Source organism: Micromonospora sp. CPCC 205554 (assembly GCF_036902745.1).
Lineage (GTDB): Bacteria > Actinomycetota > Actinomycetes > Mycobacteriales > Micromonosporaceae > Micromonospora > Micromonospora tulbaghiae.
The window spans coordinates 1-55,306 of the sequence record NZ_JBAKHP010000032.1; the positions used below are offsets into that span (position 1 = coordinate 1).

Sequence of the window (55,306 nt, forward strand, 5' to 3'; positions counted from 1 at the left end):
GGCGACCGACAGCGCGTGGACGTGGCGGCCGAGGCCACCGACGAGCACCGGCGGGTACTCCCACGACAGCATCAGGATGCGCCGGGTCCGGGGCCCGGCCCCGGCCGGCGACGGCGGGGCCGGGCGGGAGGTGAGGGTGGGCCGGTGGAGCCGTCCGTCGCGGTGGCGGGCTGAGCGCCGACCCGCAGAGTGGTCACGTCGATCTCCGTCCATGCATGGTGAGGCACGCCGGCATCGGTGGCGGCGACGAGCGGTGGTGGTGAGGGGTGGCCGAACGGCCGGGCGGACCCGCGCGCGCGTGGGCCCGGATCCAGGAAAGTCCATCCGCCGCCGGTCCGCATCTCGAAAAGGGCGATCGTGACGGATGACACCCGAACGTCTGTCCGGACTCAGGAGGGCGGATTCGGTTACGGTCCGAACGGGTGGATTGACGGGGGGTACGACGGGGCATCACCGGCGTGCGCATCGGCGGTGCCCCCTGTCCGATGCGCTCACGATCATGGGCCGAAGGAGCGACATGCAGGTCTGGCCGGGCGAGAGCTACCCCCTCGGCGCCACGTACGACGGGATGGGCACCAACTTCGCGATCTTCTCCGAGGTGGCGGAGAAGATCGAGCTGTGCCTGTTCGACGAGTGGGACATCGGCACCGAGCGCCGGGTGGAGCTGCGCGAGGTCGACGCGTACGTCTGGCACGCCTACATCCCCGGCGTGGAGCCCGGCCAGCGCTACGGCTACCGGGTGCACGGGCCGTGGAACCCGGCCGAGGGGCTGCGCTGCAATCCGCACAAGCTGCTGCTCGACCCGTACGCGAAGGCGGTCGACGGGGAGGTCACCTGGCACCCGTCGGTCTACGACTACGAGGTCGGCGGCGACCCGGACCGGATGAACACCGCCGACTCGGCGCCGTACATGCCGAAGTCGGTGGTGGTGAACCCGTACTTCGACTGGGGCAACGACCGGCCGCCGCGCACCCCGTACCACCACTCGGTGATCTACGAGGCGCACGTGCGCGGCCTGACCATGCGCCACCCGGGCATCCCGGAGGAGTTGCGCGGCACGTACTCGGCGATCGCCTCCCCGGTGATGATCGAGCACTTCAAGCGGCTCGGTGTGACGGCCGTCGAGCTGATGCCGGTGCACGAGTTCGTGCACGACCACCGCCTGGCCGACCTGGGGCTGCGCAACTACTGGGGCTACAACACCATCGGCTTCTTCGCCCCGCACCACGGCTACTCCGCGCTGGGCCGCCTGGGCCAGCAGGTGCAGGAGTTCCGGGGCATGGTCAAGGCGCTGCACGCCGCAGGCATCGAGGTCATCCTCGACGTGGTCTACAACCACACCGCCGAGGGCAACCACCTCGGCCCGTCGCTGAGCTTCAAGGGCATCGACACGCCGAGCTACTACCGGCTCTCCGAGGAAGACCGGCGCTACTTCGTCGACTACACCGGCACCGGCAACAGCCTCAACGTGCGCAGCCCGCACTCGCTGCAACTGATCATGGATTCGCTGCGCTACTGGGTCACCGAGATGCACGTCGACGGCTTCCGGTTCGACCTGGCCGCCACGCTGGCCCGCGAGTTCTACGAGGTGGACCGGCTGTCCACGTTCTTCGAGGTGGTGCAGCAGGACCCGGTGGTCGGCCGGGTCAAGCTCATCGCCGAGCCGTGGGACGTCGGCCCCGGCGGCTACCAGGTCGGCAACTTCCCGCCGCAGTGGACCGAGTGGAACGGCAAGTACCGCGACACCGTACGCGACTTCTGGCGCGGCGAGCCGGCCACGCTCGCCGAGTTCGCCTCCCGCATCTCCGGCTCCGCCGACCTCTACCAGGACGACGGCCGCCGCCCGTTCCACAGCATCAACTTCGTCACCTGCCACGACGGGTTCACCCTGGCCGACCTGGTCTCGTACAACGACAAGCACAACGACGCCAACGGCGAGGACAACCGGGACGGGGAGAGCCACAACCGGTCCTGGAACTGCGGCGTCGAGGGCGAGACCGACGACCCGGGCGTGCTCGCGCTGCGGGCCCGGCAGCGGCGCAACTTCCTGGCCACGCTGATCCTGTCCCAGGGCGTGCCGATGCTCGGCCACGGCGACGAGCTGGGCCGGACCCAGCGCGGCAACAACAACGCCTACTGCCAGGACAGCGAGATCGCCTGGGTGGACTGGGACCGGGCCGACACCGGCCTGCTGGACTTCGTCCGCCGGCTCACCGAGTTCCGCAACCGGCACCAGGTGTTCCGCCGCCGCCGGTTCTTCACCGGCCTGCCGGTGGGCGGCCGGGCCGCCGGCTCCGGGCTGCCGGACCTGGCCTGGTACACCCCGGACGGCCGGGAGATGACCGGCGAGGACTGGGGCAACGACTTCGGCCGCTCGGTGGCCCTGTTCGTCAACGGCGACGGCATCGGCGAACGCGGCCAGTACGGCCAGCGCCACCGGGACAGCTCCTTCCTGCTGCTGTTCAACGCGCACGACGCGCCGCTGGACTTCACGCTGCCCGGCGAGGAGTTCGGCACCCGGTGGGAGCTGGTGATCAGCACCGCGGAACCGGATCCGGAGAAGACGACGCTCGTCGACGCGGGCGGCACGGTCTGCGTGCCGGACCGCTCGCTGCTGGTCCTGGAGAGGACGGCCTGACCGATGTCCCACACCCCCCGCTCGACCTACCGGGTGCAGGTGCGTCCCGGCTTCGACCTGGACGCCACGGCCGAGCTGGCGGGCTACCTCGCCGCGCTCGGCGTCACCCACCTCTACACCGCGCCCCTGCTCACCGCCATCCCCGGCTCCACGCACGGCTACGACGTGGCCGACCACCGCGCGGTCAACCCGCAGCTCGGCGGCGAGCCCGCCCGGGCGCGGCTGGTCCGGGCGCTGCGCGCGGCCGGACTGGGCCTGGTCGTGGACATCGTGCCCAACCACGCCGGGGTGGCCCGCCCCGAGGCCAACCCGGCCTGGTGGGACGTGCTGCGCCGGGGACGCGACTCGGCGTACGCGCGCTGGTTCGACATCGACTGGGACCGCGGTCGGCTGCTGCTGCCGGTGCTCGCCGACACCGCCGACGCGCTCGACGACCTGAAGCTCGTCGACGGGGAGCTGCGCTACCACGAGCACCGCTTCCCGGTCGCCGACGGCACCGGCGACGGGACGCCACGGCAGGTGCACGACCGGCAGCACTACGAGCTGGTGAACTGGCGGCGCGGCGACGCCGAGCTGACGTACCGCCGGTTCTTCGCCGTGTCCGACCTGGCCGGCCTGCGGGTGGAGGACCCGGAGGTCTTCGACGCCACCCACGCGGAGATCCTGCGCTGGGTCGACGCCGGGGAGGTCGACGGCATCCGCGTCGACCACCCGGACGGGCTGCGCGACCCGGCCGGCTACCTGGCCCGGTTGCGCGCCGCCGCGCCGGAGCACTGGCTGGTGGTGGAGAAGATCCTGGAGTACGGCGAGGACCTGCCGGACTGGCCGGTCGACGGCACCACCGGCTACGACGCGCTGGCCGCCGTGTCCGGGCTGTTCGTCGACCCGGACGCCGAACCCGAGTTCACCACGCTCGACGGCCGGCTGACCGGGCGGTACACCTCCTGGGCCGACCTGACGCACGCCACCAAGCTGGAGGCCGCCACCCGGCTGCTCGCCGCCGAGCTGACCCGCCTGGCCGCGCTCGTGCCGGAGCTGCCGGGCGAGCAGGTCCGCGCCGCCCTGGCCGAGCTGGCCGCGTGCTTCCCGGTCTACCGCGGCTACCCGCCCGAGGGCGCCCGCCACCTGGCCGCCGCCCGTAGCGAGGCCGGCCGCCGCCGCCCCGACCTGACCGGCGTGCTGGACGCGGTCACCGCGCGGCTGCGCGACCCCGGCCACGAGCTGGCCGCCCGGTTCCCGCAGCTCACCGGCGCGGTGATGGCCAAGGGCGTGGAGGACACCGCGTACTACCGATGGAGCCGGTTCGTCGCCCTCAACGAGGTCGGCGGCAGCCCGGCCCACTTCGGCGTGCCCCCGGCCGAGCTGCACCGCTTCGCCGCCACCCGGCACGTGCGCTGGCCGGCCAGCATGACCGCGCTCTCCACCCACGACACCAAGCGCGGCGAGGACGTCCGCGCCCGGCTCGCGGTGCTGTCCGAGCTGCCCGGCCGCTGGGCCGAGCGGGTCGCCGACTGGATGTCCCGCGCGCCGCTGGCCGACCCCGCGCTGGCCCACCTGCTCTGGCAGACCGCCGTCGGGGCGTGGCCGATCGAACGGGAACGACTGCACGGGTACGCCGAGAAGGCCGCCCGGGAAGCCTCGGTCACCACCAGCTGGGCCGACCCGGACCCGGCCTTCGAGCACGAGCTGCACGCCCTGGTCGACCGGATGTACGACGACCCGGAACTGCACGCCCAGATCACCGCGTTCGCCGCCGAGATCACCCCGCCCGGCTGGTCCAACGCGCTCGGGCAGAAGCTGGTGCAGCTCGCCATGCCCGGCGTGCCCGACGTCTACCAGGGCACCGAGCTGTGGGAGAACTCGCTCGTCGACCCGGACAACCGGCGGCCGGTCGACTTCGCCGTACGCCGGGACATGCTGGCCCGGCTCGACGCCGGCTGGCGGCCGGCGGTGGCCGGCGACGGCGCGGCCAAGCTGCTCGTGGTGTCCCGGACGCTGCGGCTGCGCCGCGACCGCCCGGACCTGTTCGGCGGCTACCGGCCGGTGCCGGTGCGCGGCCCGGGCGCCGCGCACGCGGTGGCCTTCGACCGGGGCGGCGCGGTCGCGGTGGCGACCCGGCTGCCGCTGCGGCTGGCCCGCTCGGGCGGCTGGCGGGACACGACCGTGTCACTTCCCGTTCATCAGTGCACCGACTTGTTCACCGGGCGGGTCTACAGTGGTTCTGAGCTGCTCCTGGATGATCTGCTGAGCACCTATCCCGTCGCCCTCCTCGCACCCACCGACTCTGTGGAGGCCGCCGCATGACCGAGTTCACGGTGTGGGCGCCCGAGGCCGCGCGGGTGCGGCTGCGCCTGCCCGGCGTCGCCGACCACGCGATGCGTCCCGGGCCGGACGGCTGGTGGCGGGTCGAGGTGCCCGGCGCCGGGCCGGGCACCGACTACGCGTTCCTGCTCGACGACGACGACCAGGCACTGCCCGACCCCCGCTCGGCCTGGCAGCCGGCCGGGGTGCACGGGCCCAGCCGGCTCTACGACCACGCCGCGTTCGGCTGGACCGACGCCGCCTGGACCGGCCGGCAGCTGCCCGGCAGCGTGCTGTACGAGCTGCACATCGGCACGTTCACCCTCCAGGGCACGTTCGACGCGGCGATCGCCAAGCTCGACCACCTGGTCGACCTCGGCGTGGACATGGTCGAGCTGCTGCCGGTCAACGCGTTCAACGGCGACTACAACTGGGGCTACGACGGCGTCTGCTGGTACGCCCCGCACGAGCCGTACGGCGGCCCGGACGGCCTGAAACGGTTCGTCGACGCCGCCCACGCCAAGGGCCTGGGGGTGATCCTCGACGTCGTCTACAACCATTTCGGGCCCTCCGGGGCCTACGCGCCGCGGTTCGCGCCGTACCTCACCGAGCAGAGCAACACCTGGGGCCGCACCGTCAACCTGGACGGCCCGCACTCCGACGGGGTGCGCCGCTACATCGCCGACAGCGTGCTGGGCTGGCTGCGCGACTACCACGTCGACGGGCTGCGGCTGGACGCCGTGCACGCCATGCCGGACGGCCGGGCCGTGCACTGGCTGGAGGAGGTCGCCGCCGAGGTGGAGGCGCTGTCGACACACCTCGGGCGGCCGCTGTCGCTGATCGCCGAGAGCGACCTCAACGACCCGCGCCTGATCACGCCCCGCGAGGCGGGCGGGTACGGCCTGCACGCCCAGTGGAACGACGACGCCCACCACGCGCTGCACACGCTGCTCACCGGCGAGCGGCAGGGCTACTACGGCGACTTCGGCTCCCTGGAATGCCTCACCGACGTGCTGACCGGCGGGTTCTTCCACACCGGCACCTGGTCCAGCTTCCGCGGCCGCAGCCACGGCCGCCCGGTCGACCGGCAGCGCACGCCCGGCCACCGCTTCGTGGCGTACCTGCAGAACCACGACCAGATCGGCAACCGGGCCACCGGCGACCGGATCTCCGCCACGCTGTCGCCCGGCCTGCTGCGGGTCGGCGCGACGCTGCTGATGACCGCGCCGTTCACGCCGATGCTGTTCATGGGGGAGGAGTGGGCGGCCTCCACGCCGTGGCAGTTCTTCACCAGCCACCCGGAGCCGGAACTCGCGGCGGCGGTGGCCACCGGCCGCAGGCGGGAGTTCGCCGGCCACGGCTGGGCCACCGACGACGTGCCCGACCCGCAGGACCCGCAGACGTTCCTGCGGTCCCGGCTGGACTGGGCGGAGCTGGACAAGCCGGAGCACCGCGAGACGTACGACCTGTACCGGCGGCTGATCGCGCTGCGCCGGTCCCGGGCCGACCTGTCCGACCCCCGGCTGGACCGGGTCGACGTACGCCACGGCGACCGGTTCCTGGTGATGCGGCGCGGCGACACGCTCGTGGTGGCGAACCTGGTCGGCCGGGCGCAGCGGATCAACCTGCCCGGGGTGGTACGCCGGGTGCTGCTCGCCACGTCCGAGGGCGTCACGGTCATGCGCGACGGCGTCGAGCTGCCGCCGGAGTCGGCCGCGATCGTGGCGCTCTGACCGTCTCACCGGTGAAGTTTGCGCCCTACCGCCGCTGCGTCGGCGTGACCGAGCTCGTCGAGCAGCGCCAGCGACCGTCGCCAGGCGTCCCGGGCCGCGTCCGGCCGCCCGGCCGCGGCCCACGTGTCGCCGAGGTGGTCCAGCACGATGCCCTCGGCATGCCGGTCACCGATCTCGGCGAACAGGGCGAGAGCCTGGTGGAAACAGTCGACCGCCTGGTCGTACTCGCCGAGGTGGTGGTGGGCGAAGCCGATGCTGTCCCACGTGTTCGCCTGCCCGTACGCGCTCCCGGCCTGCTCGGACAGGGCGAGCGCCCGGCGGCAGAACGTGATCGCGTCGTGGTGCTCGCCGAGCTGCGAGTGGTACCAGCCGATCGCGTTGAGCGCGACCGCCTGCTTGAGCGGGCTCCCGACCCGTTCGTAGAGGGCGAGGCTCCGCCGGGCGTGCGGCAGGGCCTCGCGGGGCCGCCGCTGCCGGTCGTGGAGCATGCTGAGGTCGAAGTGGGTGTGCGCCCGCCCCTCGTCGTCGCCCAGGGCGGCGAACAGGTCCAGCGCCGCGAGCAGGTTGCGCTGCGCCTCGGCGTACCGGCCGAGGTTGGAGCAGGCCCCGGCGAGGAGCCGGTGCGCCTGGGCCTGCGCCGGGCGGTCACCCGAGCGTCCGGTCGCCTCGACCGCCCGGCGGGCCACCGCGGCCCAGTCGTGCCAGTGGCCCTGCCTGTCGAAGTACGTGGCCAGGGTCCACGAGAGCTGCCCGGCAGCGGCGTCGAGGCCGTTGCCGGCCGCGTACTCGATGGTCGCCATGAGCACCTGGTGCTCGCGGGTGAACCAGGCCAGCGCCGCCGCCAGGTCGTCGAGCCGTTCGGCGGTCACCCCCGGCGCGGCGGGGGTGAGGGTCAGCGGGTCGCGCTGCGGGGACAGGAGCAGTGCGGCCGCGTGTGCCGTGTGCAGGTGGTGGTCGACCAGCCGGCACAGCGCGGGCCGGGAACCGGCCCGATCACCTGTCGCCCGCTCGACCGCGAAACTCCGGACCAGGTCGTGCATGCGGTACCGGCCCGCGACGTGCTCCTGCACGAGATGCGCGTCGACCAGCTCGCGCAGCGACGGGCGCAGCTCGTCCGGCGCGCGGGCGGTCAGGCTTGCCACCGCGGCCCGGCTGATGTCCGGGCCCGGGGCGAGGCCGAGCAGCGTGAACACCTCCGCCGCGGCCGGCGTGAGCGCCGCGAGCGAGCGGGACAGCACCACGCGCAGGTTCGTCGTCGCCTCGTCGCCGGCCAGCGCGTCCAGCGGGCGGACCGCCGTGGTCAGCTCCGCCGCGACCGACGACAGCGGGAGGTCGGGGTGAAGCGCCGCACGGGCCGCCACGATCCCGAGCGCCAGCGGCAGACCCCCGCAGAAGCGCATGATGTCCGCGACGGCGTCCGGGTGCCCCGCCACCCGTGCGGCACCCACCTGCCGGACGATCAGCTCGTGGGCCTCGTCGTCGGGCAGCACGTCCAGCGGCAGCGGTCGCGCGCCGTGGGTGGTGACGAGGCCGGCCAGCTGCCGGCGGCTGGTCACCAGGACGGCGCTCGTGGGCGTGCCGGGCAGCAGCGGGATCACGGTGGCGGTGTCGCGGGCGTCGTCGAGGACCACCAGCAGCCGGCGGCCCGCGACGAGCGTGCGGTACAACGACGCCTGGGCGTCCGGGGCGGCCGGTACGCGTGCCGGTTCGACACCGAGCGCCTCGAGGAAGCCGCGCACCGCCGCCGGCCATTCCACCGGTTCCCCGGTCGGGTCGAAGCCGCGCAGGTTGACGTAGAGCTGGCCGTCGGGGAAGCGACCGGCGTTGGCGTGCGCCCACCGCAGGGCCAGCCAGGTCTTGCCGACGCCACCGCCACCGCCGATGGACGAGATCACCACCGGCGATCCGGCGCCGTCCGGGGTTCCCGCGTCGCCGAGCTGCTCGTCGAGGCGCGCGAGCTGGGCGGCCCGGCCGGCGAAGACCCCTGGTGACGCTGGTAGCTGCCGGGGCACGGTGCCCGCATCCCGTGCCGTGCCGGTGGCCGTCGCGCTTGCTTCGTCGCGGGCCGGCGAGTCCGGTGGTGCGATGGCCGCGTCGGCGGTGAGGATCTGCTGGTAGAGCTGCGCCAGCGGCGGGCTGGGGTCCGCACCGACCTCGGCGGCCAGCCGGCGGCGCATCCGGTGGAAGTGTTCGAGGGCGTCGGCCTGCCGCCCGCACCGGTACAACGCGAGCATCGCCTGCGCCGCCAGGCGCTCGTCCCACGGGTGCCTGCTGCTCAGCGCCAGGACGTCGGGGAGAAGGCGGGCGTGCCCGCCGCGCCGCAGGGCGATGTCGTTGCGGTCCAGCGCGGCGGCGAGCCGCTGCCGGTCGAGCGTCTGCCGGTACGCTGCCAGCCACGGCGTGGTCAGCCCGTCGAACGCCTCGCCGCGCCAGAGACCCAGCGCCCGTTCCAGGCAGCTGATCGCTGTCGCGTCGTCCCCGGCGCACCGAGCCTGTTCGGTCAGGTCGCGGAAGCGGTGCAGGTCGACGCGGTCCGGGTCGACGGCGAGCAGATAGCCGGGATGGCGGCGGACGATGCGGACCTCGTCCGCGCCGGCGAGCGCGTGGCGGAGCCGGGACAGGTAGCCACGCAGGGTGGCGGTGGCCCCGTCCGGCACCTCGTCGCCCCAGACCCGGCTGATGAGCTGTCCGGTCGCGACGACACGGTTGGGCTCGACCAGCAGGGCGGCGAGGACGCACTGCTGACGGGCGTGACCGACCCGGACCGCCCGGCCGTCGATCCGGACGTCCAGGTCGCCGAGCACCCGGAACTCCACCGCCACGGACTGTCACGCTAGCCGGGGGCGGTGCTGGTCGGACCGGGCGTGACGACGATCCGACAGGCGGCAGCGCGACGGTCCGCGTACCCGGTCTCCCGGTGCGCGGACCGCCGTGCCGGCGGGATCACGGGCAGTTGATCGGGAGATCCAGGGTGGGCCGGGGGTCGTCGATCACCGCGTCCGGGCCGCAGTCACCGTCGTCCCAGCCGGGGCCGCCGACCAGGGTGTCCACGCCCTTGTCGCCGTAGAGGTGGTCGTCGTTGCTGCCGCCGTCCACGCGGTCGTCGCCGTCCAGTGCGCTGGGCCCGATGAAGCGGTCCCCGTGGATGGTGTCGGCGCCACCGTCACCGTGGAGGTTGTCGTCGCCGAGATCGCCCCAGATGTCGTCGCCGTGAAACCCGCCGTAGACGATGTCGTCGCCGCTGTTGGCCTGGATGTTGTCGCTGCCCTCGAACCCGCAGACGGCGTCGTTGTCGACGCTTCCGACGATGACGTCGGAACCGTTGGTGCCGATGATGAACTCCGGACCGCTCGTGTTGTTGCTGACGTAGAGCCCGCCCGCCGGCACGAACTTCGTGGTGTATCCGGCCGGCACGGGTGCTCCGGAGTAGGGGCCGCAGTCGGCGGGGACGATGTAGGCCGCAGATGCCGGGGTGGCGCCGCCGGGCAGGCCCGCGGCGGTCAGGACGAGTGCACCGACCACCGAGGCGGCGGCACGGGCGGTGGTGAGGTACCTGTGTGACATGACGCTTCTCCCTTGCGGTTGATGTGTGCGAGAAGCGTCACCGGCGAGCGTTCAGCGGACGTGCAGCAAACGTGCAGCCCGCCCATTTTCAGCGTCGATCTTGGAGTTGTGGCGCCTCGAAGGTCGCCGATGTCAGATTTGCGAACCACCACAACTCCAAGATCGGCGGAGCGGGGAGCGGTGAGTTCGTCCAGGCAGCGCGGTCCTACCTCTGACGGCCCGACCCTGGAGGTTTCATGTCCGACACGCTGACCCGCCGCGAGCTGTGGGCGCTCGCGCACGCCGAGCGCGCCGCCCTGGCCGACGATCTCGCCGGGCTCGACGCGGCGCAGTGGGTCCGGCCCTCGCTGTGCAGCCGGTGGTCGGTGGAGGAGACGCTCGCGCACATGACCGCGGCGGCGAGCGTCGGCCGCGCCCGCTGGGTCGCCAGCGTGCTCGGCGCCCGGTTCGACTTCGACCTGCACAACGACCGCCGGCTGGCCGAGCACCGGGGCGCCGACCCGGGGGAGACGCTCGACCGGTTCCGCCGGATCATCGGGAGCACCACGTCGACGTTCGGGCCGACGGAGGCGTGGCTCGGTGAGGTGGTCGTGCACGCCCAGGACATCCGCCGTCCGCTCGGTCTGACACGTACGCCGTCGGTCGAGGCCGTCACGCCGGTCGCCCGGTTCTTCGCCGGCCGGGACTTCACGGTGGCCGGACGCAGCGCGATCGAGGGCCTGCGGGTGGAGGCCATCGACGGGCCCTTCGCCGCCGGCGCCGGCCCGCTGGTCAGCGGCACCACTGTCGCGTTGCTGATGGCGATGGCCGGGCGGGCCGCCTACTGCGACGACCTCACCGGCCCCGGCGTGCCGGCGCTGCGGGAACGCTGCGCGGCCGCGTGAGGACGCGGCGTCGGGCCGGAACGCGGGAGAGCTGCGGACGCCTGCCGCAGCGTCGTTCACGGCTTCGGCAGCGTCAGGATCTCCGCGCCGTCGTCGGTGATGGCGATGGTGTGCTCGCTGTGCGCGGTGCGGCAGCCCGTCGCGCTGCGCAGCGTCCACCCGTCGGCGTCGGTGACCAGCGTGGCGGTGTCCGCCATCACCCACGGCTCCAGGGCCAGCAGCAGCCCGGGACGCAGCGTGTAACCGCGCCCTGGCCGCCCGGTGTTCGACACGTGCGGGTCCTGGTGCATCGTCGACCCGACGCCGTGGCCGCCGAACTCGGTGTTGACCGAGTATCCGGCCTCGGTGAGGACCGAGCCGATGGCGTGCGAGAGGTCGCCGACGCGGGCGCCGGGACCGGCGGCGGCGATCCCGGCGCGCAACGCCCGTTCGGTCGCGTCGATCAGCGCGACGCTCTCCGCGGGCCGGGCGTCACCGACGAGGAAGCTGATCGCGGAGTCGGCTACCACCCCGCCCAGCGAGACGGCCAGGTCGAGGCTCAGCAGGTCGCCGTCGGCGAGCGCGTAGTCGTGCGGCAGCCCGTGCAGCACCGCGTCGTTCACCGAGGTGCAGATGTAGTGGCCGAACGGCCCGCGCCCGAACGACGGCGCGTAGTCGACGTAGCAGGACTGCGCCCCGGCCTCGGCGATCATGCGCTGGGCCTGCCTGTCGATGTCGAGCAGGTTGGTGCCGACAGTGGTGCTGCTACGCAGCGTCTGCAGGATGCGGGCGACCAGGGCGCCGGTGTCCCGCGCCCGCCGGACGTCGGTGGGGCTCAGGATCTCGATCATGCAGGCGCCTTCCTCGCAGAACCAATAAGTATCCCGGTCATGTTATCCCGGTATTAGAATCCTGGCATGGTCAGGTTGCCCCTCACCCCCGCCGAGGTCGAGCGCGGGCAGCGTCTCGGTGTGCTTCTGCGCCGCGCCCGGGGTGAGCGCTCGATGCTGCTCACCGCGCTGGACGCGGGCGTCTCTCCGGAGACGCTCCGGAAGATCGAGTCCGGCCGGGTCGCCACGCCGGCGTTCCCCACCATCGCCGCCATCGCCGACGTGCTCGGCCTCTCCCTCGACGAGGTGTGGTCCGAGATCAACAGGTCCGATGCCGCCGTGCGTCTAGCGCCGTCGGAGCGGCGCCTGGCCTCGTAGCCGCCCTGTCGGCGAGGGGAGCATACCGAGTATGTAAGCTCCCACGCATGCCACCCTCGCGTCGCACCGTCGCCCTCGTCGTCCCCGTCGCCGGTTTCCTGCTCGGCTTCGGAGACTTCGTCTGGATCAAGTGGGTGCCGTTCCCGTTCGCCGAACTCGGCAACTCCACCGCCACCTGGGCGGTCGCCGCGTTCGCGCTGGGCTGGTGGATCCGGTCGGGCGCGGTGCGCGCCGCCGTCGCGGCCAGCGCCCTGCTGATCGTCGCGGTGCCCAGCTACTACCTGGCGGCGACACTGCTCCAGGGCGACGACCTCGCCGTGATCTGGTCGCCCACCTCGATCGTCTGGATGGCGTTCGGCGTGGTGGCGGGCGTGGTGTTCGGCGTCGCCGGCATCTGGGCGCGGACCGAGGGATGGCGGCGCGTCGCCGGGACCGCGCTGCCGGTGGCCGTGTTCGTCGAGGAGGCGTTGCGGTTCGCGCTGAGGTCGCGGTCCGGCTATCCCGGCGCCTGGTGGAACGTGGCGATCGACCTCGCGCTCGCCGCGCTGCTGGTGGTGCTGGTCGGCCGGTCCGCCCGGGTACGGCTGCAGGCCGCCGCGGTGGCACTGCCACTGGCCGCGCTCGGCGCGATCACGTTCTCCGCCGTCGCGGGCTGACCTGCCGCTCGGCCGGCGGGCCACCGGGGCCCGACCGGGATCGGCGACAATGGCCCGAGAACGGCGTGGTCCGGACGGCGGGGGAGGAAACGGGTGATCCGACGGCAGGTGCTCGTGGCGGCGATGCTCACGGCGACGGCTCTGGTGACCGGTTGCACGAAGGATCGGCCCGAAGCCGCGCCTCCTACCGGTGCCCCGGCCACGGCCACGCCGAGCGCCACACCGGACGCCGAGCCGGTCCCCGCGCCTCCGGAACTGGCCGCCCTGGAACGGCGCTCCGGCGCCCGGATCGGCGTCTACGCCGTCGACACCGGCACCGGCCGTACCCTCGCGCACCGCGCCGACGAGCGGTTCGCGTACGCCTCGACGTGCAAGGCGCTCGCGGCGGGCGCGATGCTGGCCGCCACGTCCGACGCCGACCGGGACCGGGTGGTCCGCTACCGGCGGGCGGACCTGATGGCGCACTCCCCGGTGGCCGAACGGCACGTGGAGACCGGGATGACGCTGCGGGACGCCGCCGAGGCGGCGGTGCGGTACAGCGACAACACCGCCGGCAACCTGCTGTTCGACGCGCTCGGCGGTCCGGCCGGCTTCGCGCGGGCGCTGCGGGAGGTGGGCGACCAGGTCACCAGGCCGGTCCGTACCGAACCGGAACTCAACGCGGCCACGCCCGGCGACGAGCGCGACACCAGCACGCCCCGCGCGCTGGCCGGCTCGCTGCGGGCGTACGCGCTGGGTGAGACCCTGCGGCCCGCGGACCGGGACCTGCTGCTCAGCTGGATGCGGGCGAGCACCACCGGGAGCGGGCTGGTCCGGGCCGGCGTGCCGGCCGGGTGGCCGGTGGCGGACAAGTCCGGCACCGGCGGGTACGGCACCCGCAACGACATCGCCGTGGTGTGGCCGCCGGACGGGGCGCCGATCGTGCTCGCGGTCATGACCAGCCGCGACAGCCGCGACGCGAAGCCGGACGACGCGCTGGTCGCCCAGGCCGCCCGGGCGACCGTGACCGCTTTGCGCTGACGGCAGGCCCGGCTCAGGGGATGGGCCACTCGTGCACGGGCCGGTTGCTGTGCATCAGGTCGACGTAGTGGCGGACCACCTCGCGCAGCGCCGCCGGCCGGTCCATGTGGTCGGCCGACTCCAGCCGGTGCAGCGTCTCCACCTGCCACGTCGCGCCGTTGCGGCCGGTCAGGCAGCGCTGCTCGACGATGCCGAGCAGCCGGTCCCGCTCCGCCGGGTCCAGGCCCCACCGGTCCAGCCCGTGGTGGGCCATCGGCAGCAGCCGGCGCAGCACCAGCTCGGTCACCGGCAGGTAGCCCAGCCCGGGCCAGTACACCTGGGCGTCGATGCCGTGCCGGGCGCAGGCGTTGAAGTTCTCCTCGGCCGCGCTGAACGACATCTGCGACCACAGCGGACGGTCGGACTCGGCGAGGGCCCGCACCAGGCCGAAGTAGAACGCGCCGTTGGCGACCGTGTCCAGCACCGTCGGCCCGGCCGGCAGCACCCGGTTCTCCACCCGCAGGTGCGGCCGGCCCTTGAGCACGTCGTAGACCGGCCGGTTCCACCGGTAGATGGTGCCGTTGTGCAGGCGCAGCTCGGCCAGCTTCGGCACCCCGCCGCTGTGCAGCGTGGCCGCCGGGTCCTCCGGGTCGCACACCGGCAGCAGCGCCGGGAAGTAGCGGACGTTCTCCTCGAACAGGTCGAACACCGACGTGATCCAGCGCTCGCCGAACCACACCCGCGGGCGTACGCCCTGGGCCTTGATCTCCTCCGCCCGGGTGTCGGTGGCCTGCTGGAACAGCGGCACCCGGGTCTCGCGCCACAGCTCCCGGCCGAAGAACAGCGGGGAGTTCGCGCCGAGCGCCACCTGGATGCCGGCGATCGCCTGGGCGGCGTTCCAGTAGTCGGCGAACTGCGCCGGGCTGACCTGGAGGTGGAACTGGGTGCTGGTGCACGCGGCCTCGGGCGTGATCGTGTCGGCGGTGGTGGCCAGCCGCTCCACCCCGCTGATCGCGATCGGCAGGTCCTCGCCGCGGGCGGCGAAGATCTGCTCGTTGAGCAGCGCGTACCGGGGATTGGCCGACAGCGTCTCGGCGGTCAGGTGCTCCGGGCGCAGCGTCGGCAGGATCCCGACCATCACCATGTGCGCGCCCACCGTGCGGGCCTTCTCCTCGGCGGCGTTCAGGCTGGCCCGCACGTGCTCCTCGAACGCCGCGGTGCCGGTGCCGGCGAGCCGCCGCGGCTCGACGTTGATCTCCACGTTGAACTGGCCCAGCTCGGTCTGGAACGCCGGGTCGGCGATCGCCTCCAGCACGTCGGCGTTGCGCATGGCCGGGTCGAAGCCGTCGTCGACCAGGTTCAGCTCGATCTCCAGGCCGGTCATCGGCCGCTCCACGTCGAACCGGGACTCGCGCAGCATCTCGGCGAACACGTCCAGGCACCGCCGGACCTTCTCGCGATAGCGGGCCCGGTCCTCCCGGCTGAAGGTACGCACGCCGACGTCCTCGCCCATGGTCACCACCCTGTCACCGTTGGTTCTCCCCAACCTCGCACGGAGTGGCGGGTCAGGAAAGGCCCGGAGGCCCTTTTCTGTACCCCGTGGCGGCCCCGGTGATCCCCGTCGCCGGGCAGCGGGTTCCGTCCGGGCGACCCGGCCCGGGCGGCTAGCATGGCCGCCGACGGCGAAGGGGAGTGGCTGATGCGCGACGGGTGGATCCGGGCGTTCGTGGTGGCGGCGTTCGCCGAGGGATGCTCGTGGGCGGCGCTGCTGGCCGGTATGGCGGTCAAGTACGGCCCGCCCGGCAACGAGATCGGCGTGAAGATCTTCGGCCCGATCCACGGCGCGCTGTTCGTGGTCTACGGCGTGCTGGCGCTCGTGGTGGCCCTGCGGCGCCGCTGGACGCTCGTGCAGACCGGGCTGGCCCTGGCCAGCGCGGTGCCCCCGTTCGCCACAGTGCTGTTCGAGCGCTGGGCGAACCGCCGGGGCCTGCTCGACGCGCCGGCTCCGGCGGAGCAGCCGCTCACCGCCGCGGGTCGGTGACCGGGGCGAGGTCCTCCGCGAGGAAGCCGGCCAGCACGTCGGTCAGCTCCCGTGGCGCCTCCTCGGCCATGTGGTGCCCGGACGGGATCGACGCCGTCCGCACGTCGTCGGCCCAGTCCCGCCAGATGGCGGCGGGGTCGCCGTAGAGGTCGACCATGTCGTCGCGCTCGGACCAGGCGAACAGCACCGGGCAGCCGATCCGGCGCCCGGCGGCCCGGTCCGCGTCGTCCGCCGCCCGGTCCGGGCCGAGCCCGGCCCGGTAGTCCTCGCACATGGCGTGGACCGTGGCCGGATCGTGGATGGCGCGGCGGTAGTCGGCGTACGCCTGCTCGCCCATCTCCTCCGGTGATCCGCCGTACCAGGCGTCCGGATCGGCGTTGATCACCCGTTCGGCGGGCTTGGCGAGCTGACCGAGGAAGAACCAGTGCCACCAGCGGGCGGCGAACCGGGCGTCGCAGCGGGCCAGCGCCTCGCCGATCGGCACCCCGTCCAGCACGCCGAGGCGGCTCACCCGGTCCGGGTGGTCCAGGGCGGTCCGCATGGCCACGTACGCGCCGCGGTCGTGACCGATCACCGCGGCCCGGCGGTGCCCGAGCGCGTCGAGCAGGCCCACCACGTCCGCGGCCATCGCCCGCTTGGAGTAGACCGTGTGCCCCGGGTCGCTCGGCGGCTTCGACGAGCCGCCGTAGCCGCGCAGGTCCGGGCAGATGACCGTGTGCCGCGCGGCCAGCCGCGGCGCCACCCGGTGCCAGGTCGCATGGGTACGCGGGTGCCCGTGCAGCAGCACCACGGGCGGCCCGGAGCCGCCGTGGCGCACGCGCAGGCGGACCGCGCCGACGTCGATCTCGGTGAGCGTGAATCCGGCGAACATGGCCGCAGCGGTGCCCGCCGGCGGCCCGGCGGAAACCCGCTCTACGTCAGTGCCGAGCAGGCGGCCACGCCGAGCAGCAGCACGACCCCCAGCACGGCCTGCAGCAGCAGCGCCGGGCCCAGGTGCGACCAGAGCGTCGCGGTGCGCGGCGTGAGCAGTTGACCGGTGGTCAGGTTGACGATCCGCTCGATCCGCGGCGGCAGTTCCTCGTCGCGTTGCGCCCGCAGCGTGAGCTGGACGTGGTCGCCGGGGTGCAGAGCGCTCTGCGGCAGGTGGCCGTGCAGTTCGACCTCGACCAGCCGACCGGTGGTGTCGCGTACCCGGACCGGGGTGACCAGGAACTCCGGCCCCTTCTTCAGCTCCTTGAAGCTGCGCCGGGCCCCGCCGCCGCCACTGCTGAGCAACGCGCGCACCACCTTCAGCAGCAGCCCCACCACCCCCGCGGCGGTCAGCACCGCGACCAGCGCCGGCTGCCCGACCCGGACCTCCCGGGCGTAGCCGTCCATCAACCGCGCCAGACGGCCGGTGACGACGCGTTCCGTCGGGTGGACGACGCGTCGGGTGTGCAGCTCCGTGTCCATGTTCACCACCGAGAGTCCCGTTCCGTGTACAGATGGTATCGGCCCTTCGGGTTGAACGACGTGAATGAACGGTGGTCACGCCCGGGGAGCCGGCAGGTGAACTCCGCCGGGGCGCGGGTATGCGTGCGGCCGAGCCGGAAAGGGGTCGAGCATGCAGCTGTCCTTCCTGCGCCCGCTCTACGACCGTCCCGGGCCCTGGTGCTCGGTGTACATGGACGCCTCCCGCGACACCCAGGACGCGCGAGCGCAGGTCGACCTGCGCTGGCGGGCACTCAAGGGCGACCTGCTGGGGCAGGGCGCCGACCCGGTCACCGTCGAGGCGGTGGAGGAGGTCGTCCGCCGGCACCAGCCGATGCCCGGCGACTACGGCATCGCCGTGTTCGCCAGCCGGGGTCGCGTGGTGCTCACCGAGTACCTGTCCGCGCCGCCGCTGCGCGACCTGGCGAGCTGGTCGGCGCTGCCGCACACCATGCCGCTCGTGGCCCAGCGGGGCGAGCAGGTGGCCTGGGTGCGGGTGCTGGCCGACCGTACCGGCGCGGACGCGATGGCGGTCAGCGCCGGCGGGGTGCCCCGGCGGGCCCAGGTGCAGGGCGGGCAGAGCCGCCAGCTGCGCCGGGTGCAGCCGGGCGGCTGGTCGCAGTCCCGCTACCAGCGCGCCGCCATGGAGGCGTGGCACCAGAACGCCGGTGACGCCGCGGCGGCCACCGCCGACCTGGCCGAGCGGGTCGGCGCGGACGTCGTCGTGGTGGCCGGGGACGTCCGCGCCACCGGCATGATCGCCGCCCAGCTCCCCGAGCGCTGGCAGGACGTGCTGGTCCGCACCGACGCGGGCGCCCGTGACGTGGGCGCCGACGACACGCTGATGGACGACATCACGGTGCAGACCGTCGCCGAGGTCGCCGACCGGCGGATCGCCGCCGCGCTGGACCGCTTCGGCGTCCAGGAGGACGTCGGCGCCGGACTCGACGCCGTAGTCTCCGCGCTGCAACGCAACCAGGTCGACACCATGCTCATCGTGGACGACCCGTCGGCCGACGGCGAGCTGTGGGTGGGCCCCGAGCCGACCGAGATCGCCACCGACCCGGCGCAGCTGGCCGGCATGTCGGTGGCCGACCCCCAGCGGGTACGCGCCGACGCGGCGCTGCTGCGCGCGCTGGTCGGCACCGACGCGGACCTCACGGTGCTCGCGCCCGAGGAGGCGCCGGAGCTGACCGACGGGGTCGGCGCGGTGCTGCGCTACGTCGACGCGAGCACGCCGGGGCGGGGTAATGGCTGAGCGGATCGTCGCCGACCTGGTGGTCGAACGCCTGCGGGCCTGGCGGGTGCCGCGGGTGTTCGGCTGTCCGGGCGCGGCGATCGCCCCGCTCGTGGGCGCGCTCGACGACGCGGGCGGGGATCCGGCTTTCGTCCCCGCCCGGCACGAGGAGACCGCCTCGTACATGGCCACCGGGCACGCGAAGTTCACCGGCGGCGTCGGGGTGTGCCTGGCGACCCAGGGGCCCAGCGCGGTGCACCTGCTCAACGGGCTCTACGACGCCAAGCTCGACAGCAAGCCGGTGGTCGCGATCATCGGCGAGGACGTCACCGGCCCGCTCGGCGGCGCGCACGAGGAGATCGGGCTGAGCCGGCTGTTCGGCGACGTGTGCAACCAGTTCGTCCGCTACGGCCGCCGGCCTGAGCAGGTGCCGGCGCTGCTGGACCAGGCGTTCCGTACCGCGGCGGCGACCCGCAGCCCGACCTGCGTGGTGCTGCCGCGGGCGTTGCAGGTCACCGCCGTACCGGATCTGCTGCCGCAGGCCGCCGGGGTGGTCACCGCGACGCCCGGCGAGCCGCTGGCCCGGGTGCTGCCGCACGACGCCGACCTGGACGCCGCCGCCTCGCTGCTCGGCAACGGGCGGCGGGTGGCGGTGCTCGTCGGTCAGGGCGCGCACGGCGCGGCCGAGGAGATCACGGCGCTGGCCGACCGGCTCGGCGCGGGCGTCGCCACGTCGCTGCTGGGCAAGCCGGTGCTCGACGAGCGGATGCCGTTCCACACCGGCGTGCTCGGCGAGGTCGGTACCACCGCAGCCGCGCAGCTCATGGGCGGCTGCGACACGCTGCTGATGATCGGCACGAACGACCCGTGGACCGACTGGTTCCCCATGCCGGGGCAGGTGCGCACGATCCAGATCGACATCGACGGCCGGCGCATCGGCACCCGCTACCCGGTGGACGTGCCGCTCGTCGGCGACGCCGCCGAGACGCTGCGGGCGCTGCTGACCCGGGTGCCCGACCAGCCCCACCGTGAGTGGCGCGGCATGGTGGAGAAGATGGTGGACCGGTGGCGGGAGACCGCCGCCGAGCGCGCCGCCGCCCCGGCCGAGCCGGTCAACCCGCAGCTCGTGCTCCGCGAGCTGTCCGCCCGGCTGCCCCGGCACGCCGGGGTCGCCGTCGACGTCGGCTCGGTCATCTACTGGTACGCCCGGCACCTGGAGCTGCCGCCGGGGGTGCGGGCGCAGCTGTGCGGCACGCTCGGCTCGATGGGCTGTGCCCTGCCGTACGCGGTGGCGGCCAAGCTGGCCCGCCCGGACGAGCCGGTGCTCGCGCTGCTCGGCGACGGCGCGATGCAGCTCAACGGCCTGGCCGAGCTGATCACTGTGGCGCACCACTGGACGCGGTGGCGTGATCCCCGGCTGATCGTGCTGGTGCTGAACAACCGGGACCAGTCCGGCGTGGGCGGCGGGCGGACGCCCGGCGGGCGGCGCTCCGACGTGCCGTACGCCGGGTGGGCCCGCCTGCTCGGGCTGCACGGCGTCCGGGTGGACCGGCCGGACCTGGTCGGACCCGCCTGGGACGAGGTGCTCGCGGCCGACCGGCCGGCCGTCCTGGAGGCGGTCGTGGACCCGGCCGTGCCGCTGGACGCGCCCGAACCGGCGCTGGCCGACCTGCGCGGCCTGGTGGCCGACGGGGACGCCGCCCGCCGGGTGCGGGAGCGGGTGATCCAGACCGAGGCCATCGCGGCGGACGAAATCGTTTAGCGGCATCCGGGCGGGGCACTGCGACCGGGCGCAACCCGTCCCAGGAGGTCACATGTCCGTCGCCGCCGACCGTCGTTACGGCCCCGCCCCGCTGCCCGCCGCGCGCGGGCCGGTCTCCGCCGCGCTGCTGGCCGCGCTGCGCTCCGCTCCCGGCGAGCTGCCGGCCGGGCTGGGTGGCGAGTTCGACGCGGTGGCGGCGCCGCTGACCGACGAGGATCTCCAGCTCACCCTGTTCCTCTGCTACGAGCTGCACTACCGGGGCTGGTCGGGCGTCGACGAGGCGTGGGAATGGGAGCCGTCGCTGCTGGCGCTGCGCGCCCGCGCCGAGCGGCCGTTCGAGGCGGCGCTACGCGAGCTGGCCGGCCCGCCGCCGGCGGTGCTGCCGGCCGCCGTGCCGGGCGCGCTGGCCGACCTGGTGGCCGCCGACGACGGCCCGCCGCTGGCCGCCGCGCTGCAACGGCGCGCCGACCTCGGCCGGTTCCGCGAGTTCGTCACCCACCGCTCGATCTACCACCTGCGCGAGGCCGACCCGCACAGCTGGGCGCTGCCCCGGCTCGGCGGCCCGGCGAAGGCCGCCCTCGTGGAGATCCAGACCGACGAGTACGGCAACGGCCGGCTGGACCGGATGCACGCCGAGCTGTTCCGCACCACGATGGACCGGCTCGGCCTGGACACCGGCTACGCCGCCCACCTGGACCGGGTGCCGGCGGTGACGCTGGCGACCAACAACCTGATGTCGCTGTTCGGCCTGCACCGGCGGCTGCGCGGGGCGCTGCTCGGGCACCTGGCGGCGTACGAGATGACCTCGTCGCTGCCGAACCGCCGCTACGGCAACGGACTGCGCCGGCTCGGCTTCGACGCGGTCGCCACGCGCTTCTACGACGAGCACGTCGAGGCCGACGCCGTGCACGAGCAGATCGCCGCGCACGACATGTGCGGCGGGCTGGTCCGCGCCGAGCCGGCGCTCGCGTCGGACGTGCTGTTCGGCGCCGCCGCCGCACTGGCCGTGGACGCCCTGTTCGCCGCGCACCTGCTCGACGCCTGGTCGGCCGGGGAGTCCTCGCTGCGCCCGCCCGCCCAGGTCCTCGCCGCAGCCTGACCCGGAGTCAGCCCTCGCGGTCGCTGTCGGCGCGGAAGCCCGCCACCTTGTGCGTTCCGTCGCAGAACGGCTTGATCGCGCTCTTGCCGCACCGGCACAGCGCGACGGTGCCCCGGCGCGTCTCGATCGGCGTGCCCTCGGGCGTGACGAGCGCGAAGTCGCCGCGTACCAGCAGTGGTCCGTCCCGGTACGGGGTGATGGTCGTCGCCGGGGTGCTCTCGTCGTCGGGCATGCGCGGTGCAGTGCCCGTCCCGGTCCGGCCCAAACCCGCACCGGAGCGCCGTTGCGCCCGCGACGGCGGGCACGCGGCGCGACGGCGTACCTGGGTGTCGCGGGCGCTGCCGTTACCGGGCGGGCCTTGGTCCTGGCCCGTGGGGAGATGCCCCGTTTAGACCCCAGAGGGACGGGAAGCCGGGCCGCGTGGTGAGCGAACGAGTCGAACGGACGCCGGTCAGCGGCGCGGGGCTGCCCGTGGAGCGGGTGGTGGCGGCCGGCAGCGCCGCCCGGACCCTGGTCGCCGTGACCGCCCGGGCGCTGCGCGGCGACGACTGCGGCGATCTCGGCCATCCGGGCGCGCTGTCCCGCCTCACCGGCGCGCCCGAGCCGGTACGCCGTGCCGCCGCCGTCCGGGCCGCCGGGCGGGCGGCGCTCACCGCCGACCAGATCGCCGCCGTGGACGCCGAGCGGGTGGCCGCGTGGTTCACCGGACAGTACCCGGACCGACGCTTCCCCGGCGTGGTGCTCGGCTCGTCGCACGGCGCCGCCGCCCACCTCGCGGTGGCGCTCGGCGTGCCCTGGCTCCCGGCCGGGTTCGAGCTGGCCGGTCAGTGGGCCCGGGGGGCGGTGGACCGCCCGGACGCCGCGTACGCGCACGGCGCCATGCTGGCCGCCCGGCTGCTCCACGGCAACCCGCGCGTGCACGTACGCCAGGTGCACTGCCCGGCCACCCGGGGTGCGGCGGCCGGCGCGGCGGTGACGTTCGCGGTGCGCTGGCGCACGCTGCCGAAGGCGTACGCGCGCTTCCTGGCCGACCGGCTGGAACCGGCCGCGCCGGTGCTGCTGCTGCACGACGCCCGCACCTGGCCGGTACGCGACCGCGGCGACGGGCACAGCTTCCAGGCCGGCTGCCCGGCCGGCGGCCTGGACCCGGTCGACTTCCACCCGGACGCCCGCGCGCTGGGCCAGGTGCTCCGCGCCGCCGGTGGGGACGAGACGCGCTGGACGGCGCCGGAGGTCACGGTGGCGGGCGCGTTCGCCGAACACGGCGTGGAGTCCGGTTTCGAGCACGACGCCCGCTCCTTCGGCGACCGGCACGGCCATCCGCTGCACCGGGTGGTCGTGCCGCAGCCGGACGCGCTGAGCGCGGTGACCGCCGACCTGTACCGGCGCTGGCTGCGGCGGGCCGGCAAGACCGGCAACCGGCTGGTGGTGGAGTGCGGCCGGCTGCTCGACCCGGCGCAGGTGCTGCGGGCCGGCCTGGTGCCCTACTGGTGCGAGAACGCCACCGTGCGCCGGGTCGCCGGCGTCGAGTGGTGGCTGGCCGGCAGCGAGCCGTTCAGCTCGGTGGACGTGCTGCCGGAGCCGCCGGGCCTGCGCTCGCCCGCGTACGCGGGACTGCCCCAGTGGCTGGCGGTGGCCGGCTTCGGGCGCAAGCGGCGGGCCCTGGACCGGGGCGCCGCGCGCGGCTATCCGGTCGCCTCGGTACCCACCCGACGTGCCACGGAGGTGTTGCGCAACCAGCCCTGCGACCTGCCCGCGCCGCCGCCGCTGCGGATGGCCGAGGCCCTCACCGCGCTGCGTGACGCGGGCGCGCACCAGGGCCTGCTGGTCTGCTGACCGGCCGCCGGGAACGGCTGGCCGGCCAACCTGGCGAAACTTCCTCGCGATCCTGCGGTCCGTGATTGAGTACCTACGGAGCGGGAAGACCGCTCGCCGCGAAACGGCCCACGACGCCGTGGCGGCGGGCAGCCACCGCTTTCGACGTATCCGTCACGTAACCCAACTTCCTCACCCGGTGCGTGGTCCGACCACGCGCACGACCGGTTCCGACCGGGCGGGGGCTCTTCGGCGAGGGGGCGCGGATGTTCGGACAGACCACCACACCCACACCACCGACCACCGACCGGGGTCTGGAGGACCTGGACGCGGCGGCGCTCGCGTACGCGGCCCGGATCGAGGGCCTGCCACCGGAGCGGCGGCAGGAGGCGCGGGACGACCTGGTCCGGTTCGCGCTGCCGTTCGCCGGCCGGCTCGCCCGCCGCTACCGCGGGCGCGGTGAGCCGCTGGAGGATCTGGAGCAGGTGGCCCGTCTCGGTCTGGTCAACGCCGTCGACAGGTACGACCCGGAACGCGGTTCGTTCACCGCGTACGCGGCCATCACCATCGTCGGCGAGATCAAACGGCACTTCCGTGACCGCACCTGGGGCGTGCACGTGCCGCGCCGCCTGCGGGACCTGATCCTCGAGGTGGGACAGGCGACGGCGACGCTGACCAGCGAGCTGTCCCGTGCCCCCACGGTGGCCGAGTTGTCCGCCCGGCTGGAGACGCCGGAGGAGGAGATCCTCGCCGCGCTGGAGTCGGCCGCCGGCTACAGCCCGGCGTCGCTGAACGCGCCGGTGGGCGGGGAGAGCTCGGCCGAGTTCGGCGACCTGGTCGGCGAGTCCGACCACGCGCTGGAGTCGGTGGACGACCGGGTCACGGTCAGCGGTCTGCTGCACCGGCTGCCGTGGCGGGAGCGCCGCATCCTGGCGATGCGCTTCTACGGCAACCAGACCCAGGCGGAGATCGCCGCCCGGTTCGGCATCTCGCAGATGCACGTGTCCCGGCTGCTGTCGCGGGCGCTGACCTGGCTGCGTCAGGCGATGCTCGCCGACGCGCCGCCGCCCTGGCAGAACGGCGCGGCCGAGGCCGAGCCGGGCAAGGCGCGGATCTCGGTGAAGCAGAACGGCGACCGGGTGGTCGTCGAGGTCGGCGGCGAGGTCGACCGGGCCGGCGCGGACCAGTTGCGCCGGGCGGTGCTCCAGGCGGTCACCGGGCAACCCCGCGAGGTGGTGGTCGACCTGGTCGGCGCCGGGGGCTTCGACGCCGGCGGAATCGCCGCGCTGATGGCCGGCCGGGAGGCCGCCGCACGTACCGGGGTGCCGTTGCGGCTGACCCGGGTGCAGCCCGCGGTGCGCCGCTCGCTCACCGCGGCCGGACTGCCGGCCGCCGACTGACCGCACGCCACCGCGCCGGCCACCCACCCAGGGTGCCGGCGCGCGGCGTACGACGAGAGGGCCGGCGCCCGACGGCGCCGGCCCTCGTCCGGTGTCTCAGTTCTCCGGGGTGTCCCCGTGCCCGCGCGGGTGCCGCCACCTGTCGTTGGGCTGCTCGTCGCGCTCGGCGTTGAGCGCGCTGCCCTCCGGCTCGTCGGTCTCCTCGAAGCTGGGACGGCGCACCTCCTCCGGCGCCGGCACCTCCACCGGGCGGGCGCCGGACTGCGGCGCGGGCTGGTAGTCCAGCGCCTCGGGCGCGCCGTACGCGCCACCGGCCGACGGCGACTCCGGCACGTGCCGCTCGTGGTGCATCTCCTCGCGGAAGGACTGCGGCGGCTTGGTGGTGCGCTGCGGCAGGTCCCGGCCCAGGTCGGCCACGAGCGGGCCGTACTTGAGGTCGAACGCCGGCCGCTCGGAGCGGATGCGCGGCATCCGGTCGAAGTTGCGCAGCGGCGGCGGGCAGGTGGTGGCCCACTCCAGCGAGTTGCCGAAGCCCCACGGGTCGTCCACGGTGACCATCGCGCCGTACCGCCACGACTTCCAGATGTTCCAGATCACGAACAGGGTGGACGCGCCGAGCACGAACGAGCCGATGCTGGAGATCGTGTTCAGCGTGGTGAACCCGTCGCCGGGCAGGTAGTCGGCGTACCGGCGGGGCATGCCCTCGTTGCCCAGCCAGTGCTGCACCAGGAACGTGGCGTGGAAGCCGATGAACATGGTCCAGAAGTGCATCTTGCCGAGCCGCTCGTCGAGCAGCCGCCCGGTCATCTTCGGGAACCAGAAGTAGAGCCCGCCGAACGCGGCGAACACGATGGTGCCGAAGAGCACGTAGTGGAAGTGCGCCACCACGAAGTACGTGTCGTGCACGTGGAAGTCCACCGGCGGGCTGGCCAGCAGCACCCCGGTCAGGCCGCCGAGCAGGAACGTCACCAGGAAGCCGATGGCGAACAGCATCGGCGTCTCGAACGTGAGCTGCCCCTTCCACATGGTGCCGATCCAGTTGAAGAACTTCACCCCGGTGGGCACCGCGATCAGGTAGCTCAGGATGCTGAAGAACGGCAGCAGCACCTGCCCGGTGGCGAACATGTGGTGCGCCCAGACCGTCATCGACAGCACGGTGATGGCGATGGTGGCCAGCACCAGGCCGGTGTAGCCGAAGATCGGCTTACGGGCGAACACCGGGATGATCTCGGTGATGATGCCGAAGAACGGCAGCGCGATGATGTACACCTCGGGGTGGCCGAAGAACCAGAACAGGTGTTGCCAGAGCATCGGCCCGCCGGTCGTGGGGTCGTACACGTGCGAGTGCAGGATCCGGTCCGAGGCCAGCGCCATCAGCGCGGCGGCCAGCAGCGGGAACACGAAGATCACCAGGACGCTGGTGAGCAGCGCGTTCCAGGTGAAGATCGGCATCCGGAACATCGTCATGCCGGGCGCGCGCAGCGTCACGATCGTGGTGATCAGGTTGACCGCGCCGAGGATCGTGCCCAGACCGGACACGGCCAGGCCGACGACCCACAGGTTGCCGCCGACGCCGGGGGAGTGCTGCGCGGTGCTCAACGGCGTGTACGCGGTCCAGCCGAAGTCCGCGGCGCCGGCCGGGGTGGCGAACCCGCCCATGACCATCAGCGCGCCGAGGAAGTAGAGCCAGTACGCGAACGCGTTGAGCCGGGGGAACGCCACGTCGGCGGCGCCGATCTGCAGCGGCACCAGGTAGTTGGCGAACCCGAAGAACATCGGGGTCGCGAACAGCAGCAGCATGATCGTGCCGTGCATGGTGAACATCTGGTTGTACTGCTCGGGGGAGACGATCTGCATCCCCGGCCGGGCCAGCTCCACCCGGATGACCATCGCCAGGATCCCGCCGACGATGAAGTACACGAACGACGTGACCAGGTAGAGCAGGCCGATCTGCTTGGCGTCGGTGGTCCGCAGCAACCGCCACAGTGCGTTGCCCTTCACCGCCTCCCGTACGGGCCCGGGGTAGCCCCCGAACCGGGCCGGCGCGAGGATCGCGGGCCCCCGGTCTCGTGCCGGTTCCGTGACTACCCGCTTGCGCATGGCATCTCACCCCGTGTGACGACAGACAGGACGGGCGGGCGTACCCGGCCCTCTGCCCATGTAACCAGGCGAGAGCGGAGAATTCGGTCAGTTCGCCGGGAGCATGGCCCAGACGACCTTGCCGGCGCCGACCGGGGTGCTGCCCCAGCGCTGGGTCAGCTCGCGCACCAGCATCAGCCCCCGGCCGCCCTCGGCGCGCGGATCGCGGCTGCTCGCGGCGCGGGCGTCGGCCGGGCTGCCGTCCATCACCGCCACCCGCAGGTACGGCCGGCGCAGCGTCAGCGTCACCTGCATCGGAGTGCCGGCGTGCCGCACCACGTTGCCCACCAGCTCGGTGAGCACCAGCGACGCCGGGCCGGCCAGCTCCGGCACGTTCCACCTGCCGCACGCCTCGGTGACCAGCTCCCGGGCCCGCCGGCAGGCGCCCGCGACCGGCTCCAGCCGGGCCCGCAGCCGGGGCGCCGCCGCCTCGCCGGCCAGCGCCGTCGCCTCGGCGCAGTCCCGGCGTACCGGCACCACCCGGCAGGCGGTGGTCTCGTTCAGCCAGGCCGCCGTCTCGGCGCAGGGAGCGGCGAGCACCATCGGCACCGCGGGCCAGTCGGCGGCGCGCCGCGCGGCGGCGGCGAACACGGACAGCGCCAGCGGCTCGCCGACCTCGATCTCCTCCAGGTCGACCACCAGGGCGTCCGGCTGCTCGGCGAGGCAGCGGTCGAGCACCTCGTGCACCGCGCGCATCGTGCCCAGGTCGAGCGCTCCGGCCAGCCGTACGACAGTGACCGGCGACTCGTCGCGGACCTCGCACCTGATCCGGGTCACCATCGCCGCCTCGTTTCCATCTCGTCGGGGAGGGTCACCGGCCGGGGGCGCTTCGCCGCCTCCCGCAGCCGGAGGACTACGGACGTACCCGCGCCCCGGACCGGCGAAACCGGGCATCCGGGCCGCCGGGGCGCAGGTCAGCGCCGGTCCCCGCGACGCGCCGCGACCAGCCCGAGCGCCAGCATGGCGGCGCCCAGCAGCAGATGCAGCCACGAGTCCGCGCGGTTGACCGCGAGCACGTTCGCCGCGTCGCGTCCGTCGATCGCCAGGCCGGCGAGCCAGAGCACCAGATAGACCGCGCCGGCGCCGACCAGGAACGCGCGGGCGCCGGCGACGGTACGGGCCAGCACCAGCCCGGCCGCCCCCAGCACCAGGTGCACCAGGTTGTGCACGGCCGAGACCTGGAACACGCCGAACAGCCGGGCGCCGGAGCCCGGACCGGCGAAGCGCAGATCCCCGTAGTCGCTGGTGACGCCCGGCACGAAGCCCAGCACGCCGAGCAGCAGCAGGAGCACGGCGAACCCGGAGGCGATCCGGCGTACCGGCGCCCGCCCGTCGGCCGGGTTGCGCCGCGCCCGGGAGTGCGCCATCGAGTTCGTCACGCCGGCCTCCTCGCCACCGCGGGAAGCGCCGGTTTCCCGCGCCCGGCGGGGACAAACGCCGGCCCGGCCGCGCGGGACGGCCGGGCCGGTGACGCTCAGGCGGGCTGCAACGGCTTCGCCACGCCCATCCGGACGCGGTCGTACAGCTCCACGTACCGCTGCGCCATCCGGGCCGGGGTGAACCGCCGGGCCGCCTCCCGCCGGCACTCGGCCGGCTCCAGCCCGCCGGCGGCGAGCACCAGGTCACCCAGCTCCTGCTCGTCGCCGGTGAGCAGGCCGGTGCGGCCGTGCTCGATCAGCTCCGGCAGGCAGCCCCGGGCGGTGGCCACCACCGGCGTGCCGAGCGACAGCGACTCGACCACCGCCGTGCCGCCCGGCTCCTCCCAGCGCAGCGGGAACAGCGACGCCCGCGCCGAGGCGACCAGGTCGTCGCGCTCCCGCCCGGCCACCGTGCCGACCCAGCGCACCCGGTCGTCGTCGACGTACGGCGCCACCTGCTCGTAGAAGAAACGGACGTCCGGGTTCTGCCGGGCCTCGTCGCCGGCCGCGGCCAGATCCTCCGGCCGGTGGTACGGCCCGACCGGCCCGGCCAGCACCAGCCGGAACCCGGTCTCCTGCGCCAGCCGAGCGCCCAGGTCCTGCCCCTTGCCCGGGTTGATCCGGCCGAGGATCACCACGTGGTCGCCCTTCGCCACCGGCGCCTGCCGGTCCGCGTCCACGGCGAGCGGGGTGGACAGGTGCACGTGCCCCACCGAGTGCGCGCGCAACGCCTCCGGCGCGCGTGCCAGCTGCGACGCGGACACGCCGTTGACCCGTACCCGGTCGCCGCCGTCGAGGTTGCCGTACAGCTCCGGGTGCTTGGCCAGGTCCCAGTGCAGCGTGTGCAGCACCGGCGGGGCGTCCGGGCCCATCGCGGCGAGCGTGGCCAGCCCGACCGCCTCCACGTGGTCGTGCACCAGGTCGATGTCGTCGCGGGCGTGCAGCGCCCGCACCACCCCGGACAGGTGCGCCTGGGAGACGCCGCAGACCTGGTTGTACGGCCGCTGCAAGGCGTGGAACTGGCCGTCCGGGAAGACCGCGATCCGCTCGTCGACCGGCAGCGTGCTGCTCTCCACCGAGGCCAGCACCACCCGTACGCCCAGCCGGCGCAGCTCCGGCACCAGCGTGGCGATCACGTTCTCGATCCCGCCGTAGCCCGGCGGCGGCACGGACAGCCACGGCCCGGCGTTCATCAGCACGGTGAGCGTCATGCGCTGTCCTCCCTCAGGGTTTCCCCGCTCACGCGGCCGCCACCCGGCGGCGGGGAAGGCGGTGCCGCAGCTGCGCCAGCGGCGGGCGTTCCTGCACCGACACGTCGTTGACCACGATCTCGCGGTCCAGGTTGGGCAGCGTCTCCGAGCCGCCCCGGCGGAACTGGGTCAGCAGCGCGGTCGGCGCCACCCCCGGCGCCGCCCACCCGCGTCGCTGCAGCCGCGACCAGGCGGTCAGCATGATCTGCGCGGACATCCGGCCCAGCGCGGCGGTGTCCTGGTGCCGGTGCTTGCGCTCACCCAGGTCGACCTGGGCCAGCGCGTCCAGCCCGACCAGCTCCAGCAGGTCGATCAGCATGGCCGTCTCGACGCCGTATCCGGTGACGAACGGCACCCGCTCCAGCACCTCACGGCGGCCGGCGTACTCGCCCGCGAGCGGTTGCACGAAACCGGCCAGCTCCGGCCAGAACAGGTTCAGCAGCGGCCGGGCCATCAGCTCCGTCACCCGCCCGCCACCGTCGGGCTCCACGCTCGTCGCACCGACCAGCGGCCGGTGGTAGAAGCCCTTCACGAACTCCACGCTCGGATCCGTCAGCAACGGCCCGAGCAGCCCGGTCACGAAGTGCGGCCGGAACTCGCGCAGGTCGGCGTCGACGAACGCGACCACGTCCCCCTCGGCCGCGGCCAGCCCGGCCCAGAGCGCGTCGCCCTTGCCGGTCAGCCGGGGCAGCCCGCGCGTCATCGCGTCCTGGCTGACCACCTCGGCGCCGGCCGCGCGCGCCACCTGCGCGGTCCGGTCGGTGGACCGGGAGTCCACCACGATCAGCTCGTCGACGAGCGGTACGCGGTCCATCAGGTGTTCCCGGACGGTCGACACGATCGCCCCGACAGTCGCCTCCTCGTTGCGGGCCGGCAGCACCACGCTGACCCGGCTCGCGCCCTTGGCCCGTACCAGCCGTCGCGCCGGCCAGTCGTCGGCGGTGCTGGTGCGGTACGTGGCCCACGCCTCCACCACTGGTGAGACGGTCGAATCTGATTCCCGCACGGGCACCCCCATCGATGGTGGAATCGCGGACCATGGTTTTCCCAATCCCGCATCCGCGCTAACCGGATCTTGCCCATCATCCTGATCACGTGGCGCGTACCGGGAGGTTCCGGGCGGATGAACGTTGCGTTGCACACGTCGGCGGCGTTTGGCGCGACGCCGCCGGGGGGAGTGGTGTCCGCAGTCTTCCAGTCGTGGCGAGAGGGTTGTCGGATGCGTACCTGCCGGGTGGGACTTGTCGGGGCCGGTGGGGTGGCGCAACGCCACGCCCGGGTGCTCACCGGCTTCGAGGACGTGGAACTGCTCGGCGTCACCGACGTCGCGCCGGACGCGGCCGGGGCGCTCGCCGGCACGTACGGCGGCCGGGTGTTCCGCGACGTGGACGAACTCCTCGCGGCCGGCCCGGACGCGGTGTACGTCTGCGTGCCGCCGTTCGCGCACGGCCCGGTCGAGGAGGCGGTGGTGGCCGCCGGGGTGCCGATGTTCGTGGAGAAGCCGGTGGCGCTGGACCTGGAGACCGCCGAGCGGGTCGCGGCGCTGGTGCAGCAGCGGGGCCTGCTCACCGGCGTCGGACACCACTGGCGCTACCTGCACGTGGTGGAGGAGGCCCGGCGGCTGCTCGCCGGCCGTCCGGTGCGGATGGTCAACGGCGCGTGGCTGGACAAGGTGCCGCCGGTGGCCTGGTGGGCGCGGCGGGACCGCTCCGGCGGGCCGGTGGTCGAGCAGGCCGCGCACGTGCTGGACCTGGTCCGGCTGCTGGCCGGCGAGGCGGTCGAGGTGACCGCGTACGGCGACGGCAGCCCGCCGCCGGTCGACGGCGCGGACATCGACTCGGTGACCGCCGCCACACTGCGCTTCGGCTCCGGCGCGGTCGGCACGCTCGCCGCGTCCTGCGTGCTCGGCTGGAAGCACCGGGCCGGCCTGGAGATCCTCGCCGACGGGCTGGCGCTGTGGCTGGCCGAGGACGGCCTGACCGTCCGCGACGGCGACGGCGAGCGGCACCTGCCCGCCGACCCGGACGGCGCGCGGGTCGCCGTCGACCGGGCCTTCGTCGACGCCGTGTGCGGCCTCGGCGACGACGTCCGCGTGCCGTACGCCGAGGCGCTGCTCACCCACCGGCTCGCGCTCGCGGTGGCCGAGTCGGCGCGTACCGGACGGCCGGTGGCGCTGCCGACCGGGCCGGCGTCCCGGCTCACCGCTCCGGTCGCGGACGCGGGGGTGAGCGTCGATGCGTGACCGGGTGGTGGTGGTCGGCGGCCCCGGCCGGGTCGAGCTGGCCGAACTGGACGCGCCGGAGCTGCGCGAGGGCACGTTCCGGGTGGAGACGCTCTACAGCGGCGTGTCCGCCGGTACGGAACTGAGCTTCGTCAAGGGCACCAACCCCTACCTGCACGTCACCTGGGACGCCGCGCTCGGGCTGTTCCGGCCCGGGGAGGCGAGCACGCCGTACCCGGTGACCCGGCTCGGCTACATGCAGGTCGGGCGCGTGGTGGCCAGCCGCACCCCGGCCGTCGCGGTGGGCGAGGTGGGCGCGATGACGTACGGCCACCGCAGCGGCTGGGTCGCCGACCCGCTGACCGAGCGGTTCGTGCCGCTGCCCGACGACCTCGATCCGCTGCTCGGCGTGTTCGTCGCGCACATGGGCCCGATCTGTGCCAACGGGCTGCTGCACGCCGCCGCCGACCTGTGCGGCGCCGACGTGCGCACGCTCGGCGACGGCGTACGCGGCCGCCGGGTGGCGGTGGTCGGCAGCGGCGTGGTGGCGTTGCTGACCGCCCTGTTCGCCCGCCGCCACGGCGCCGCCTCGGTGGTCGTGGTCGACCCGACGCCGGCCCGGCGGCAGGTCGCCGAGGCGCTCGGCCTGGACACGCTCGACCCGGACGCGGACGACCCGGCCGTCGTGCTCAAGACGCGGTGGAACCACGCGGCCGGGGACCGGGGCGCCGACGTGGTCTTCCAGTGCCGTGGCCAGGACTGGGCATTGCAGCTCGCGCTGCGCCTGCTGCGCCCGCAGGGCACGGTGGTCGACCTGGCGTTCTACCAGGCCGGCGCGGACGCGGTCCGGCTCGGCGAGGAGTTCCACCACAACGGGCTGTCGCTGCGCTGCGCGCAGATCGGCCGGGTGCCGCGCGGGCTGGCCCCCACCTGGGACCGGGAGCGGCTGTCCGCGGAGACGGTGGAGCTGCTGCGCCAGTACGGGGACGTGATCCGCAAGCACCTGATCTCGGCCGTGGTCCCCCTGGACGAGGCCCCGGCCCTGCTGACCGACCTGGCCGAGCGCCGCCGCACCGAACTCCAGGTGGTCCTCACCCCCTGACCCCCTCTTCCACGGCGTCGATCATGAGGTTGGCGGCGACAAAACGGACGCCGACCGCCGCCAACCTCATGATCGACGGAAGCGGACGGGAAGGGCGGAACCCGGCGCGCGGCGGGCGGGGGTCACAATCGGCTCCGGTTCGCGTACCGTTGCCGCTCATGGGTGTGTCGCAACGGTTGAAGACCAGGTTCCGCCGGTTCCTCCAGCGCCCGGGGACGACAGTCGACCTGGCGCCGCTGGAGAAGCTGCTGCCGGCGATCGAGGCGCGCGAGGCGGACCTGGAACAGCTCTCCGACGCGGAGCTGACCGAGGCCGCCGGCCGGGCCACGGGCTACGAGGAGATCTGCGCGATCGGCCGCGAGGCGGCCCGGCGCGGGCTCGACCAGCGCCCCTACGACGTGCAGCTGCTCGGCGCGATGGCGCTGCTGTCCGGCAAGGTCGCGGAGATGGCCACCGGTGAGGGCAAGACCCTCACCGCCACGGTCGCCGCGTACGGGCACGTGCGGCTGGGCAACGGCCCGGTGCACGTGCTCACCGTCAACGACTACCTGGCCCGCCGCGACGCCGAGTGGATGACGCCCGTCTACGACCTGCTCGGGCTGACCGTCGGCTGGGTCAACGAGGCGTCCACGCCCGAGGAGCGGCGCGACGCGTACGCCTGCGACGTCACCTACGTCTCGGTCAGCGAGGCCGGCTTCGACTTCCTGCGCGACCAGCTCGTCACCGACCTGGCCGACCGGGTGCAGCCGCCGCTGAAGACCGCGATCGTGGACGAGGCCGACTCGATCCTGATCGACGAGGCCCGGGTGCCGATGGTGCTGGCCGGCGCGGTCGGCGGCGAGCAGGACCCGGTGCACGCGGCCGCCGCGCTGGTGCGCGGGCTGCGCAAGGGCAAGCACTACACCGTCGCCGAGGACGGCCGCAGCGTCGCCTTCACCTCGGTCGGCCTGGCCACCGTCGAGGCCAAGCTGGGCGGCATCGACCTGTACGACGAGGAGCACGTCGGGCAGCTCTCCGCGGTGAACGTGGCGCTGCACGCGCACGCCCTGCTGCACCGGGACGTGGACTACATCGTCCGGGACGACTCGGTCGAGCTGATCGACGAGATGCGCGGCCGGGTCGCCCAGCGCCGCCGCTGGCCGGACGGGCTCCAGGCCGCGGTCGAGGCAAAGGAGGGCCTGGACGCCACCGCCGAGGGCGAGGTGCTGGGCACGATCACCGTGCAGGCGTACATCGCGCTCTACCCGACGGTCTGCGGAATGACGGCGACCGCTGTGCTCGTCGGCGACCAGCTCCGCGAGTTCTTCGGCCTCGAGGTCGCGGTGATCCCGCCGAACACCCCCTGCGTCCGCGAGGACGAGCCGGACCGCATCTACGCCACCCGCGCCGAGAAGGAGGAGGCGCTGGTCGACGAGATCACGCGCTGCCACGAGGCGGGGCGGCCGGTGCTGGTCGGCACGCTCGACGTCAAGGAGTCCGAAGGGCTGGCCGCCGCGCTGAACGCCGCCGGCGTGTCCTGCGTGGTGCTCAACGCCAAGAACGACGACGAGGAAGCCGGCATCATCGCGGAGGCCGGCGCGTACGGCGCGGTGACGGTCTCCACCCAGATGGCCGGGCGGGGCGTGGACATCCGGCTGGGCGGCAGCGACCAGGCCGACCGCGACCGGGTGGCGGAGCTGGGCGGCCTGTACGTGATCGGCAGCGGCCGGCACGACAGCCGCCGGGTCGACGACCAGCTCCGCGGCCGGGCCGGCCGGCAGGGCGACCCGGGCGGGTCGGTGTTCTTCGTCAGCCTGGAGGACGACCTGGTGGTCCGGCACGCCGGTGACACCGTGCCGGCCTCGCCCCGGATGAACGCCGACGGTCTGGTCACCGACCCGCAGGTCGACTACGCGGTCGAGCACGCCCAGCGGGTCGCCGAGGGCGTCAACCACGAGATCCACCGCAACACGTGGCGCTACAGCCAGGTGATCGAGCAGCAGCGCAAGGCGCTCGCCGAGCGCCGGGAGCGGCTGCTGACCAGCGACATCGCGGCGCTGATGCTGCTGGAGCGGGTGCCGGAGAAGGCCGGCGAGATGGACGAGGACCTGCTCGCCGACGTGGCCCGCAAGATCGCCCTGTACCACCTGGACCGGCTCTGGGCTGACCACCTGGCCGAGCTGTCCGAGGTACGCGAGGGCGTGCACCTGCGGGCGCTGGGCCGGCTCGACCCGCTCGACGAGTTCCACCGGAGCGCGGTGCCCGCGTTCAACGCGCTGGTGCCCGAGATCGAGACGCGCACCGTGGCCACGTTCGAGGAGACCGAGTTCGACGAGGGCTGGGAGCCGGACTCGTCGAAGCTGGTGCGGCCGAGCGCCACCTGGACCTACCTCGTGCACGACAACCCGTTCGGCTCGGAGCTGGACCGGCTGATCGCCTCGGTGGGCCGGCGGCTCATCTCCGGGTCGCGCTGACCTGCACGGAAGGCCCCTTCCGGTGCGACCGGGAGGGGCCTTTTTGCGCGGTTTCGCTCGCGGTCTGCGAGGGTAGTCGGCCGGGGCCCACAGGAGGGACGGACATGGGACAGGCAACGGTGCCGGACGGGGAGACCGCGTGGACGTGCGCGGGGACGGTGGAGGCCCCGGCCCGGTGAACCTCGACACGCGCCAACCCATGATCGACAACCTCGGTGTGCTGGAGACGGCAGCGCTGCTGCGCGAGCTGACCGCCGGCCTGATCGGCGTGGCCGGGTTCGACGAGGCGCTCGACCGGCTGGTCCGCATCGCCCGCGACGCCGTGCCGGGCGTGGACTGCTGCGGCTTCACCGTGCTGCGCGCCGGTGAACCCGCCGGGGTGGCCGCCTCCGACCCGGACCGGGCCGAGCTGGACGACCTGCGGCACGGCCCGGACACGCCGGCGATGACAGCGATCCGCCGCCGGGAGATGATCATCGCGGGCGGGCTCGCCGACGAGACGCGCTGGCCGGCCTGGAGCGAGCGGGCCCGCGCGCTGGGCGTGCACGGGGTGATCTCCGCGCCGGTCGACGTGGACGAGCAGGTCATCGGCGCGATCAACCTGTACGCCGAGTCGCCCGACGCGCTCACCCCCCGGCACCAGCTCACCGCGATGCTGCTCGCCGAGCACGCCGGGCTCCTGCTGGCCGCCGCGCGTGACCGCGAGCGGGCCGCCAGCCGGGCCGGGGAGATCGACGACTCGCTGCTGGCCGAGGGCGTGGTCGGGCAGGCCGTCGGCGTGATCATGACGCAGCGCGGCTGTCCCGCCCCGGAGGCGCTGCGGGTGCTGCGCAGCGCCGCCTCCGCACTGGACATCCCGCTGCGCGAGGTGGCCGAGCGGCTCGTGCTGACCGTCTCCCGTCCCCGGGACAACTGAGCGACAGTCGTTTCGCCTCGCGGCGCCTCGGGTAGCACCCTGGACTGGTGAGCTGCGCCGACCTGGGGAGGAAGCGATGCAGAGCCGACTGCGGGTGCAGGGGCATCCCATTCAACCGATGCTTGTCACGTTCCCGTTCGGCCTGTTCGTCTGCGCCGCGATCTTCGACCTGGCCGACGTGGCCGGCGGTCCGGCGTTCCTCGGCGAGGTGGGCTACTGGACCGCCGTGGCCGCGCTCGTCGCCGCCGGGCTCACCACCGTCGCCGGTCTGGTCGACCTGTGGGACGTCCGCGCCGGGCGCACCAGCCGGACCGTGCTGACGTTCAACCTCGTCAACGCCGTGATGGCGGCGCTGTTCCTGCTGTCCTGCCTGATCCGGGCCAGCGCGCCGCAGCGGGGCGCGACGGGTGTCCTGCTCGCCGCCGAGCTCGTCGCGCTCGCGGTCGGCGCGGTCGGCGTGGCGCTGGGCGCGCGGCTGATGCAGCAGTTCGACCGGGTCCGGGCGACCGAGCCGACCGGCTTCGAGACGTTCGGTGACGTGCCCGCCGGGGCCACCGTCGAGATCACCCGTCCGCGCCCGTTCTGACCCCGGCCGAAATCCATTGCCGCGGCCGCCGCGGGGGCGGCAGGCTCGCGGGCATGGTCGGGACGTTCGAGGAACTGGTGGCCGAAGCCGAGGCGGCGCCGGTCGAGGGCTGGGGGTTCGACTGGCTGCGCGGCCGCGCCACCGAGGAGCGGCCGCCCTGGGGGTACGCGCGCCTGGTCGGCGACCGGATGGCCGCCGTGAAGGCGGCGCTGGACGTCGACACCGGCGGGGGAGAGGTGCTCGCCGAGGTGCCCGTGCCGCCGCCGCTGCTGGTCGCCACCGAGGCGTGGTCGCCGAACGTGCCGGTGGCCCGGCGCAATCTCCGCCCGCTCGGCGCGTCCGTGGTGCGGGTGGGCGACCGCCCGCCGCTGCCGTTCCGGGACGCCGTGTTCGACCTGGTCGTGAGCCGCCACCCGGTGCACACCTGGTGGGACGAGGTGGCCCGGGTGCTGCGGCCCGGCGGCGCCTACCTGTCCCAGCAGATCGGCCCCGGTACGATGCGGGAGCTGAGCGAGGCGATCCTCGGGCCGCTGCCGCCGCCGGAGCACCGCCACCCGGAGGTGGCTGTCGCCGACGCGCGGGCCGCCGGGCTGACGGTCGTCGACCTGCGCGAGGCCACGCTGCGTACCGTCTTCCACGACATCGGCGCGGTGGTCTGGTTCCTGCGCAAGGTGGTCTGGACGGTGCCCGGCTTCACGGTGGGCCGCTACCGGGACGAGCTGCGCCGACTGGACGCGCGGATCCGGGCCGAGGGACCGTTCGTCGCCTACGCCCGCCGTTTCCTCATCGAGGCGCGCCGGGGCTGACCGGGCCGGGCGGGTGCGCCGCGGCGTGGTGCGCGGCCAGCACGTCGGCGCCGAAGTCACCGGCGGGGCGGCGCAGCACGGTGTGCGCGTGGTTGCCGTCGTCGGTCGTGTTGTCGTACTCGATCAGCAGGTCCTCGCCCTGCACCCGGTAGTAGTGCCGCCGGCCGGGCTCCACCGGGCCGGCCCAGGCGAAGTGCAGCTCGCCGCCGTCGAGCCGGTCGGCCTCGCGGGCGGCCAGCTCCGGCGGCAGCCGGTCCAGGTAGAGCGCGACCAGCCGGTCGAGAAGCGCCCGGCCGGTGGGCCGCAGCCGCCCCCGGGGTACGCCGAGCGGGTCGAGCCGGTCCGGGGCGGCGGCCCGGGTGGCGCTGATGATGTCGGCGGGCGCCTCCTCGGCGATGATCGCTGCGGACCGGCCGCCCGGCCCGAGCGCGTCGAGCAGTTCTCGGGCCAGATCCTCCTCGGGGCCCAGGGGCCGGGAGACCGGGCGCCCGGCATGCCGCACGGTGGCCGGGTTGGCGCCGAGGAAGACCGGCGCGGGGGAGACCCGGTCGTCGGCGACGGTCATGCTCACCGACAGGTGGTGTCCCTCGAACCGCCAGGCCCAGTCGTCGTCGCGGGCCGGGTCGCCGAAGACGGCCACCCAGTAGTCGCCGCTGTGCCGGCCGCGCCGCCAGTCCTCGGCCCGGTCCAGCACCTCTTCGAGAGCCATCACGGCCATGGCCTGCGCGTACGCGGCCGGGCTGAGCGCGGTGGCGAGCAGCCGGTGCGCGGCCTTGCGGGCGCCGACGTCCAGGCCGGCGAGCGTGACGCCGGGCCGGGGCCGCGGCCGGTACTCCAGCCACCGCCGGGCCGGCTCGTCGTCGAAGGCGTGCCGGGCGGCGTCGCGGGCCGGCTCGTCCAGCGCCGCCAGGAACGCCTCGGCCGCCGCGCGCATCTGCTCGGGTACGGGATCCTCCACCGTCCCTGTATACCGCCCGCCGCTCATGCGCGGCCGAGCAGCGCCAGCATGTCGGGCAGTTCGAAGAACCGGGCGGTCTCGACCGCGGACGGGCCGCCGTGGTCCGGGTCGGCGCCGGCCTCGAGCAGCGCGCGGACCGCTGCCTCCTGGCGCCGGAACACGGCCGCGGCGAGCGCGGTCTGTCCCCGGTCGTTGACCCGGGCCGGGTCGGCGCCCCGGGCCAGCAGCGCGGCCACCGTGTCCGGGTGGGCGTGGTACGCGGCGAGGATCAGCAGCGTGTCGCCCTTGGCGTTGGTGAGGTTGACCGGCAGCCCGGCGTCCACGTTGGCCGCCAGTTCGTCGGTGGCGCCGGCCCGGGCCAGGTCGAACATCCGGTGGGCGAAGGCGATGGTCTCGTCGTCGAGTTCGTCGGGCATCCGCCCAGGCTATGGCGTCGCGGCCGGACGCGCCTGGTAGCTTGCGCAGCCGGGCACGGGAGGCGCACGCATGGACGATCGGGTGTACGTGGGCAACGCGGCGGTGGACGGCGCGACCGACGCGGGCTGGCTGCTGGGTCACTTCAAGCCGCCCGGGGACGTGCGGCACAGCACCGACGTGGAGGTGAAGTGGGGCGTGCACCTGGCGGGGGAGACCCGGTCCCGGTGGGCCACCGGTGAGCGGCGTACCGCCCTGCTGGTGCTGATCAGCGGCGCGTTCCGGATCGAGTTGCCGGACCGGACGGTGGTGCTGCGCGCGCCCGGTGACTACGTGGTGTGGGGCCGGGGCGTGGACCACTCCTGGTACGCCGAGCGGGAGTCCACGGTGCTCACCGTCCGCTGGCCGTCGGTGCCGGGTTACAAGGTGGAGCCGCCGGTGCGGCGGTGAGCGCGCCTCTCGTCCCAGCATTCGGTAATACCTACTAAACCGATAGGCTTTACCGTCTAAGCTGGGGGAGTACACCCGCTCCGCACCGTGAGGACGTCCCGCCGATGACCAGCACCGCTCCCGCCGACCTGCTCGCCGTCGCCGCCCGCCGGGCCGACCCGGACGGCTGGCCGGTGCCGCTGCGCTTCGAGGCGTCCGACCGGTGGTACGCCCGGCTGGACGCCGGCGACGAGCACGAGGTGTGGGCGCTGAGCTGGCTGCCCGGACAGGGCACCGACCTGCACGACCACGGCGGCTCGGCCGGCGCGTTCCTGGTCGTGGCCGGCGTGCTCACCGAGGAGACGGTCGGCGGCGGACGGCTGCGCCCGCACCGGCTCGCCGCCGGCGCCGGCCGGCGCTTCGGCGCACGGCACGTGCACCAGGTCACCAACCGCGGCGACGAGCCCGCCGTCAGCGTGCACGTGTACCGGCCGGCGCTGACCCGGATGACCCGCTACCACCTCGTCGCCGGCCGGCTCCGGGTCGCCGAGGTGGCCCGAGCCGGTGTGGCCTGGTGAGCCGCCGCCGCAACCCCGACGAACGGAAGGACGCCACCATGGCGCAGCAGACCCCCACCACCGCGACCGACCGCTGTCCGGTCCCGCCGCCCGGCTCGCGGGGCATCGACGAGATCCTCGCCGCCGCCCGGGCCCGCCTGCGCCGCCTCGACCCGGAGCAGGCCCACCTGGCCTGCCGGGGCGGCGCGCTGCTGGTGGACATCCGCCCGGCCGCCCAGCGCGCCGCGCAGGGCACCGTGCCCGGCTCGCTCGTGGTCGAGCGCAACGTGCTGGAGTGGCGCTTCGACCCGCGCTGCGCGGCCCGGCTGCCGCAGGCGACCGGCTACGACGTCCCGGTGATCGTGCTCTGCCAGGAGGGCTACACCTCGTCGCTGGCCGCCGCCGCGCTCCAGGACGTCGGCCTGCACCGGGCCACCGACGTCGTCGGCGGCTTCGCCGCCTGGCAGATCGCCGGCCTGCCCACCCTCGGTCCCAACCCGCCGACCCGACCCTCGTCCGCCGCGCCCCCGGTCACCGCCGGCGGGGCGCTCCGCTGACCGTCCCGCCGCACCCGGCGGGGCGGGGCGACCGCCCGCACAGGAGGCTCCCATGTCCGTCGTCGCCCTCACCACCCGTCCGGCCCGATCGGGCCGCCCCGACCGGGCCGTGCCGCCCCGGCCGCGTACCGCACCGACGCTCACCATCACGCTCGACCTGGGTGCCGGGCCGCTGATGCCGGGCCTCGCGCGCCTGGTCGACCTGCTCGACGAGCTGGCCGCTTCCGGGGAGGGAGCGGCCGCGTCCGGCGAAGGGCCGGCCGGACCGGACGGCCGCCCGGCCGCCCGTACCGTGCTCGACCTGCGCCGCGGCGACGCGCCCGCCACCGCGGCGCCCGCCCCCGGCGGCGTGCGCATCCTCACCGGCACCCGGCGCGTCCGCCACGGCGGCGCCGAGATCCCGCTGACCCGCATCGAGTACGACCTGCTGCTGTTCCTCGCCGAACATCCCCGCCGGGTGTTCACCCGACTGCAACTTCTCGCGAACGTCTGGGGCTACGAACACGCGGTGGCGCGCACCGTCGACGTGCACGTCCGCCGGCTGCGGGCCAAGTTCGGGCCGGACACGCCGCTGGTGACCACCGTGTACGGCGTGGGCTACCGCCTCGCCGACGACGCCGAGATCGTCGTGGACGCCGACGCCTGACCTCGGCCGACCCGAACGCGGCGCACCCGGACCCGGGGTGCGCCGCGTTCACGTCCGCCGCTGATCCGCCATTGTGAACCCCCGGGGAGACCCCCCGTACCACCGCGAATCGGTGCTCTGCTGTAATCAACGGGCCTCGCACGCAGAGCGAGCGCACGGCTGCGATGTGTTCGTCAAATGTCACATTCATGCAACGCGGCCGCCCCTTGACCCTCGCAGAGACGCCGGGAAGCATCGATGAAGCGGCGTCCCGGGCCGTGGGGAGATACCCGGACCAGCCCAAGGAGGACCATGTCGGTCAGCCCCGCCTCGTCGCGCGCCGGATGGCATACGTCCCAACCCGCGGTCCCCGGTCGTCCCCCCGGCGGCCAGCGCCGTCCCGCCAACACCGCCGCCGCGCCCATGCTCACCGTCACCCTCACCATCCCCCTGGCCTGCGAGGAGTCGCTCACCCCGGCCGCCCGCCGGCTGCTCGACGCCGCCCGCGAGATGCTCGAACGCGGCGACGCGGTGGTCAGCGCGGGCACCGTCCCGGCCGAGCGCCGGCCCGACGCCGTCCCGGCCGGCCGCGCCCCGGCGCGTCCGCTCGCCCCGACCATCCCGACCCTGCACATCCTCGCGTCGTCCCGGTCGGTGCTGCGTGACGGCGAGCCGCTGCCGCTGACCCGCCTGGAGTTCGACCTGCTGCTGCACCTGGTCGCCCACCCGCGCCGGGTGTTCACCCGGCTGCAACTGCTCAACGCGGTCTGGGGGTACGAGCACGCCGGCGTCCGCACCGTCGACGTGCACGTACGCCGGCTGCGCGGCAAGGTCGGTGTGGACGTCCCGCTCGTCACCACCGTCTACGGCGTCGGCTACCGGCTCGCCGACGACGCCCGGGTCACCATCGACCGCACCGGCTGAGCACCGGGACCACCACCCGACGACCGCCGCCGGACGGAGCCCCGACCGCCCGGAGCGATCATGTGGTGACCCGCCCGCCCGCGCGGCACGATGGTCCGATGCGTGTGCGCCCGATCAGCCCCGACCTGCTCGTCACCGAGCTGGCCGAGCGTCTCGCCCGCACCGGGACGCCCGGCCGGCTCCGGGTCGCCGTGGACGGCCCGCCCGCCGCCGGGCCGGACGTGTTCGCCGAGGCGCTCGTCGACCCGCTGCGCGCCGCCGGCCGGCCGGTGCTGCACGTGCGCGCCGAGGACTTCCTCCGCCCCGCCTCGGTTCGCCTGGAGCACGGCCGCACCAACCCGGACGCGTACTACGAGGGCTGGCTCGACGAACCAGGGCTGCGCCGCGAGGTGCTCGACCCGGCCGGCCCGGACGGCTCCGGCCGGCTGCTGCCGTCGCTGTGGGACGCCGACGCCGACCGGGCCAGCCGCGCCGCGTACGTGGACCTGCCACCCGGCGGGGTGGTGCTGGTCAGCGGCGCGCTGCTGCTCGGCGGCTCCTTGCCGTTCGACGTCACCGTCCACCTCGTGCTCTCCCCGGCGGCGCTCGCGCGACGGACCGATCCCGAGCTGCGGTGGACCCTGCCCGCCTTCGCCCGCTACGCCGAGGAGGTCGACCCCGCGGCCTTCGCCGACGTGGTCGTCCGGGCCGACGACCCGCGCCGTCCGGCGCTCGTCGAGGCCGCCTGACCAGCGGCTGCGGACTCACCGGAAACACTCAGGAAACAGCCGGTTTGGTCCGCCGCGGGCGGGGGTAATCGCCCGGCTCACAGAGCACGGGTGATCTCGTCACCCGCGCTTACACAGTCGGACCGGGTCCGGGGCGCTGGCCGCCCCGGTCCGGTATGAGGACGTAGGAAAGGCAGGCAGCGATGCTCGTCCACGACACGACAGCCACCGGCCGCTCCCAGGCGGAGGTCGACCAGATCCGGCAGTCCCTGCGGTCGCGGTACGACGAGCTGACCGCCGAGTACGAGCAGACCATGGCGCAGAGCCAGGTGCTGCGGCTGGTGGAGGTCGGCGACACCGCCGGCGACGACCAGGCCGACAGCGGCACCAAGACCGCCGAGCGGGACACCGCGCAGTCGCTGCTGCGGACCATCCTGGACCGGCGGGCCCAGTTCGAGCACGCGCTGACCCGCCTGGACGAGGGCACCTACGGCTTCTGCGAGGGCTGCACCGCGCCCATCCCGGTGGAGCGGCTGGAGATCTTCCCGTCCGCCACCTCCTGTGTGACCTGCAAGCAGACCCGGGAGCGGCGGGCTGCCTGAACGCCGTTCCGGTTGCCGGTCGGTCCCCGACGCGGTGGACTGCCACCATGGGTGAGATCAAGGTGGGCACCGCCTCGTGGACCGACCGGACCCTGCTCGACTCCGGCTGGTACCCGGCGAGCGCCGACACGCCGGAGAAGCGGCTGTCCTACTACGCCCGGCAGTTCCCGCTGGTCGAGGTGGACGCCACCTACTACTCGCCGCCGGCCGAGCGGACCGCCCGGCTGTGGGCCGAACGCACCCCGGCCGGGTTCACGTTCAACGTCAAGGCGTTCAGCCTGCTGACCGGCCACCCCACCCGCGTCTCCGCCCTCTACAAGGACCTGCGGCCGGAGACCGACAAGCGCAACGTCTACCCGGACGACCTGCCCGCGCAGGCGTACGAGGAGGTCTGGACCCGGTTCCTGTCCGCCCTCGACCCGCTCGTGGAGGCCGGCAAGCTGGGCGCGCTGCTGTTCCAGTTCCCGCCCTGGTTCACCATCAAGCGGGCCAACAAGGAGTACCTGCTGGAGGTGGCGCGGCGGTGCGCGCCGCTGCGCCCGGTCTTCGAGTTCCGGCACGCCTCCTGGTTCGACGGCGACAACGCCGAGGAGACGCTCGGCTTCCTGCGCGAGCACGAGCTGCCGTTCGTCTGCGTGGACATGCCGCAGGGACACAAGTCGTCCGTCCCGCCGGTGCTGGCGGCCACCGCGGACCTCGCGGTGGTGCGGTTCCACGGCCACAGCGACAAGTGGACCAGCAAGGACATCCACGAGAAGTTCGGCTACGACTACTCCGAGCGGGAGCTGCGCGACTGGGCGCCGAAGCTGCGCGAGCTGGCCGGCCAGACCGGGCAGACACACGTCCTGATGAACAACTGCTACCAGGACTACGCGCAGCGCAACGCGACCACACTCGCCGGCCTGCTGGACGCCTGAGCGTCTCACCCGGTCCGGGTGAGGCCCGCTCACCCGCCCCCGCCGCAGCATGGACCAGTGGGCGCCGGCTCGGGCGCCGCGACGAGGAGGTGGGTCATGACGGTACGGGTGGTGGCGGACCGACGCCGCGGTGGCGTACTGCACGTGGTCGGCAGCTCCGAGGCGCCACGGCGGGGCGAACGGCCCGGCCGGTTCAGCCCGACCCGGTTGTGGCGGGGCCCCAGCGGTCCGCCGCGCCGCGCCGACGACCGACGCTGGGAGACCGAAGCACGGGGGTGAGCCCGATGGCCGAACAGCTGTTGTCCGCGTTCGAGTCCTCGCTGGACAAGACGAACGTGATCCTCAAGGAGATCGAGTCCGCGTACGGCTGGCCGAAGGAACGGCGCAACCAGTCCTACGCCGCGCTGCGTACGGTGCTGCACCTGCTGCGGGACCGGCTGCCGGTGCAGGAGAGCACCGAGTTCGCCCAGCAGCTGCCGGTGCTGGTGCGCGGGATTTACTTCGACGGCTGGCAGCCGGAGAACGTGCCGATCAAGCTCAACCGCGACGACTTCCTGTACGAGGTGCGCCAGGGCTTCCCGTACGACGCCGAGGGCGGCGCGCAGCGGGTGGTGCAGGTCGTGCTGGACACGCTGCGCCGGCACGTCACCCAGGGCGAGTGGGAGGACGTGAAGGCCACCATGCCGGGTGACCTGCGTCAGATGATTCCCTGATCCGGCACCGCACCGGCCCGTCCCGCCCCCTCGGCGGGGCGGGCCGCAGGCGTGCGGGACACCGGCAGCCCGGCCCGCCGGGCCAGCCCGGCGAACGCGACCGCGTCGACGATCGCCGCGCCGCCCGGGTCGTTGTTGAAGTAGACGTACGCCGGCTCGCCGTCGCCGAACGCCCCGGCCAGCCTGCGCACCCAGCCGGCCAGCGCGGCCCTCCCGTAGCGCGGCCACGGCCGAGCCCGGCCCTCGTGCAGCCGCAGGTAACCGAAGTCGGTGGTACGCCACAGCGGGGTGACCGGCCGGCTGAGCCGGTCGGCCCAGACCAGCGCCGCCCGGTGCCGCTCCAGCACCCGCCGGGTGTCGTCGGTCCACCACGACGGATGCCGCGGCTCCACCGCCACCCGCACGCCGGCGGGGAACCGGCGCAGCACGCCGGCCAGCGCGTCCGGGTCGGCGCGCAGCGTCGGCGGGAGCTGCACCAGCACCGGCCCCAGCCGGTCGCCCAGCCCGGAGGCCCGGTCCAGGAACCGGGCCACCGGTTCGGCCGGATCGCGCAGCCGCTTCACGTGGGTCAGGTAGCGGCTCATCTTCACCGCCACGCAGAAGTCGCCGGGCGTACGCTCCCGCCACGCGGTGAACGTGTCCCGCTCGGGCAGCCGGTAGAACGCGTTGTTCACCTCGACCGTGGCGAACCGCGAGGCGAAGTGCTCCAGCCAGCGCCGCTGCGGCAGCCCGGCCGGGTAGAACCGCTCCCGCCAGTCCCGGTACTGCCAGCCCGACGTGCCGACCAGGAACATCGCCGCGCCCTACTGGAGGTTGATCTGGAAGACCTCGAACGTGGCGCCGAACCGCGCGCCGAGCCGGCTGCCGGCCGGCCGGGCCATGCCCTCCAGGAACTCCTCGGCGTCGAAGCCGCCGTCGCCGAGCCCGCTCAGGTACGCCCCGTGCGCCCGCAGCGACGCCACACCCCGGTCGAACGTGTCGGTCACGTCCACCCCGTGCCGGGCCACCGGCGACCCGGCCGCCCACACCTCGCGCACCCGCGGCCACGGCTGGACGCCGTCGGTGAGCTGCTCCGGGAAGATCCACCGGTTGCCGGCGTCGCGGACCGCGTCCAGCGTGGCCCGGCCGCAGGCGATGTGGTCGGCCTGGTTCAGCGCGTACGCACCGTCCCAGGTCTCCCGGAAGTTGTTCGTCAGCACCACGTCCGGCCGGTGCCGGCGCACCACGGCGGCGATCGCCCGGCGCAGCGGCACGCCGTACTCCAGCAGCCCGTCGGGCAGGCCGAGGAACTCGACGGCCGACACCCCGACCACAGCGGCGGAGGCGCGCTGCTCCTCCTCGCGCACCACCCGGGCGCGCTCCGGCGACATCCCGTCGATGCCCGCCTCGCCGCTGGTGAGCAGGCAGTAGACGACCTCCTTGCCCTGCCCGGTCCAGCGGGCCACCGCGGCGGCGGCGCCGAACTCCAGGTCGTCGGGGTGGGCCACCACGGCAAGTGCCCGCTGCCAGTCCTCGGTCAGCGGGGTGAGCGGCTCCGGCTGCGTCACGTGCGTCTCCTCGCGTCGTCCTCCCGCCATCCTGGCATCCACCCGTCCCGGCCGCTTGCCCCGCGAACCGTCCGTACGGCGGTGTCCGGGCGTCTACGGTGTGGTTAGAGAAGATCGGGCGTGGGGTACCACCCGCTGCACACGGACCCCGGCACCACGCGGGGCGGCACACCGAGGGAGCACCCATGGCATTGAACGACGACGACATCCAGAGCAGCGGCGGCAGCGGCCTGGAGGGCCCGGCCGACGGCGGTGCCACCCCGGGCCAGCACGACGGTGGCGCGGACGGCGGCGCCGAGGGCCCCGCTGACGGCGGCGCGACCCCGGGCCAGCACGACGGTGGCGCGGACGGCGGCGCCGAGGGCCCGGCCGACGGCGGCGCGACCCCCGGCCAGCGCGACGGCGGCGCCGACGGCAGCGCCTGACACATGAGCACCACGCACGTCGACCCGCCGGGTGGCCTGGGCCGCCCGGCGGTTCCGTTCGCCGCGACCGAGGCGCTGACCCGGTGCGTGGCGGTGGAGCCGGCCAAGTTCGCCGCCGACCACTGGGGGCGCAGCCCGCTGCTGTCCCGCGCCGCCGAACTGCCCAACCCGGACGGCTTCACCGACCTGCTCAGCCCCGCCGACGCCGACGAGCTGCTCAGCCGCCGCGGTCTGCGTACCCCGTTCCTGCGGGTGGCCAGGGACGGCCAGCTCGTGCCGGCGGCGCGGTTCACCGGCGGCGGTGGCGCCGGCGCCGAGATCGGCGACCAGGTCCTCGACGAGAAGGTGCTGGCGCTGTACGCCGACGGCGCGACGCTGGTGTTGCAGGGCCTGCACCGCACCTGGCCGGCGCTCGTCGACTTCGCCCGCGACCTGGGCACTGCGCTGGCCCAGCCGTTGCAGGTGAACGCCTACCTGACCCCGGCCGGCAGTCAGGGCTTCGCCACCCACTACGACACCCACGACGTGTTCGTGCTCCAGGTGGACGGGCGCAAGCACTGGCGGATCCACCCGCCGGTGCTGGCCGACCCGCTGGAGCGCCAGCCCTGGGGCGGCCGGGCCGACGAGGTCTCCGCGACCGCCGACGGGCGCCCGGCGCTGGACGTCGTGCTCGAACCGGGCGACGCGCTCTACCTGCCGCGCGGCTGGCTGCACAGCGCCCAGGCGCAGGAGTCCAGCTCGCTGCACCTGACCGTGGGCATCCGGGCGCTGACCAGGTACGCCGTGGTGGAGGAACTGCTCGCGCTCGCCGCCGAGGACGCGCGGCTGCGCGCGAGCCTTCCGTTCGGGCTCGACCTGGCCGACCCGGACGCGATCGAGCCGGAGCTGACCGAGACCGTCGAGGCGTTGCGCGACTGGCTGTTGCGGGCCGATCCGGCGGCGGTGGCCGGCCGGCTGCGCGCCCGGGTCTGGCCGGCCGCCCGGCCGGCGCCGATCCGGCCGCTGGCCCAGGCCGAGGCGCTGGCCCGGCTGAGCCCGGACAGCGAGGTCGCCGTGCGCGGCGGGCTGCGCTGGCAGCTCACCCCGGCCGCCGACGGACGGGTCACGCTGCGCGTACCCGACCGCACGCTCACGCTCCCCGGCACCTGCGAGGCGGCGCTGCGCGCGCTGCTGACCGGCGAGGTGACCCGGGTAGGCGACCTGCCCGGCCTCGACGACGACGCCGACCGCCTGGTGCTGGCTCGCCGCCTCCTGAAGGAGGCCGTCCTGACCCCCGCCTGATCCCGGCGACCATGAGGTTGACCGGCGGCGCGACGGCGTGTCGCGCCGCCAACCTCATGATCGACGGTCCGAGGGAGGGCGTGGGGAGGGGCGGTCAGCGGGTGTAGGTCACCGTCAGCAGGAGCAGGGTCGTGACCAGGCCGGAGGCGGCCACCAGGATCATCGGGCGCGGGGTCAGCACCGCGTGGCGGCGGTCGGCCAGCAGCCGGGCCGGCGCCAGCCCGATCACCGGACCGAGCAGCGTAACCACCAGCGCCAGCACCGGCAGGCCCACCGCCAGGTCACCGCTGGAACCGGCGGCGAGCGCCCGCGCACCCACCCCCAGCGCGTACGCCACCAGCGCCCCGCCGATGCCGCACGCGACCAGCAGCGGGTTCACCGAGCCGGGCAGCTCACCCGGCGCGCCGGTGCGCTCCAGCAGCTCCCGGACCGCCCGCAGCAGCGGCACCGGGTCACCGGCGGCGCCGCGTACCGGGCCGGGCGGGTCACCGAGCCGCCGGGCGCCCATGCCCAGCCGGGCCCGCAACTGCGTCCACAGGTGAGTGACCTCGGCGTCGACGCGCTCCACCATCCGAGACGCCTCGGCCACCTCCGCCTCGGCCTGCCGCACCTGCTCCTTCGCCTCGGCCACCGCCCGGCCGGCGGCGGCCACCTGCTGGGCGTACCAGGTGTCCGCCTCGGCCCGCTGGGCGGACACCCGGGCGGTCAGCTCGGCGAGCCGGCGGATCTGCGCGTCGTACGTCTCACTGGCAACCGGTTCGTTCATCGGGACGGACCATAAGGGATGATCACCTGTCCGGTGCGGTGCACCGCCCGGTCGAAGTACAGACCGCGCCACGGCCGGGGATACCAGTCCGGCCCGCCGCTGCCCGGATACAGCGAGGAGCCCAGCTCACCGCCCTGCACGTCGAGCGCCACCCAGGCGCCGATCTGATCGGTGCGCGCGCCCGCGCCGCCCAGGTCGACCCGCATCCGGGCCACGCCACGCCACCACGCCAGCACGTGCGTACGCCGTTCCGGCCCGTCGTGCAGGATCCGGCGCAACTGCTCCAGCCCGGTCCGCGTACCGGCCTTGCCGGCCAGCGCCGCGGCGGCCGCGTCCACCGCGTACAGCAGCAGGAAGTGCGGGGTACGCGCCGCACCCGGCGCGCCGAGTCCGTCACCTGCCTCGGCCATCAGCTCCGGCACCGTCTCCTCGTCGTACCAGGAGGCGTCGCCTTCCAGGTCCTCGTACAGGGCGCGGGCGGCCGGGTCGGCGTCCGGGTCCAGGCAGGCGATGGAGAACCGGGCGGTGCCGGGCCGGTACTGCCGGGCCAGCGACCGGGCGGCGGCGTCGAGCACCGCGCACGCCTCGTCCACCCGGGTGCCCAGCACGGCCAGGTTGCGGCCCGGCGCCCGGGGCAGCCGCAGCGCCGCCGAGCGGGCCTGCACGTCGATGATCTCGCCCAGCAGCGCCACCGGGCTGCGCGGCACGCCCTGCTCCGGCGCGGTCAGCGCGCGGAAGTCCGGCGCGTCGGCCAGCTTCGGGATCGCGTCGCCGTCGAACAGCCGGGCCGGCGCGGCGTCCTGCGGGCGCATCCGCCACAGCCGGTGCTGGAGCTCGCTCCACGTCTCCCAGTCGCTGGCCGACGGGATCCGGGCCACCTCGTTCCCCTCGGCCAGGCCCGACTCGGCGTTGATCACCGCGTGGTGGCGGGGCAGCGACTGCGCCGCGTCGTTGCGCTCGGCCAGGATGCGCAGCGCCTTCGGCAGCGCGATCCGCAGCGTGAACTGGGCGACGAGCGCGGGCCGGCCCCACAGCGCCTCGATGCCGCGCACGTCCTGCGAGGCGAGCACCAGGTGGATGCCCTGCGACCGGCCCCGCCGGGCCAGGTCCTCCAGCAGGTCGGCGGCCTCCCGGGCGACCACGTCCCGGCCGGCGAGCAGCGCCTGGAACTCGTCGACCACCGCCACGATGCGCGGCCAGTGCCCGTCCGGGTCCACCGCGCGCAGCTCGGCCAGCTTGGTGACCTCGTGCTTCTTCGCCGCGTCGGCGCGGCGGCGCAGCTCCTCGGCGAGGAAGCGCAGCAGCGCCAGACCGAACTCCCGGTCGGTGTTGACGTTGATGCCGACCAGCCGCATGTGCGGCAGCCAGCTCGGGTCGCGCCGGCCCTGCGCGAACCGGGCGAAGGACACGCCCTCCTTGAAGTCCAGCAGATAGAACTCCAGCTCGGCGGGGGAGTAGCGGGCGGCGAGCGCGCCGATCCAGGCGAAGATCAGGTTCGTCTTGCCGGTGCCGGACGGGCCGCCGATCAACGCGTGCGGCGGGTAGTCGCCGAGCGTGAGCAGCACCTGCCGCCCGTGCGGGCCCTCGCCGACCGGCGCGCTGAGCCCGTGCGCCGAGTCCTCCCGCCAGTACTCGTCCGGCGGCGGGAGCAGGTCCGTGAACGGCGTCGGCGGCGGGCCGGCGGCCACCCGGGAGGCGACGGTGCGGCACGTCTCGGTGACCAGGGCGGGCGGCGGCGGCGCGTCGAGCACCACCGGCAGCCCGGCCACCCGGGCGTCGTCGCGTTCCACGGTGATCCGGGTGACGGTCGGGTCGTCCGGCAGCTCGATGCCGCGGACCACCAGGTGCACGCCGCACGCGGCGCCGGTACGCACCACCCGGTCGAGCTGGCCGCGCTCGTGCCGGGACAGCTCGTCGCCGCCGAGCAGCACCGCCACCCGCCACGGCTCCGGGCGCCGCCCGGTCGCGGCGGCCAGCTCGCGCAGCGAGCCGTACTCACCGGCGAGCACAGTGGCGTTGATCCGGCGGATCTGCTCCACCAGGTCGTCCAGCAGCCGGCCCAGCCCGCCCGGCCCGACGAACGTGAGCAGCCCGGCCGTGCCCAGCGGCGCGAACCCGGCCAGGCCGCCGCCCAGGTGCTCCGGGTCGTACCCGTAGAGCCGCACCGCGCCGGGGTCGGCCCGTCCCACCGAGCGCAGCAGCAGCGCGGGGACCACGGCGGCCGGCCCGTCCCGGTCGCCGCCGGTCAGGTGCGCGTGCCCGGCGTCCAGGAGCGGGACCAGCGCCGGCACCGGTTCGGCGCCGTCGAGGCGTACCGTGCCGACGCGCAACGCGCCGGGCGGCTCGGACCGGCCGGCGGGCGTGGCCCGCCAGCGGTCCCAGGGCGCGGACGCCGCGCCCGGTGCCTCCCGCTGTGCCGCGGCGGCGGCCCGGCGGGCCAGGTCGGTGAGGCGGGCGGTGTGCCGGGCGTCGATCTCGGCCAGGCGCCGGTCGCGGGCGGCGCCCACCCGGGCGGGCACCGCCGCGGCGGCCTTGCGGGTACGGGCCAGCCGGTCCCGCCCGGCGGCCAGGTCGGCCTCGGCGGCGGTGAGCCGGGTACGGGTGGCGCCCAGGGCCTCGGAGAGCATCCCCCGGACCCGCGTCACCAGTTGTGCGCGGACGTCAGCCACGGGACGGCTCCCGATCGTCGGTGTCCTTGGGCAGGTCCCGGCCGAGCCGGTCGAGCAGTACGCCGGTGAGCACGCCCGCGGTGACCGCCGGGTCGGCCGCGTGCGGCTGCTCCGCGTCGTCGTCGCGGCGCGGCGGCGGCATCCGGCACACCCGGGTCAGCAGCGTGTCCAGCACCGGCCGCGGCAGGCCGGGCAGCAGGTCGCGGACCCGGGAGTCCAGCGCGCCGCGCAGCCGGGGCAGGTCGTCCGCGCGGGGCGGATGGCCGAGCAGCTCACCGGCCAGCTCGCGCAGCAGCGGCGGGGTGATCGCGGCCAGCCCCAGCCCCACGTCGGCGTGCGCCCGGCGCAACTCGCGGTGCAGCCGGTCCCGGTCGCCGGAGCGGATCCCGGCGACCACCCGGCGCAGCAGCTCGTGGGAGTCCTCGACGCGCTCGTCCGGCTCGTCCGGCGTGCCCTCCCGGCCGCCGGTCAGCTCCGCCACCCGCACCGCCCACCAGCGCCGTACCGCCGGTTGCTCGCCCGGCTCGGCGGCCGGGCCCGGTGCCGGCGGGTCCTCGCCGCGTGGCGTGTCGTGCCGGGGCGGCCGCTCGCCGGGCGGCGCCGGCCGCGCGCCGTCCGGTGCCAGCCCGATCGCGGCCAGGTACGCGGTGAGCTGCTCCTGCGCCACGCGCAACGCGTAGCCGGCGGTCTCGGCGTGCTCGGTGGCCGAGGACAGCTCCGGCACCCCCATCGGATCGGACGACTCCTGGCGCACCCAGCGCAGCCGCTCCTGCGCCTGGCCGAGCTTCTCCAGCGCGGCGGCGAGCTGTGCCAGCGGCAGTTCCTCGGCGGCGGCGCGTACCTGCGCGCCGATGTCCTCGACGATGGACACGGCAGGCCTCAGAGCGTCGCGACGTAGATCTGAGCCTGCTCCACCGCGACGAGTGTCGCGGCCAGACACTCCTCCAACTCCTGGCCCGCCTGTGTCAGCGAGGCCTGGGCCGCCTCGACCGTCTCGTGGCCGCTGCCCTCCAGCGCGCCGGCCAGCGTCTGCTGCGCCTCGGCCAGCTTCTCGCCGGCCGCCTGCACCGCTGTCTGGCCGTCACCGATCTGCTGGAGAGCGACATCGATGGCGGCCTTCAGCTCGGCGACGCTCGCCACGGGGACCTCCTGGGGGCGGAAGAGATCTCCATTACAACCCATCCCGGCGGGTGGACGAACATCCACCCTCGCGGCGTTGCGGCCCCGGTGTCCGGTTCCGGCCCTGACGTGCGCGAAGACCCTGCCGCTGGTCCCGTCGGCGGACTCCTCGGTCCCGCTGACGGGACCGGGTGCTCTAGCGGCCCAGCCAGCGCGGGCCGCGTACCTCCGCACCCAGCGCGGTCACCCGCTCGCGCAGCTCCCGGTCGGCGGTGACCACCACCCGCCGCCGACCCGGCGCGGCGGCGACCAGCTCGACCATCGTGTCGTCGCCGGAGCCGGGCGCGGAGACGACCTCCACGCCGGGCGCGGGCGCCACGTGCCGGGCCGCGCCCTCCACCACCAGCACCACCTGCACCGGCGGCGGCAGCTCCGGCGGCACGCCCGCCTCCCCGACGGACGCCAGCGCGTCGCGCAGCCGGACCGCCGCGCCGGCCCGGTCCCGCCACCAGCCGTCCGGGCGTGAGCCCACCACGTTCGCGCCGTCCACGATCAGCAGCGGTCTGCTCTCCATGCCCCCAGCCTGCCATCCGGTCGAGTTTGTCGCGCCGACCGCCGGGTAGCCACCGCCGACCGTGCCGCGCGTGCCGGGTGCCGGTCGTGCCGACTGACTGCGGAGGACGTGATGATGGGACCGGGTGACTTCGGCAACGACCCCTGGGACGAGTTCCTGGCCCGATACTTCGGCCGGGGCGAGGGGGGACGCCGGCCGGCGCACCGGGTCGACATCACGCGCCTGATGACCGCCGACGCCCGGGAGATGCTCGCCGACGCGGCCCGCCGTGCCGCCCAGAAGCACAGCAACGACCTGGACACCGACCACCTGCTCTGGGCGGCGTTGCAGCGCGAGCCGCTGCGCGACCTGGTCCGCCGGGCCGGCGCCGACCCGGACGCGCTGCTGGGCGCGCTGGGCGGGCGCGGCGAGGGCGCGCCGCGCGGCGAGGTGCCGCCGAACCTTTCGCTGACCCCGGCGGCGAAGCGGGCGCTGCTCGACGCCCACCAGTTGTCCCGCGCGATGGGCGCCAACTACATCGGTCCCGAGCACATCCTGATGGCGCTGCCGTTGAACCCCGAGTCGCCGGCCGGCCGGATGCTCGCCGCCGGCCGGATCCAGCCCGAGTCGCTCCAGGCGGCCAGCGCCGAACGGGGAGCGACGAACGTCCCGCGTCCGGACCGGGGCACCCCGACGCTCGACCAGTACGGCCAGGACCTCACCGAGCTGGCCCGGATGGATCAGATCGACCCGGTGATCGGCCGGGCCGACGAGATCGAGCAGGCGGTGGAGATCCTGTCCCGGCGGACCAAGAACAACCCGGTGCTGATCGGCGAGGCCGGTGTCGGCAAGACCGCGATCGTGGAGGGTCTCGCCGAGCGGATCTGCGACGGCGACGTGCCGCAGACGCTGATCGGCAAGCGGGTGATCCAGCTCGACCTGTCCGGCCTGGTCGCCGGCACCCGATACCGGGGTGACTTCGAGGAGCGCCTGAAGAAGGTGATCGATGAGATCCGCGCCCACCGCGAGGAGCTGATCATCTTTCTGGACGAGATCCACACGCTGGTCGGTGCGGGCGGCGCCGGCAGCGAGGGCGGGATGGACGCCTCGAACATGCTCAAGCCGGCCCTGGCGCGCGGCGAGCTGCGGGTGATCGGCGCGACCACGCTCGACGAGTACCGGCGCAGCATCGAGAAGGACGCCGCGCTGGCCCGCCGGTTCCAGCCGGTGCTGGTGCCCGAGCCGACCGTCGACGACACCATCGCGATCCTGCGCGGCCTGCGCGACCGGTACGAGGCGCACCACCAGGTCCGGTTCACCGACGAGGCGCTGGTCGCCGCCGCCGAGCTGTCCGACCGGTACGTCACCGACCGCTTCCTGCCGGACAAGGCGATCGACCTGATCGACCAGGCCGGTGCCCGGGTGCGGCTGCGCACCCGTACCCCCGCCGAGGACGTGCGCGAGCTGGAACAGCAGCTCGACGAGACGCGCCGGGACAAGGAGCAGGCGGTCTCCGACGAGCAGTACGAGCGGGCCTCCGCGCTGCGCGACCGGCTCGCCGAACTGGAGGACCAGGTCCGCCGCGCCCGCGGCGACGAGGGGCCCAGCCACGTGCCCGAGGTGGGGCCGACGGAGATCGCCGAGGTGGTCTCCCGGGCCACCGGCATCCCGGTCACCCAGCTCACCGAGGAGGAACGCGACCGGCTGCTGCGCCTGGAGGGCCACCTGCACGAGAAGGTGATCGGGCAGGACGACGCGGTCACCGCCGTCGCCGAGGCGGTACGCCGGTCCCGTACCGGCCTGGCCGACCCGGACCGGCCGATGGGCAGCTTCCTGTTCCTCGGCCCGACCGGCGTCGGCAAGACC

Annotated in this window: 51 protein-coding genes and 2 pseudogenes (1 of these 53 cut by a window edge); 31 read left to right on the forward strand and 22 right to left on the reverse strand. The window is 74.6% G+C overall.

Annotated elements, in window-relative coordinates; translation table 11 throughout:
* Positions 1-197: pseudogene (locus tag V6U82_RS27145) on the reverse strand (glycosyltransferase family 4 protein); the annotation flags it as partial.
* A gap of 320 nt (positions 198-517) precedes the next feature.
* Here V6U82_RS27145 and glgX point away from each other — a divergent pair.
* The 3 genes from glgX to treZ are packed head-to-tail and all read left to right on the forward strand — an operon-like array spanning position 518 to position 6,672.
* Entirely contained in the window at positions 518-2,638 is a 2,121-nt protein-coding gene (gene glgX, locus V6U82_RS27150) for a glycogen debranching protein GlgX (protein WP_334466016.1), read from the forward strand.
* Positions 2,639-2,641: 3 nt separating this feature from the next.
* Positions 2,642-4,942, forward strand: a complete 2,301-nt coding sequence (gene treY, locus V6U82_RS27155; protein WP_334466019.1) for a malto-oligosyltrehalose synthase — start codon at positions 2,642-2,644, stop codon at positions 4,940-4,942.
* Complete coding sequence (gene treZ / locus V6U82_RS27160; protein WP_334466022.1) at positions 4,939-6,672, forward strand: malto-oligosyltrehalose trehalohydrolase; 1,734 nt, start codon at positions 4,939-4,941, stop codon at positions 6,670-6,672. Before treY ends, treZ begins: the two co-directional genes overlap by 4 nt.
* Before the next feature lie 5 nt (positions 6,673-6,677).
* Here the strand turns inward: treZ and V6U82_RS27165 are convergent, their stop codons facing one another.
* Positions 6,678-9,494, reverse strand: a complete 2,817-nt coding sequence (locus tag V6U82_RS27165; protein WP_334466025.1) for an AfsR/SARP family transcriptional regulator — start codon at positions 9,492-9,494, stop codon at positions 6,678-6,680.
* 121 nt (positions 9,495-9,615) lie between these two features.
* A complete protein-coding gene (locus V6U82_RS27170) occupies positions 9,616-10,236 on the reverse strand; it encodes a calcium-binding protein (protein ID WP_334466028.1) in 621 nt (206 codons plus the stop codon).
* A gap of 236 nt (positions 10,237-10,472) precedes the next feature.
* Here V6U82_RS27170 and V6U82_RS27175 point away from each other — a divergent pair, with 236 nt between their 5' ends.
* Positions 10,473-11,120: a maleylpyruvate isomerase family mycothiol-dependent enzyme gene (locus V6U82_RS27175; RefSeq protein WP_334466031.1), complete on the forward strand. Its 648-nt coding sequence runs from the start codon at positions 10,473-10,475 to the stop codon at positions 11,118-11,120.
* A gap of 56 nt (positions 11,121-11,176) precedes the next feature.
* Here the strand turns inward: V6U82_RS27175 and map are convergent, their stop codons facing one another.
* Positions 11,177-11,950, reverse strand: a complete 774-nt coding sequence (map, locus tag V6U82_RS27180) for a type I methionyl aminopeptidase (protein ID WP_334466034.1) — start codon at positions 11,948-11,950, stop codon at positions 11,177-11,179.
* Between the two features lie 66 nt (positions 11,951-12,016).
* Here map and V6U82_RS27185 point away from each other — a divergent pair, with 66 nt between their 5' ends.
* The 3 genes from V6U82_RS27185 (at position 12,017) to bla (ending at position 13,983) form a co-directional block, all read left to right on the forward strand.
* Positions 12,017-12,307, forward strand: coding sequence for a helix-turn-helix domain-containing protein (locus V6U82_RS27185; RefSeq protein ID WP_128136946.1), 291 nt, complete (start codon positions 12,017-12,019; stop codon positions 12,305-12,307).
* Positions 12,308-12,354: 47 nt separating this feature from the next.
* Positions 12,355-12,963 (forward strand): DUF6518 family protein, encoded by a 609-nt coding sequence (locus V6U82_RS27190; protein WP_334466038.1) that lies wholly within the window; start codon positions 12,355-12,357, stop codon positions 12,961-12,963.
* Between the two features lie 123 nt (positions 12,964-13,086).
* Entirely contained in the window at positions 13,087-13,983 is an 897-nt protein-coding gene (gene bla, locus V6U82_RS27195) for a class A beta-lactamase (RefSeq protein WP_334466146.1), read from the forward strand.
* A 13-nt stretch (positions 13,984-13,996) separates the two neighbouring features.
* On the opposite strand, the gene V6U82_RS27200 is transcribed toward bla, so the two are convergent.
* Positions 13,997-15,475 carry a glutamate--cysteine ligase gene (locus tag V6U82_RS27200; protein WP_128136943.1) on the reverse strand — a complete coding sequence of 493 codons (1,479 nt, stop codon included), beginning with the start codon at positions 15,473-15,475 and terminating at the stop codon, positions 13,997-13,999.
* Between the two features lie 156 nt (positions 15,476-15,631).
* On the opposite strand from V6U82_RS27200, the gene V6U82_RS27205 reads away from it, so the two are divergent.
* A complete protein-coding gene (locus V6U82_RS27205) occupies positions 15,632-16,003 on the forward strand; it encodes a DUF3817 domain-containing protein (protein ID WP_442933474.1) in 372 nt (123 codons plus the stop codon).
* On the opposite strand, the gene V6U82_RS27210 is transcribed toward V6U82_RS27205, so the two are convergent.
* A complete protein-coding gene (locus V6U82_RS27210) occupies positions 15,984-16,874 on the reverse strand; it encodes an alpha/beta fold hydrolase (protein WP_334466043.1) in 891 nt (296 codons plus the stop codon). The genes V6U82_RS27205 and V6U82_RS27210 overlap by 20 nt on opposite strands.
* Before the next feature lie 41 nt (positions 16,875-16,915).
* The gene (locus tag V6U82_RS27215; protein ID WP_334466045.1) at positions 16,916-17,464 is read right to left on the reverse strand and encodes a hypothetical protein; all 549 of its coding nucleotides are present in this window, start codon (positions 17,462-17,464) and stop codon (positions 16,916-16,918) included.
* Between the two features lie 142 nt (positions 17,465-17,606).
* On the opposite strand from V6U82_RS27215, the gene V6U82_RS27220 reads away from it, so the two are divergent.
* Genes V6U82_RS27220 through V6U82_RS27230 form a run of 3 tightly spaced genes read left to right on the forward strand, consistent with a single transcriptional unit; the run spans position 17,607 to position 21,571 of the window.
* Positions 17,607-18,731, forward strand: a complete 1,125-nt coding sequence (locus V6U82_RS27220; protein WP_334466048.1) for a baeRF2 domain-containing protein — start codon at positions 17,607-17,609, stop codon at positions 18,729-18,731.
* The gene (locus tag V6U82_RS27225; protein ID WP_334466051.1) at positions 18,724-20,472 is read left to right on the forward strand and encodes a thiamine pyrophosphate-binding protein; all 1,749 of its coding nucleotides are present in this window, start codon (positions 18,724-18,726) and stop codon (positions 20,470-20,472) included. Before V6U82_RS27220 ends, V6U82_RS27225 begins: the two co-directional genes overlap by 8 nt.
* Before the next feature lie 52 nt (positions 20,473-20,524).
* Positions 20,525-21,571 (forward strand): iron-containing redox enzyme family protein, encoded by a 1,047-nt coding sequence (locus V6U82_RS27230; protein WP_334466053.1) that lies wholly within the window; start codon positions 20,525-20,527, stop codon positions 21,569-21,571.
* 7 nt (positions 21,572-21,578) lie between these two features.
* On the opposite strand, the gene V6U82_RS27235 is transcribed toward V6U82_RS27230, so the two are convergent.
* Entirely contained in the window at positions 21,579-21,803 is a 225-nt protein-coding gene (locus tag V6U82_RS27235; RefSeq protein ID WP_128139287.1) for a CDGSH iron-sulfur domain-containing protein, read from the reverse strand.
* Between the two features lie 188 nt (positions 21,804-21,991).
* Between V6U82_RS27235 and V6U82_RS27240 the strand changes: the two genes are divergently transcribed.
* The gene (locus V6U82_RS27240) at positions 21,992-23,407 is read left to right on the forward strand and encodes a hypothetical protein (protein ID WP_334466056.1); all 1,416 of its coding nucleotides are present in this window, start codon (positions 21,992-21,994) and stop codon (positions 23,405-23,407) included.
* 245 nt (positions 23,408-23,652) lie between these two features.
* On the forward strand, positions 23,653-24,786 hold the full coding sequence (locus V6U82_RS27245) for a SigB/SigF/SigG family RNA polymerase sigma factor (RefSeq protein WP_282309340.1): 1,134 nt from the start codon (positions 23,653-23,655) through the stop codon (positions 24,784-24,786).
* 96 nt (positions 24,787-24,882) lie between these two features.
* Here V6U82_RS27245 and ctaD read toward each other — a convergent pair whose 3' ends face one another.
* The 5 genes from ctaD to V6U82_RS27270 all read right to left on the reverse strand — a co-directional run bounded on the left by ctaD (position 24,883) and on the right by V6U82_RS27270 (position 30,566).
* Complete coding sequence (gene ctaD, locus V6U82_RS27250; protein ID WP_334466067.1) at positions 24,883-26,886, reverse strand: aa3-type cytochrome oxidase subunit I; 2,004 nt, start codon at positions 26,884-26,886, stop codon at positions 24,883-24,885.
* 87 nt (positions 26,887-26,973) lie between these two features.
* Positions 26,974-27,705, reverse strand: a complete 732-nt coding sequence (locus V6U82_RS27255; protein WP_334466069.1) for an ATP-binding protein — start codon at positions 27,703-27,705, stop codon at positions 26,974-26,976.
* A 134-nt stretch (positions 27,706-27,839) separates the two neighbouring features.
* Complete coding sequence (locus tag V6U82_RS27260; RefSeq protein WP_334466149.1) at positions 27,840-28,292, reverse strand: DUF4383 domain-containing protein; 453 nt, start codon at positions 28,290-28,292, stop codon at positions 27,840-27,842.
* Between the two features lie 107 nt (positions 28,293-28,399).
* Positions 28,400-29,554 (reverse strand): glycosyltransferase, encoded by a 1,155-nt coding sequence (locus V6U82_RS27265; RefSeq protein WP_334466072.1) that lies wholly within the window; start codon positions 29,552-29,554, stop codon positions 28,400-28,402.
* Positions 29,555-29,582: 28 nt separating this feature from the next.
* Positions 29,583-30,566, reverse strand: a complete 984-nt coding sequence (locus V6U82_RS27270; RefSeq protein ID WP_334466154.1) for a glucosyl-3-phosphoglycerate synthase — start codon at positions 30,564-30,566, stop codon at positions 29,583-29,585.
* Positions 30,567-30,812: 246 nt separating this feature from the next.
* On the opposite strand from V6U82_RS27270, the gene V6U82_RS27275 reads away from it, so the two are divergent.
* The 6 genes from V6U82_RS27275 to V6U82_RS27300 all read left to right on the forward strand — a co-directional run bounded on the left by V6U82_RS27275 (position 30,813) and on the right by V6U82_RS27300 (position 37,677).
* Positions 30,813-31,835: a Gfo/Idh/MocA family protein gene (locus V6U82_RS27275; protein WP_334466074.1), complete on the forward strand. Its 1,023-nt coding sequence runs from the start codon at positions 30,813-30,815 to the stop codon at positions 31,833-31,835.
* The gene (locus V6U82_RS27280) at positions 31,828-32,916 is read left to right on the forward strand and encodes a zinc-dependent alcohol dehydrogenase (protein ID WP_334466077.1); all 1,089 of its coding nucleotides are present in this window, start codon (positions 31,828-31,830) and stop codon (positions 32,914-32,916) included. The genes V6U82_RS27275 and V6U82_RS27280 overlap by 8 nt, the downstream gene beginning before the upstream one ends.
* Before the next feature lie 158 nt (positions 32,917-33,074).
* Positions 33,075-35,369 carry an accessory Sec system translocase SecA2 gene (secA2, locus tag V6U82_RS27285; RefSeq protein WP_334466080.1) on the forward strand — a complete coding sequence of 765 codons (2,295 nt, stop codon included), beginning with the start codon at positions 33,075-33,077 and terminating at the stop codon, positions 35,367-35,369.
* A 175-nt stretch (positions 35,370-35,544) separates the two neighbouring features.
* Positions 35,545-36,285, forward strand: a complete 741-nt coding sequence (locus tag V6U82_RS27290) for a GAF and ANTAR domain-containing protein (RefSeq protein ID WP_334466083.1) — start codon at positions 35,545-35,547, stop codon at positions 36,283-36,285.
* A 76-nt stretch (positions 36,286-36,361) separates the two neighbouring features.
* Positions 36,362-36,871: a DUF2231 domain-containing protein gene (locus tag V6U82_RS27295; RefSeq protein ID WP_334466084.1), complete on the forward strand. Its 510-nt coding sequence runs from the start codon at positions 36,362-36,364 to the stop codon at positions 36,869-36,871.
* 53 nt (positions 36,872-36,924) lie between these two features.
* Positions 36,925-37,677 carry a class I SAM-dependent methyltransferase gene (locus V6U82_RS27300; RefSeq protein ID WP_334466086.1) on the forward strand — a complete coding sequence of 251 codons (753 nt, stop codon included), beginning with the start codon at positions 36,925-36,927 and terminating at the stop codon, positions 37,675-37,677.
* On the opposite strand, the gene V6U82_RS27305 is transcribed toward V6U82_RS27300, so the two are convergent.
* Positions 37,655-38,662, reverse strand: coding sequence for a DUF3500 domain-containing protein (locus V6U82_RS27305; protein ID WP_435121868.1), 1,008 nt, complete (start codon positions 38,660-38,662; stop codon positions 37,655-37,657). The genes V6U82_RS27300 and V6U82_RS27305 overlap by 23 nt on opposite strands.
* The gene (locus V6U82_RS27310) at positions 38,659-39,051 is read right to left on the reverse strand and encodes an ankyrin repeat domain-containing protein (RefSeq protein WP_128137928.1); all 393 of its coding nucleotides are present in this window, start codon (positions 39,049-39,051) and stop codon (positions 38,659-38,661) included. Before V6U82_RS27310 ends, V6U82_RS27305 begins: the two co-directional genes overlap by 4 nt.
* Before the next feature lie 70 nt (positions 39,052-39,121).
* Between V6U82_RS27310 and V6U82_RS27315 the strand changes: the two genes are divergently transcribed.
* From V6U82_RS27315 to V6U82_RS27355, 9 genes are all read left to right on the forward strand, one after another.
* Positions 39,122-39,499 carry a signal peptidase I gene (locus V6U82_RS27315; protein ID WP_128137929.1) on the forward strand — a complete coding sequence of 126 codons (378 nt, stop codon included), beginning with the start codon at positions 39,122-39,124 and terminating at the stop codon, positions 39,497-39,499.
* Positions 39,500-39,603: 104 nt separating this feature from the next.
* The gene (locus tag V6U82_RS27320; protein WP_334466092.1) at positions 39,604-40,056 is read left to right on the forward strand and encodes a cysteine dioxygenase; all 453 of its coding nucleotides are present in this window, start codon (positions 39,604-39,606) and stop codon (positions 40,054-40,056) included.
* A gap of 38 nt (positions 40,057-40,094) precedes the next feature.
* Complete coding sequence (locus V6U82_RS27325; protein WP_135239913.1) at positions 40,095-40,592, forward strand: rhodanese-like domain-containing protein; 498 nt, start codon at positions 40,095-40,097, stop codon at positions 40,590-40,592.
* A 52-nt stretch (positions 40,593-40,644) separates the two neighbouring features.
* Entirely contained in the window at positions 40,645-41,238 is a 594-nt protein-coding gene (locus tag V6U82_RS27330) for a winged helix-turn-helix domain-containing protein (RefSeq protein ID WP_334466096.1), read from the forward strand.
* Between the two features lie 291 nt (positions 41,239-41,529).
* The gene (locus V6U82_RS27335; protein WP_120570122.1) at positions 41,530-42,141 is read left to right on the forward strand and encodes a winged helix-turn-helix domain-containing protein; all 612 of its coding nucleotides are present in this window, start codon (positions 41,530-41,532) and stop codon (positions 42,139-42,141) included.
* 98 nt (positions 42,142-42,239) lie between these two features.
* Positions 42,240-42,869 (forward strand): uridine kinase, encoded by a 630-nt coding sequence (locus V6U82_RS27340; RefSeq protein ID WP_135239915.1) that lies wholly within the window; start codon positions 42,240-42,242, stop codon positions 42,867-42,869.
* A gap of 182 nt (positions 42,870-43,051) precedes the next feature.
* Positions 43,052-43,450 carry a TraR/DksA family transcriptional regulator gene (locus V6U82_RS27345; protein ID WP_128138896.1) on the forward strand — a complete coding sequence of 133 codons (399 nt, stop codon included), beginning with the start codon at positions 43,052-43,054 and terminating at the stop codon, positions 43,448-43,450.
* A gap of 47 nt (positions 43,451-43,497) precedes the next feature.
* Entirely contained in the window at positions 43,498-44,367 is an 870-nt protein-coding gene (locus V6U82_RS27350; RefSeq protein ID WP_128138897.1) for a DUF72 domain-containing protein, read from the forward strand.
* 284 nt (positions 44,368-44,651) lie between these two features.
* Positions 44,652-45,080 carry a DUF2267 domain-containing protein gene (locus V6U82_RS27355; RefSeq protein WP_120573804.1) on the forward strand — a complete coding sequence of 143 codons (429 nt, stop codon included), beginning with the start codon at positions 44,652-44,654 and terminating at the stop codon, positions 45,078-45,080.
* Here the strand turns inward: V6U82_RS27355 and V6U82_RS27360 are convergent.
* Positions 45,065-45,874: a DUF72 domain-containing protein gene (locus V6U82_RS27360; RefSeq protein ID WP_334466102.1), complete on the reverse strand. Its 810-nt coding sequence runs from the start codon at positions 45,872-45,874 to the stop codon at positions 45,065-45,067. The genes V6U82_RS27355 and V6U82_RS27360 overlap by 16 nt on opposite strands.
* Positions 45,875-45,883: 9 nt before the next feature.
* Entirely contained in the window at positions 45,884-46,627 is a 744-nt protein-coding gene (locus tag V6U82_RS27365) for a PIG-L deacetylase family protein (protein WP_128139234.1), read from the reverse strand.
* Positions 46,628-46,812: 185 nt separating this feature from the next.
* Here V6U82_RS27365 and V6U82_RS27370 point away from each other — a divergent pair.
* Positions 46,813-47,049 (forward strand): annotated as a pseudogene (locus tag V6U82_RS27370) (hypothetical protein); the annotation flags it as partial.
* Between the two features lie 6 nt (positions 47,050-47,055).
* Complete coding sequence (locus V6U82_RS27375) at positions 47,056-48,333, forward strand: cupin domain-containing protein (RefSeq protein ID WP_334466105.1); 1,278 nt, start codon at positions 47,056-47,058, stop codon at positions 48,331-48,333.
* A 94-nt stretch (positions 48,334-48,427) separates the two neighbouring features.
* Here the strand turns inward: V6U82_RS27375 and V6U82_RS27380 are convergent, their stop codons facing one another.
* From V6U82_RS27380 to V6U82_RS27400, 5 genes are all read right to left on the reverse strand, one after another.
* On the reverse strand, positions 48,428-49,099 hold the full coding sequence (locus tag V6U82_RS27380) for a hypothetical protein (protein ID WP_334466109.1): 672 nt from the start codon (positions 49,097-49,099) through the stop codon (positions 48,428-48,430).
* The gene (locus tag V6U82_RS27385) at positions 49,096-51,768 is read right to left on the reverse strand and encodes an FtsK/SpoIIIE domain-containing protein (protein ID WP_334466111.1); all 2,673 of its coding nucleotides are present in this window, start codon (positions 51,766-51,768) and stop codon (positions 49,096-49,098) included. Before V6U82_RS27385 ends, V6U82_RS27380 begins: the two co-directional genes overlap by 4 nt.
* Positions 51,761-52,639 carry a hypothetical protein gene (locus V6U82_RS27390; RefSeq protein ID WP_334466114.1) on the reverse strand — a complete coding sequence of 293 codons (879 nt, stop codon included), beginning with the start codon at positions 52,637-52,639 and terminating at the stop codon, positions 51,761-51,763. The genes V6U82_RS27385 and V6U82_RS27390 overlap by 8 nt, the downstream gene beginning before the upstream one ends.
* Positions 52,640-52,647: 8 nt before the next feature.
* On the reverse strand, positions 52,648-52,908 hold the full coding sequence (locus V6U82_RS27395) for a hypothetical protein (protein WP_091428014.1): 261 nt from the start codon (positions 52,906-52,908) through the stop codon (positions 52,648-52,650).
* 175 nt (positions 52,909-53,083) lie between these two features.
* Positions 53,084-53,461 (reverse strand): hypothetical protein, encoded by a 378-nt coding sequence (locus V6U82_RS27400; protein ID WP_318333911.1) that lies wholly within the window; start codon positions 53,459-53,461, stop codon positions 53,084-53,086.
* 111 nt (positions 53,462-53,572) lie between these two features.
* Here V6U82_RS27400 and V6U82_RS27405 point away from each other — a divergent pair, with 111 nt between their 5' ends.
* Positions 53,573-55,306 carry the 5' portion of an ATP-dependent Clp protease ATP-binding subunit gene (locus V6U82_RS27405; protein ID WP_318333912.1) on the forward strand. Its footprint extends 816 nt past the window's final position, so only the first 1,734 of its 2,550 coding nucleotides appear in the window; it begins with the start codon at positions 53,573-53,575; the stop codon falls past the right edge of the window.

What these genes read in the sequence shown, in the direction of transcription:
- glgX (WP_334466016.1), top strand. Translation starts at nt 518, where the DNA reads ATGCAGGTCTGGCCGGGCGAGAGCTACCCCCTCGGCGCCACGTACGAC.
- treY (WP_334466019.1), top strand. Translation starts at nt 2,642, where the DNA reads ATGTCCCACACCCCCCGCTCGACCTACCGGGTGCAGGTGCGTCCCGGC.
- treZ (WP_334466022.1), top strand. Translation starts at nt 4,939, where the DNA reads ATGACCGAGTTCACGGTGTGGGCGCCCGAGGCCGCGCGGGTGCGGCTG.
- V6U82_RS27170 (WP_334466028.1), bottom strand. Translation starts at nt 10,236, where the DNA reads ATGTCACACAGGTACCTCACCACCGCCCGTGCCGCCGCCTCGGTGGTC.
- V6U82_RS27175 (WP_334466031.1), top strand. Translation starts at nt 10,473, where the DNA reads ATGTCCGACACGCTGACCCGCCGCGAGCTGTGGGCGCTCGCGCACGCC.
- map (WP_334466034.1), bottom strand. Translation starts at nt 11,950, where the DNA reads ATGATCGAGATCCTGAGCCCCACCGACGTCCGGCGGGCGCGGGACACC.
- V6U82_RS27185 (WP_128136946.1), top strand. Translation starts at nt 12,017, where the DNA reads ATGGTCAGGTTGCCCCTCACCCCCGCCGAGGTCGAGCGCGGGCAGCGT.
- V6U82_RS27190 (WP_334466038.1), top strand. Translation starts at nt 12,355, where the DNA reads ATGCCACCCTCGCGTCGCACCGTCGCCCTCGTCGTCCCCGTCGCCGGT.
- bla (WP_334466146.1), top strand. Translation starts at nt 13,087, where the DNA reads ATGCTCACGGCGACGGCTCTGGTGACCGGTTGCACGAAGGATCGGCCC.
- V6U82_RS27200 (WP_128136943.1), bottom strand. Translation starts at nt 15,475, where the DNA reads ATGGGCGAGGACGTCGGCGTGCGTACCTTCAGCCGGGAGGACCGGGCC.
- V6U82_RS27205 (WP_442933474.1), top strand. Translation starts at nt 15,632, where the DNA reads ATGGCCGCCGACGGCGAAGGGGAGTGGCTGATGCGCGACGGGTGGATC.
- V6U82_RS27210 (WP_334466043.1), bottom strand. Translation starts at nt 16,874, where the DNA reads ATGTTCGCCGGATTCACGCTCACCGAGATCGACGTCGGCGCGGTCCGC.
- V6U82_RS27220 (WP_334466048.1), top strand. Translation starts at nt 17,607, where the DNA reads ATGCAGCTGTCCTTCCTGCGCCCGCTCTACGACCGTCCCGGGCCCTGG.
- V6U82_RS27225 (WP_334466051.1), top strand. Translation starts at nt 18,724, where the DNA reads ATGGCTGAGCGGATCGTCGCCGACCTGGTGGTCGAACGCCTGCGGGCC.
- V6U82_RS27230 (WP_334466053.1), top strand. Translation starts at nt 20,525, where the DNA reads ATGTCCGTCGCCGCCGACCGTCGTTACGGCCCCGCCCCGCTGCCCGCC.
- V6U82_RS27235 (WP_128139287.1), bottom strand. Translation starts at nt 21,803, where the DNA reads ATGCCCGACGACGAGAGCACCCCGGCGACGACCATCACCCCGTACCGG.
- V6U82_RS27245 (WP_282309340.1), top strand. Translation starts at nt 23,653, where the DNA reads ATGTTCGGACAGACCACCACACCCACACCACCGACCACCGACCGGGGT.
- ctaD (WP_334466067.1), bottom strand. Translation starts at nt 26,886, where the DNA reads ATGCGCAAGCGGGTAGTCACGGAACCGGCACGAGACCGGGGGCCCGCG.
- V6U82_RS27255 (WP_334466069.1), bottom strand. Translation starts at nt 27,705, where the DNA reads ATGGTGACCCGGATCAGGTGCGAGGTCCGCGACGAGTCGCCGGTCACT.
- V6U82_RS27260 (WP_334466149.1), bottom strand. Translation starts at nt 28,292, where the DNA reads ATGGCGCACTCCCGGGCGCGGCGCAACCCGGCCGACGGGCGGGCGCCG.
- V6U82_RS27265 (WP_334466072.1), bottom strand. Translation starts at nt 29,554, where the DNA reads ATGACGCTCACCGTGCTGATGAACGCCGGGCCGTGGCTGTCCGTGCCG.
- V6U82_RS27275 (WP_334466074.1), top strand. Translation starts at nt 30,813, where the DNA reads ATGCGTACCTGCCGGGTGGGACTTGTCGGGGCCGGTGGGGTGGCGCAA.
- V6U82_RS27280 (WP_334466077.1), top strand. Translation starts at nt 31,828, where the DNA reads ATGCGTGACCGGGTGGTGGTGGTCGGCGGCCCCGGCCGGGTCGAGCTG.
- secA2 (WP_334466080.1), top strand. Translation starts at nt 33,075, where the DNA reads ATGGGTGTGTCGCAACGGTTGAAGACCAGGTTCCGCCGGTTCCTCCAG.
- V6U82_RS27295 (WP_334466084.1), top strand. Translation starts at nt 36,362, where the DNA reads ATGCAGAGCCGACTGCGGGTGCAGGGGCATCCCATTCAACCGATGCTT.
- V6U82_RS27300 (WP_334466086.1), top strand. Translation starts at nt 36,925, where the DNA reads ATGGTCGGGACGTTCGAGGAACTGGTGGCCGAAGCCGAGGCGGCGCCG.
- V6U82_RS27305 (WP_435121868.1), bottom strand. Translation starts at nt 38,662, where the DNA reads ATGAGCGGCGGGCGGTATACAGGGACGGTGGAGGATCCCGTACCCGAG.
- V6U82_RS27310 (WP_128137928.1), bottom strand. Translation starts at nt 39,051, where the DNA reads ATGCCCGACGAACTCGACGACGAGACCATCGCCTTCGCCCACCGGATG.
- V6U82_RS27315 (WP_128137929.1), top strand. Translation starts at nt 39,122, where the DNA reads ATGGACGATCGGGTGTACGTGGGCAACGCGGCGGTGGACGGCGCGACC.
- V6U82_RS27320 (WP_334466092.1), top strand. Translation starts at nt 39,604, where the DNA reads ATGACCAGCACCGCTCCCGCCGACCTGCTCGCCGTCGCCGCCCGCCGG.
- V6U82_RS27325 (WP_135239913.1), top strand. Translation starts at nt 40,095, where the DNA reads ATGGCGCAGCAGACCCCCACCACCGCGACCGACCGCTGTCCGGTCCCG.
- V6U82_RS27330 (WP_334466096.1), top strand. Translation starts at nt 40,645, where the DNA reads ATGTCCGTCGTCGCCCTCACCACCCGTCCGGCCCGATCGGGCCGCCCC.
- V6U82_RS27335 (WP_120570122.1), top strand. Translation starts at nt 41,530, where the DNA reads ATGTCGGTCAGCCCCGCCTCGTCGCGCGCCGGATGGCATACGTCCCAA.
- V6U82_RS27340 (WP_135239915.1), top strand. Translation starts at nt 42,240, where the DNA reads ATGCGTGTGCGCCCGATCAGCCCCGACCTGCTCGTCACCGAGCTGGCC.
- V6U82_RS27345 (WP_128138896.1), top strand. Translation starts at nt 43,052, where the DNA reads ATGCTCGTCCACGACACGACAGCCACCGGCCGCTCCCAGGCGGAGGTC.
- V6U82_RS27350 (WP_128138897.1), top strand. Translation starts at nt 43,498, where the DNA reads ATGGGTGAGATCAAGGTGGGCACCGCCTCGTGGACCGACCGGACCCTG.
- V6U82_RS27355 (WP_120573804.1), top strand. Translation starts at nt 44,652, where the DNA reads ATGGCCGAACAGCTGTTGTCCGCGTTCGAGTCCTCGCTGGACAAGACG.
- V6U82_RS27360 (WP_334466102.1), bottom strand. Translation starts at nt 45,874, where the DNA reads ATGTTCCTGGTCGGCACGTCGGGCTGGCAGTACCGGGACTGGCGGGAG.
- V6U82_RS27375 (WP_334466105.1), top strand. Translation starts at nt 47,056, where the DNA reads ATGAGCACCACGCACGTCGACCCGCCGGGTGGCCTGGGCCGCCCGGCG.
- V6U82_RS27380 (WP_334466109.1), bottom strand. Translation starts at nt 49,099, where the DNA reads ATGAACGAACCGGTTGCCAGTGAGACGTACGACGCGCAGATCCGCCGG.
- V6U82_RS27400 (WP_318333911.1), bottom strand. Translation starts at nt 53,461, where the DNA reads ATGGAGAGCAGACCGCTGCTGATCGTGGACGGCGCGAACGTGGTGGGC.